General features: G+C 39.0%; 39 protein-coding genes, 1 tRNA gene and 1 pseudogene (2 of these 41 running past the window's edge). 22 read left to right on the forward strand and 19 right to left on the reverse strand.

Annotated features, from left to right (window positions below):
- Window positions 1-450, reverse strand: the 5' end (the start) of a protein-coding gene (locus tag EQG61_RS09735; RefSeq protein WP_129461727.1) for a carboxy terminal-processing peptidase. It extends 1,722 nt beyond the left edge of the window; only the first 450 of its 2,172 coding nucleotides appear in the window; its start codon is at window positions 448-450; its stop codon lies off the left edge, out of view.
- Window positions 451-597: 147 nt separating this feature from the next.
- On the opposite strand from EQG61_RS09735, the gene surE reads away from it, so the two are divergent.
- Genes surE through EQG61_RS09760 form a run of 5 tightly spaced genes read left to right on the forward strand, consistent with a single transcriptional unit; the run spans window position 598 to window position 5,508 of the window.
- Window positions 598-1,368, forward strand: coding sequence for a 5'/3'-nucleotidase SurE (gene surE, locus EQG61_RS09740; protein ID WP_129461728.1), 771 nt, complete (start codon window positions 598-600; stop codon window positions 1,366-1,368).
- 1 nt (window position 1,369) lies between these two features.
- Window positions 1,370-1,645, forward strand: a complete 276-nt coding sequence (locus tag EQG61_RS09745; protein WP_129461729.1) for a hypothetical protein — start codon at window positions 1,370-1,372, stop codon at window positions 1,643-1,645.
- A gap of 2 nt (window positions 1,646-1,647) precedes the next feature.
- Window positions 1,648-2,760: a lipid-A-disaccharide synthase gene (gene lpxB, locus EQG61_RS09750; RefSeq protein ID WP_129461730.1), complete on the forward strand. Its 1,113-nt coding sequence runs from the start codon at window positions 1,648-1,650 to the stop codon at window positions 2,758-2,760.
- A 44-nt stretch (window positions 2,761-2,804) separates the two neighbouring features.
- Window positions 2,805-3,491 carry a C40 family peptidase gene (locus EQG61_RS09755; protein WP_129461731.1) on the forward strand — a complete coding sequence of 229 codons (687 nt, stop codon included), beginning with the start codon at window positions 2,805-2,807 and terminating at the stop codon, window positions 3,489-3,491.
- 25 nt (window positions 3,492-3,516) lie between these two features.
- A complete protein-coding gene (locus EQG61_RS09760; RefSeq protein ID WP_129461732.1) occupies window positions 3,517-5,508 on the forward strand; it encodes a ComEC/Rec2 family competence protein in 1,992 nt (663 codons plus the stop codon).
- Between the two features lie 4 nt (window positions 5,509-5,512).
- Here EQG61_RS09760 and EQG61_RS09765 read toward each other — a convergent pair whose 3' ends face one another.
- The 5 genes from EQG61_RS09765 to EQG61_RS09785 form a co-directional block, all read right to left on the reverse strand.
- Complete coding sequence (locus EQG61_RS09765) at window positions 5,513-6,082, reverse strand: thioredoxin family protein (protein WP_129461733.1); 570 nt, start codon at window positions 6,080-6,082, stop codon at window positions 5,513-5,515.
- A 36-nt stretch (window positions 6,083-6,118) separates the two neighbouring features.
- Entirely contained in the window at window positions 6,119-7,624 is a 1,506-nt protein-coding gene (locus tag EQG61_RS09770) for a peptide MFS transporter (RefSeq protein WP_129461734.1), read from the reverse strand.
- On the reverse strand, window positions 7,624-9,282 hold the full coding sequence (locus EQG61_RS09775; protein WP_129461735.1) for a peptide MFS transporter: 1,659 nt from the start codon (window positions 9,280-9,282) through the stop codon (window positions 7,624-7,626). Before EQG61_RS09775 ends, EQG61_RS09770 begins: the two co-directional genes overlap by 1 nt.
- A gap of 78 nt (window positions 9,283-9,360) precedes the next feature.
- Window positions 9,361-11,070 (reverse strand): peptide MFS transporter, encoded by a 1,710-nt coding sequence (locus tag EQG61_RS09780; RefSeq protein ID WP_129461736.1) that lies wholly within the window; start codon window positions 11,068-11,070, stop codon window positions 9,361-9,363.
- A gap of 26 nt (window positions 11,071-11,096) precedes the next feature.
- Window positions 11,097-13,265, reverse strand: coding sequence for a S9 family peptidase (locus EQG61_RS09785; RefSeq protein ID WP_129461737.1), 2,169 nt, complete (start codon window positions 13,263-13,265; stop codon window positions 11,097-11,099).
- 168 nt (window positions 13,266-13,433) lie between these two features.
- Between EQG61_RS09785 and EQG61_RS09790 the strand changes: the two genes are divergently transcribed.
- Together EQG61_RS09790 and EQG61_RS09795 are read left to right on the forward strand one after the other, a co-directional pair.
- Window positions 13,434-14,750, forward strand: a complete 1,317-nt coding sequence (locus tag EQG61_RS09790; protein WP_129461738.1) for a hydroxymethylglutaryl-CoA reductase, degradative — start codon at window positions 13,434-13,436, stop codon at window positions 14,748-14,750.
- Window positions 14,751-14,760: 10 nt separating this feature from the next.
- The gene (locus EQG61_RS09795; RefSeq protein ID WP_129461739.1) at window positions 14,761-15,678 is read left to right on the forward strand and encodes a GYDIA family GHMP kinase; all 918 of its coding nucleotides are present in this window, start codon (window positions 14,761-14,763) and stop codon (window positions 15,676-15,678) included.
- 51 nt (window positions 15,679-15,729) lie between these two features.
- Here EQG61_RS09795 and EQG61_RS09800 read toward each other — a convergent pair whose 3' ends face one another.
- The 7 genes from EQG61_RS09800 to EQG61_RS09830 form a co-directional block, all read right to left on the reverse strand.
- Window positions 15,730-17,820, reverse strand: a complete 2,091-nt coding sequence (locus tag EQG61_RS09800; RefSeq protein ID WP_129461740.1) for a peptidylprolyl isomerase — start codon at window positions 17,818-17,820, stop codon at window positions 15,730-15,732.
- A 98-nt stretch (window positions 17,821-17,918) separates the two neighbouring features.
- A complete protein-coding gene (locus tag EQG61_RS09805) occupies window positions 17,919-19,184 on the reverse strand; it encodes a hemolysin family protein (RefSeq protein ID WP_129461741.1) in 1,266 nt (421 codons plus the stop codon).
- Window positions 19,185-19,382, reverse strand: coding sequence for a hypothetical protein (locus EQG61_RS09810; protein ID WP_129461742.1), 198 nt, complete (start codon window positions 19,380-19,382; stop codon window positions 19,185-19,187).
- Between the two features lies 1 nt (window position 19,383).
- A complete protein-coding gene (gene lptC / locus EQG61_RS09815; protein WP_129461743.1) occupies window positions 19,384-19,926 on the reverse strand; it encodes an LPS export ABC transporter periplasmic protein LptC in 543 nt (180 codons plus the stop codon).
- On the reverse strand, window positions 19,926-21,173 hold the full coding sequence (locus tag EQG61_RS09820) for a hypothetical protein (protein WP_129461744.1): 1,248 nt from the start codon (window positions 21,171-21,173) through the stop codon (window positions 19,926-19,928). The genes lptC and EQG61_RS09820 overlap by 1 nt, the downstream gene beginning before the upstream one ends.
- 17 nt (window positions 21,174-21,190) lie before the next feature.
- On the reverse strand, window positions 21,191-22,429 hold the full coding sequence (locus tag EQG61_RS09825) for a hypothetical protein (protein WP_129461745.1): 1,239 nt from the start codon (window positions 22,427-22,429) through the stop codon (window positions 21,191-21,193).
- Window positions 22,422-23,153, reverse strand: a complete 732-nt coding sequence (locus EQG61_RS09830) for a type III pantothenate kinase (RefSeq protein ID WP_129461746.1) — start codon at window positions 23,151-23,153, stop codon at window positions 22,422-22,424. The genes EQG61_RS09825 and EQG61_RS09830 overlap by 8 nt, the downstream gene beginning before the upstream one ends.
- A 99-nt stretch (window positions 23,154-23,252) precedes the next feature.
- Here EQG61_RS09830 and EQG61_RS09835 point away from each other — a divergent pair.
- From EQG61_RS09835 to EQG61_RS13935, 3 genes and pseudogenes are all read left to right on the forward strand, one after another.
- A tRNA-Phe gene (locus EQG61_RS09835) sits at window positions 23,253-23,325 on the forward strand.
- Between the two features lie 40 nt (window positions 23,326-23,365).
- Entirely contained in the window at window positions 23,366-23,653 is a 288-nt protein-coding gene (locus tag EQG61_RS09840; RefSeq protein ID WP_129461747.1) for a GIY-YIG nuclease family protein, read from the forward strand.
- Between the two features lie 131 nt (window positions 23,654-23,784).
- Window positions 23,785-24,021, forward strand: a pseudogene (locus EQG61_RS13935) (GIY-YIG nuclease family protein); the annotation flags it as partial.
- A gap of 225 nt (window positions 24,022-24,246) precedes the next feature.
- Here EQG61_RS13935 and EQG61_RS09850 read toward each other — a convergent pair.
- The 5 genes from EQG61_RS09850 to EQG61_RS09870 all read right to left on the reverse strand — a co-directional run bounded on the left by EQG61_RS09850 (window position 24,247) and on the right by EQG61_RS09870 (window position 35,804).
- Window positions 24,247-27,009: an AsmA family protein gene (locus EQG61_RS09850; RefSeq protein ID WP_129461748.1), complete on the reverse strand. Its 2,763-nt coding sequence runs from the start codon at window positions 27,007-27,009 to the stop codon at window positions 24,247-24,249.
- A gap of 100 nt (window positions 27,010-27,109) precedes the next feature.
- Entirely contained in the window at window positions 27,110-29,983 is a 2,874-nt protein-coding gene (locus EQG61_RS09855; protein WP_129461749.1) for an alpha-amylase family glycosyl hydrolase, read from the reverse strand.
- 69 nt (window positions 29,984-30,052) lie between these two features.
- Window positions 30,053-31,210 (reverse strand): SusE domain-containing protein, encoded by a 1,158-nt coding sequence (locus tag EQG61_RS09860; protein WP_129461750.1) that lies wholly within the window; start codon window positions 31,208-31,210, stop codon window positions 30,053-30,055.
- A gap of 48 nt (window positions 31,211-31,258) precedes the next feature.
- Window positions 31,259-32,842, reverse strand: coding sequence for a RagB/SusD family nutrient uptake outer membrane protein (locus EQG61_RS09865; RefSeq protein WP_206733883.1), 1,584 nt, complete (start codon window positions 32,840-32,842; stop codon window positions 31,259-31,261).
- A gap of 10 nt (window positions 32,843-32,852) precedes the next feature.
- Window positions 32,853-35,804 carry a SusC/RagA family TonB-linked outer membrane protein gene (locus EQG61_RS09870; protein ID WP_129461752.1) on the reverse strand — a complete coding sequence of 984 codons (2,952 nt, stop codon included), beginning with the start codon at window positions 35,802-35,804 and terminating at the stop codon, window positions 32,853-32,855.
- A gap of 225 nt (window positions 35,805-36,029) precedes the next feature.
- Between EQG61_RS09870 and EQG61_RS09875 the strand changes: the two genes are divergently transcribed.
- The 12 genes from EQG61_RS09875 to EQG61_RS09930 all read left to right on the forward strand — a co-directional run bounded on the left by EQG61_RS09875 (window position 36,030) and on the right by EQG61_RS09930 (window position 57,589).
- Entirely contained in the window at window positions 36,030-37,052 is a 1,023-nt protein-coding gene (locus EQG61_RS09875) for a LacI family DNA-binding transcriptional regulator (protein ID WP_129461753.1), read from the forward strand.
- Between the two features lie 190 nt (window positions 37,053-37,242).
- The gene (locus EQG61_RS09880) at window positions 37,243-38,589 is read left to right on the forward strand and encodes an MFS transporter (RefSeq protein ID WP_129461754.1); all 1,347 of its coding nucleotides are present in this window, start codon (window positions 37,243-37,245) and stop codon (window positions 38,587-38,589) included.
- A 4-nt stretch (window positions 38,590-38,593) separates the two neighbouring features.
- Window positions 38,594-39,247: a beta-phosphoglucomutase gene (pgmB, locus tag EQG61_RS09885; protein ID WP_129461755.1), complete on the forward strand. Its 654-nt coding sequence runs from the start codon at window positions 38,594-38,596 to the stop codon at window positions 39,245-39,247.
- A 51-nt stretch (window positions 39,248-39,298) separates the two neighbouring features.
- Window positions 39,299-41,599: a glycoside hydrolase family 65 protein gene (locus EQG61_RS09890; protein WP_129461756.1), complete on the forward strand. Its 2,301-nt coding sequence runs from the start codon at window positions 39,299-39,301 to the stop codon at window positions 41,597-41,599.
- Between the two features lie 77 nt (window positions 41,600-41,676).
- Entirely contained in the window at window positions 41,677-43,545 is a 1,869-nt protein-coding gene (locus EQG61_RS09895; protein ID WP_129461757.1) for a glycoside hydrolase family 13 protein, read from the forward strand.
- Between the two features lie 64 nt (window positions 43,546-43,609).
- Window positions 43,610-45,976 (forward strand): glycoside hydrolase family 31 protein, encoded by a 2,367-nt coding sequence (locus tag EQG61_RS09900; protein WP_129461758.1) that lies wholly within the window; start codon window positions 43,610-43,612, stop codon window positions 45,974-45,976.
- A 5-nt stretch (window positions 45,977-45,981) separates the two neighbouring features.
- Window positions 45,982-47,640 carry an alpha-amylase family glycosyl hydrolase gene (locus tag EQG61_RS09905; protein ID WP_129461759.1) on the forward strand — a complete coding sequence of 553 codons (1,659 nt, stop codon included), beginning with the start codon at window positions 45,982-45,984 and terminating at the stop codon, window positions 47,638-47,640.
- 109 nt (window positions 47,641-47,749) lie between these two features.
- A complete protein-coding gene (locus EQG61_RS09910) occupies window positions 47,750-48,613 on the forward strand; it encodes a cupin-like domain-containing protein (protein WP_129461760.1) in 864 nt (287 codons plus the stop codon).
- The gene (locus EQG61_RS09915; protein ID WP_129461761.1) at window positions 48,613-49,272 is read left to right on the forward strand and encodes a glycerophosphodiester phosphodiesterase; all 660 of its coding nucleotides are present in this window, start codon (window positions 48,613-48,615) and stop codon (window positions 49,270-49,272) included. The genes EQG61_RS09910 and EQG61_RS09915 overlap by 1 nt, the downstream gene beginning before the upstream one ends.
- On the forward strand, window positions 49,269-50,474 hold the full coding sequence (locus EQG61_RS09920) for a BaiN/RdsA family NAD(P)/FAD-dependent oxidoreductase (RefSeq protein WP_129461762.1): 1,206 nt from the start codon (window positions 49,269-49,271) through the stop codon (window positions 50,472-50,474). The genes EQG61_RS09915 and EQG61_RS09920 overlap by 4 nt, the downstream gene beginning before the upstream one ends.
- A gap of 93 nt (window positions 50,475-50,567) precedes the next feature.
- Window positions 50,568-53,348, forward strand: a complete 2,781-nt coding sequence (locus EQG61_RS09925) for a DUF7619 domain-containing protein (RefSeq protein WP_129461763.1) — start codon at window positions 50,568-50,570, stop codon at window positions 53,346-53,348.
- A gap of 179 nt (window positions 53,349-53,527) precedes the next feature.
- Window positions 53,528-57,589, forward strand: coding sequence for a DUF7619 domain-containing protein (locus tag EQG61_RS09930; protein WP_129461764.1), 4,062 nt, complete (start codon window positions 53,528-53,530; stop codon window positions 57,587-57,589).
- Between the two features lie 52 nt (window positions 57,590-57,641).
- Here EQG61_RS09930 and EQG61_RS09935 read toward each other — a convergent pair whose 3' ends face one another.
- On the reverse strand, window positions 57,642-57,671 hold the end of the coding sequence (locus EQG61_RS09935) for a TspO/MBR family protein (RefSeq protein WP_129461765.1). 447 nt of this gene lie beyond the right edge of the window; 30 of the gene's 477 nt are visible here — the last part of the coding sequence; its start codon lies off the right edge, out of view; its stop codon occupies window positions 57,642-57,644.

Below are 57,671 nucleotides of genomic sequence, written 5' to 3' on the forward strand. Positions count from 1 at the left end.
TTCATAATCGGTATTGATTGATTCATCAACTTTATAGTCAATCGGATTTTCCAAAATCTCGCGATAATAGGCCCGACTCTCTTCCATACGTTGAACCAAACGATTGTATGTCAAATTAAAAAACGTTAGATCGCGACCTAAAATTTGATCGTCAATTTTCGTTTCATATTTAGAAAATTCATCGATATCCGACTGTAAAAAGAAACGTTTAGATGGATCTAATGCATCGATGTATTCTTTGTACACTCCTTTTGAAAACGTATCGTCAATGTTTGCCGGGTTATAATGACCTTTCTCAATTACATAGGTTAACAATTCTAAAAGTAGTTTGTCTTTTTCGGGATCTCCGTCTTTAGATTTGGGCATAAAGCTCCACAATCCAATGGCAACTACCAGTACCAATAAGATTTTTTTGAAGTGTCTTTTCATAAAGTTCACAATTGCATTCATTAAGTGTCCTAATTTACATAAAAAACCATGCCAGCAATTGATGGCTTGGAATAAAATTTTGTTAAACCATGGCTTTTGCCAAAGTTAGGAAAATTGTCACGTATCAGTCCCAAAATATGTACTTTTGTTACAATTCGAAAACAAACTATGCAATCAAGACCCTTAATTTTAGTGACCAATGACGACGGTATCACTGCGCCCGGAATTCGAACACTAATTGCGGTGATGCAAGAAATTGGTGAAGTTTGTGTTGTCGCGCCTGATCGCCCTCAAAGCGGAATGGGACATGCCATAACCGTCAATGACACCTTGCATTTGCAACGCGTCTCCGCTACTGAATCACCAATATTGGAATACAGTTGTTCAGGAACGCCCGTAGATTGTGTGAAAATGGCGGTTCACGAAGTGCTAAAACGCAAACCCGACCTATGTGTTTCAGGGATTAATCACGGGTCAAATTCGTCCATCAACGTGATTTACTCAGGAACGATGAGTGCAGCGGTTGAGGCCGGCATTGAGGGCATCCCTGCCATTGGGTTTTCTTTACAAGATTTTAGTTGGGGCGCTAATTTCGAACCTACAAAATCGTTTGTAAAAAAAATAGTTTTAGAAGTTTTGGACAAAGGACTACCGCAAGGTACAGTGCTCAATGTAAATTTTCCAAAATTGACGGAAAACGAAATTAAAGGTTTTCGCATTTGTCGACAAGCCAACGCCTACTGGCAGGAAAAATTTGACAAACGAACTACCCCTTTTGGGAAAGAATATTATTGGTTAACAGGCGAATTTATCAACCCTGACAAAGGTGAAGACACAGACGAATGGGCATTAGCCAATGGTTATATTTCTGTGGTTCCTGTTCAATTTGATATGACTGCGCATCACGCAATACCTGTTTTAAATCGTTGGGAATTGTAATATGAATCGATACAAAGAACTTTTTTTTGGCTGTTTGGCGGGATTAGCAACTGCTGCTGTCGGCATCGCATTGGTTTTGTTTTTCATGACGGATTTTCACCAACATTACAACCTCAAAATCACCAAAGCTGAAGGAATTTTAGGTAAAACCATTACGTTGGGCACCTTGTTGAATTTGGCTACTTTTTTTTGGTTTTTAAATAAAAAGAAAGATTTTTGGGCGTATGGTGTGTTAATCGCTACTTGTTTACTTACGCTGCTGACTTTATTTGTTTGATTATGAAGTACTATATCATTGCTGGAGAAGCTTCGGGCGATCTTCACGGTTCCAACTTAATGAAAGCGCTATTCAAAAATGATGCGCAAGCTGAAATTCGTTTTTGGGGTGGTGACTTAATGCAATCGGTGGGTGGAACCCTAGTCAAACATTACCGCGATCTTGCCTTCATGGGCTTTGCCGAAGTAGTCTCCAATTTGGGCACCATTCTTCGTAATATATCTTTTTGCAAAAAGGACATTCTTGAATTCAATCCTGATGTCATTGTATTCATTGATTACCCTGGATTCAATATGCGGATTGCCAAATGGGCGAAAAAACAAGGAATCAAAACGCATTACTACATCGCGCCCCAAGTTTGGGCTTGGAAAGAAAATAGAATTAAAGCCATCAAACGTGATTTCGACCAACTGTCGGTCATTTTGCCTTTTGAAAAAGAGTATTTCGAACAAAAACATAATTTTCCTGTAACCTTTGTGGGCCATCCTTTAATCGATGCTATTCACAACCGACCCCAATCCGATGAAATTGCTTTTAAAAAGGCGCACGGTTTAGACGACCGCCCGATTATTGCCCTTTTACCGGGCAGTCGGAAACAAGAAATTTCGAAAATGCTCCAACTCATGTTGAACGTTGTCCCCGATTTCCCTGATTATCAATTTGTGATTGCTGGCGCTCCTAGTCAAGACTTTTCTTTTTACGAACCGTTTTTGCAAGGAAAAACAATCAAATTTGTTTCCAATAAAACTTATGATTTATTAGCGATAGCACATGCTGCATTGGTCACTTCAGGAACGGCAACCTTGGAAACGGCTTTGTTTAAAGTGCCTGAAATTGTGTGCTACCGCGCCAACCCGATTTCGTATCAAATTGCCAAACGCATCATTACACTTAAATACATTTCGCTGGTCAATTTAATCATGGACGAACCGGTTGTTGCCGAATTGATTCAGGACGAATTGAATCACGACCGAATTCAAGAGGAATTGCATAAGATTTTAGACCCCAATTATCGCACTCAATTATTGGCAAAATACGACGAACTCGAAACAAAATTAGGAGGTTTGGGCGCGAGTGAAAAAACAGCGGCTCATATTAGGAACAATTTAACATAGGACAATTCCTTAGTTTGCCTTATCTTTGGCAAAATTTTTTTGGCATGTCAAAATGGTTCGGATTCATAGCGCTTTTGATGGTATTGGTTTCTTGTAAATCAACGCAATCGCCTATCATTACTTCCAAAAAAGAAGCCATCAAACAGAAAAAATACACCACGTATACGCCGCAAAAAACAACAACGGCAACGGCCAGTTCAGCAACCAAAGACGCCAAACCCAAAAAAGTAAAATCGATACCTATTCCAAAAGAGCCAGAGAATCCGACGCCTTCTCAAACAAAAAAACAAACCATTGTTCTTGATCAAAATGAAGACGACATCGTGTTAACTACCGATGATGCTACCTATTTTTCTGAACAATTGGTGAACAATGCCATGGATTATATTGGAACTCCCTATCGTGGCGGCGGTACCAGTCGGGACGGTTTTGATTGCAGCGGATTAATGTTTACTACATTTCAAGCTTTTGACATTATTTTACCCCGCAGTTCCCACGAAATGGCCCGTATTGGAAGGGTTTTGGACCGAAGTGAAATTCGTCGTGGTGACTTAATTTTCTTCCGAACTAATGGCCGTCGCACCATAAATCATGTCGGAATGGTGACAGAAGTGACGGAAGATGAAATAAAATTTGTACATTCGTCAACACAACAAGGCGTCGTAGTTTCCTCCACCAAAGAGCCTTATTACCAAAGAACTTTCGCACAGGTGAATCGAGTTATCGAATAATTTGTAATCACCTAAATTCGGAAATATGAATACCTTTCAATTTCCGCTGATTCGTATTACACTCGCATTTATTACAGGAATTGTTTGTGCCCGATTTTTGGCACTTACCAATGTCCAATTAATAGCTTGTATCATACTTACAGCGGCTATCGTATGCGCCTTTTATCGGTATTCCAAACAGCATATTCGCGCTGCATTGGGATTTGGCAGTTGTACTTTTGTACTCTTTCTTTTCATCGGAATGGGAGTCGTTCGGATGCATAACAAATTAATGCATTCCGAACATTTTGCGCATAAGGTTACCACTGCACAATCCATGAGGGTTACTTTCAGTTTAGAATCGCCTTTGCGGTCGAGTAAAAAAAACTACCGCTATGTAGGAGTGCTGAAATCAATCAACAACCTTGCAGTAACCGGTCGCGTCGTTGTATCGTTTCCTAAAGCCCAAAAAAGACCCAGTTTTAAAGAAAATTACGCTGGATTGGTTTGGTTTATTCCGTTGCAAAGGAAACCGAATCCTGGGCAATTTGATTACGATTCCTATCTTAAAGACCAATCCATTTACGGTCAGATTTTTGTCAAAAAATACCAAAATTACCCCAAAACCCGTACAACATTTTTGGAATGGGTGCCCGCATTTCATGATAAAATTGCACAACGATTGTCCCATTCTTTAGATGCAACCACCGCTCCAATTGTCATGGCCTTGATTTTGGGTCAACAACAAGATATTAATCCCACAATCAACAAAGACTATCAGTTGGCGGGAGCTGTACATATTTTATCGGTTTCTGGATTGCATGTAGGGTTCATTTTGCTGTTGTTGCAATTGCTTGTCAAACCTTTTCCTAATACCAAAAAGTATCGATTGGTAAAAATGATTCTAATCGTAATGGGATTATGGGGATTTGGGATTTTGGCAGGTTTGGCGCCTTCTGTGTTGCGATCGGTGACCATGTATTCGTTTGTCACTATCGGACTTTATTTAAAACGAACAGTAAACATCTATAATACGTTATGTATTTCTGCCTTCCTTATTCTTTTATTTGATCCAAATACGCTGTGGAATGTGGGGTTCCAATTGAGTTACCTGGCGTTGTTTTTTATTGTTTGGCTCCAACCGAAATTCAAGAAATTCTATGTTCCCAAAACAAAAATCGGCACCTATTTCTGGGAACTCACCACGGTTTCATTTGCGGCACAATTGGGCACCTTTCCCTTATCGTTATATTATTTCCATCAATTCCCGGGTTTGTTTTTTATCACCAATTGGATTGTTCTTCCGCCATTGACCATTCTGATGTTTTTAGGCCTGTTGGCTGTACTGTTTACCAGTTTCAACATTGCCTTGGGCCCCATTGCTCCCCTACTTTCTTTTTCTATAAAACAAATGAACGCTTGTATCCATTGGATTGCGGATCAGGATCAATTTATCTTTCAAAAAATCCCAATGAATTTAGCCTTAATGTTGGCGTTGTATTTACTTATTTTCTCACTAGTTTTCCTTTTTGAAAAAAGAAACTACACCCGATGGATGGGAGTTGGAATTAGTATAATCACACTACAATTAATCGTTATCAAAATAAAAATTGAACAACAGCAATCGGAATTTGTGGTTTGCCATCTCCCGATAGCATCCGCGATACTTTGGAAAAACAAGAATCAATTATTTATAAATTCGGAAGCCAAACAAAGCCCATGTATCGATGATTATTGTATTGCTCAATTTATTGTTGGTCAAAAAATCAATACACTTCCACAAAAAGTAGTATGCAAAAATAAAGGCATCGCCATAGTCGACAGCTCGGGTGTTTTTCCTAAAAAGAAAGGGCTAGTATTGGTTTTAAAAAACAGTCCGAAGTGCCATTTGGAGCGTTGGCTGGAAAACTACCGCCCTACCCAAGTAGTTGCAGACGGGAGTTCGACACCCGCCATCAAAAAATTATGGAAAAGGAGTTGTGCAAAATTAAAAATCCCTTTTCATGACACAGCTGAAAAGGGACCTTTTATCTTGTGAAAAATTATTTTTTCTTAGGAGTTGTTGCGGGTTGCTTTTTGGGAGCAGGTGCTTTCTTTTTGGTTGGAGCTTTAACAGGCTCAGTCGTCACAGGCTTTGGATCGGGAACATAGCGTGCAATCATTTCATTGGCGCCCGCTAACCATTTTTCAGGTCCGCCCGCCACATATCCTGTTTGACCCAATTGTTCAAAATTGGTTTTTCCGTCTACTAATGTTGGTTTAACAATATACACCGTAGGATAACCTCTAGGTTGAAAAACTTGTTGCATTTGCATATTTTGTTGACGCAATGCATCGGGTTGTTGGGTGCGACGTGGAAAATCCAATTCAACCAAAATTACTTTTTCTTTGGCCCATTGAATAAACTCGGGTTTTTTGAATACTTCACTTTGCAAGCGCATGCACCAACCACACCAATCGCTTCCTGTAAAGAAAAGGAACATTGGCTTTTGCTCGGCTTTTGACAATTCAATGGCTTTATTGATGTCTGTGTGCCATGTAAGTTGTTCTTCTTGTGCTTGTAAATTTTGACAAGCGAGTAGAATTAAAAATGCGAATAAAATCTTTTTCATAGTCTAAATTCCCTGTTTAAGGTCGAAAGTTACAAATTATTTGACATCCTGCATCAACTTTCGCACCAAAGGCGAAATTACAATGAGGACCACACCCGCAACTAAAGCATACAACGCCAATTGTTGGTAGCCGTCGGCATAGGTGTTTAATTTTTCAAGATTGGTGGCATTTTTAGAAGCTTCTGCAATTCCGGCACCCAATAAACCAGCAAAATACTGACCGTAGGCACTCGCCAAAAACCACATTCCCATGATAACGGCTTGCGTTTTTTGAGGTGATAACTTGGTCATGGCACTCATACCTATTGGCGATAAACACAATTCCCCAAACGTGATAACAAACCAACCCAATGTGAACAAATCTAACGAGGTTTTTCCATCAGGACCAGCGAAGAATTTGGTGTAGTAAAACACCCAAAAACCACCTGCTAGGAACAAGAATCCCAATCCAAATTTGACCACCGTATTGGGCTCGATTTTCTTTTTTGCCATCCAAATCCAAACCATTCCGACTAAGGCGGCGAATACAATGACAAACAAAGAATTGGCTGAATTATTAACTCCGTTTGGATCTAATTTGACACCTAGAACTGTGTTTTGGAGATTATTGGCAGCAAATAAACTTAACGAACCTCCACTTTGTTCGAAGAACGCCCAAAAGAAGATGGAGAAGATTATGAAAATTAGAGCGGCCAATAATTTTAAATTTTCAGCCGTTGAAAAGTTCTTCATTTCATAAAAAAGATAAACTACCGATAATGGTCCAATAATCATCATGAAATAATCGGTATAGGTTGTATTGGCCACCATTTTTATGATTATAGGTATAAAAATGATTGAAGCTATGTAGGTAGCAATTTCCAATGCTTTTCGTTTAGAAACCTCCATATGAGCTAAAGGAGACAATCCGATTTCACCCAAACTTTTTTGCGTTTGCGTAAACGTTAGTAAACTAACAATCATCACAATGGAGGCAAAACCAAACGCGTAATTCCAACGCAGATTTTCTGCGACAAAAGAGCTCCACAAATTGCCATTTGCTACAGCAATACAAATGTAACCTCCAATTAATGCTCCGAGATTTACCCCAGCATAAAACAAGGAAAAACCAGCATCTCGTCTAGTATCATTATCGCGGTACAATTGGCCAACCATGGAAGAAATATTTGGTTTGAAAAAACCTGTTCCTACAATAGTAAACCCGATTCCTGTAAAAAATAAATCTTTCGGACTTATCGCAAGAATAATACTTCCAATAATCATGAGAATACCTCCCCAAAAAAGCGATCTTCGTAAGCCTAAAATTTTATCGGCAAATAAACCTCCAATAAAGGTGAATGCATATACCCAAGCTTGTGTGGCGCCATATTGAAGATTGGCCGTAGTTTCACTCATGTTGAGTTGACTCACCATAAATACGGCTAACATCCCACGCATTCCATAGAAACTAAAGCGTTCCCACATTTCACTGAAAAATAAATACCACAATTGTTTTGGGTATTTCCCTTTAAAATCTTGAATTTGTTCGATTGTTGTTTCCATTAGCGAATTCCATTTTCACGCATTACCGCGTTTAATCGTTTTAATAAGACAAACATTAATGAAGCAGCGAATAAAAGTAAGCCGAAGTTCACCCAAAAGAAATTGGATTTGTCTTCATAACTGTCCCACATACTGGCCAAAACACCCGATAATTTATTTCCAATGGACGTAGCCAAAAACCAACCGCCCATCATTAAGGAAGTGATGTTGCGCGGACTTAATTTGGACACCACGGATAAACCCATTGGACTCAAAAAGAGTTCCCCAATGGTAATAACTCCGTAATTGGCGACCAACCACCAAACGGATACTTTCTCGGCACCGTTATGGCCTGCTTTCACTGCAGCAACCATGACCAATACCGACAAGGCAGAAATCAAGAGTCCGAACGCAATTTTAGTCGGCGTCGTCGGTTCTTTTTGTCGGTGACGTAAAAAGGTAAAAAAGGCTACTACCAAAGGCGTTAATAATATCACCCAACCCGGATTGATGGACTGACTTAAATTGGACGACCAGGTGTAGACTGCGGCTTCTTCTTGTGGTTTTTTCTCAGGGGCTACATTGCGGAAATACAACGGGTAGTCCACGGTTTTGATCACTTCACCATCTTTCTTTTGAATACGGAAATATTCATCATATAAGGCAACGCTGTCTTTTTTATAGTGTAATGTATCAACGAGTACTAATTTCGATCCAATTTGTTGCGCCGTTCCCGTTAATTCGCGGTCGGTATATTTATCACCCCAATTGTTCAAGGCTGAACCGTTGAGTTTGAATACCGCCCAAAACAAGATCACTACGGCAAAAATAGAAAGCAAAGCACCGATCGGTCGTTTCTCTTCGGCTTTGGCTTTGAAATACAAACTACCGTAGAAGAAAATTACGGGAATACAAGCAAAAATAAAAGCATCGGTACTATCCGAACCAAAGATATAACTGTCGGTATTGGTTTCGGAATAGGTTCCTTTTAACATCCATCCAATGATTCCAAAAACCACAGAAGGTACTAAGATGTAAAGGACAATTTTACTAAAAGGCATATCGCCAGGTTGTTCCCCTTTTTTCTCGACTTTGTCGCCATAATGTTTGGAACCCAACAAAAACACAATAACACCAATAATCATCCCGACACCGGCAGCCATAAAAGCATATTGCCAACCAAAAAGGATTTTGAAAGCAGCGCCAAAGAAATTACAAATAAAAGCCCCGACATTGATTCCCATGTAGAAAATGTTGTAACCTTCGTCCTTCTTGTCTTTGTATTGCTCGTCGTTGTAGAAATTCCCCAATAATGTTGAAATGTTCGGTTTAAAGAATCCGTTCCCTAAAATCACGAGCGTCATCGCCAAATACAACATTGGCAGACTGTGGATTCCCATCATCATATAACCCGCACCCATCATGAGTCCGCCCAACACAATTGACTTTTTATAGCCCCAATAACGGTCAGCAATTAAGCCCCCAACGAACGGCGTTAAAAACACCAAGGCAATGAAGGTTCCGTATAAATCAGACGATTCTTTCTCGGTCATTTTGAAACCGGCTTCCACATCTTTAAGATAAAGCGTAAAAATTCCGATCATGAGGTAGTAGCCAAAACGCTCCCACATTTCCGATAAAAACAAATAAGGCAGTGCCTTAGGATGACTTTTCCACATAGTTTTTGGGTATTAAAAAACAAAACCTACAAGACGAACTTGTAGGTTTGAAAGATATAAAAATATTTTGGAATCGAATTATTTGATACCGTGCATCATACGTTTTAAAACAGGAGTCAATGAGGCTAATAATACTGCTGCGATACCACACAATACCACAAAAACCATAAAGAATTCAAATAAGTTGTGAATTGTGAAACCTGCAAAGGTTGGATAATCTAAAGCAATTTGATTGTCAGCAAATGCTTTCACTTGTTCTGCTGATAACGTAATTTTTTTATCTAAAACATCTTGGAGATTTACGCCTATCTCTTTTGCTTTTTCAAACTTATCCCCTGTTGCTGGAATTAAAGCTCCCAATGTTCCCGCTAAGGCATAACCCGCAGCATTTGAAATAAAGAACACTCCATATAACAAAGAGGCAAAACGCTTAGGCGCTAATTTACCCACCAAAGACAATCCGATAGGTGACAAACACAATTCTCCAATTGTTTGAATGAAATATAACAACACTAACCATTTGATGGCCAACATACCTGAATTACCCAAATCTTTCACATTGTAAGCTATAATGAAATAACTTAATGCAATAAAGGCCAATCCAAAAGCTTGTTTCATAGGAGATATCGGCTCTTTTCCAGCAGCACGTAGTTTATCCCACATTAAACTAAATGGAACAGCTAAAAGAACAACAAACAATCCATTAAAGATCTGTACCATTGAAGCTGGCATTTCCCAATTAAATAAGAAATGACGGTCGGTCTGATTTGATGCAATGAATGTTAATGAAGAACCGGCTTGTTCAAACGCAGCCCAAAAGAAAATAATAAAAAATGAGATGATGTAAATCACTAAAATTCGTTGAATTTCAACTTTAGTTAATGTTGAATCCAACAGAATAAGAATTGCTAATGAAATCCCTGCACCATAAATAATAGGATAAATTATCCCTTTTACTAATGTTCCTATTTCAAAATTTGAGAATCCGAATTCGCCTACATGCAAATAACGGAACACAAAAAATAAAACTGTGAATAATACAGCAACTAAACCAATTGATTTAGATGAAAATTTCGCTTGTTCTTCAACTTCACCAGAAGTAGCATTATTATTTGGTTTACCACCAATTGGCAATCCTTCAGGAGTTACAACATATTTATTCTTCAATAAGTAAAACACCATTGTTCCTAAAACCATAGCAATACAGGCCATTAAATAACCCCATTTAAAAACGGTTGGATCTTGCACTTTGCCAATTTTAACATCAGCAAAAAGAGGAACAAAATATTGACTTAATAAGGCCCCGATATTAATACCCATGTAAAAAATCGTGAAAGCCGAATCCAATTTAGTCTTTTCTTGCGGAGGATATAAACTTCCCACCATAGAAGAAATGTTCGGCTTAAAGAATCCATTACCGAAAATTATCACAAATAACCCCATCCAAAAAACAGATTTGGAAAGGTCTAAATTTGAATCATAAATCGTGGCACTGTAGAATAATAAAAACTGACCGATAGCCATTAATGAACCACCTAACATGATACAGTTTCTATTTCCAAAGTATTTATCAGAAATGAATCCTCCCAAAAGTGGTGTTAAGTAGCAAAGGGCCAAAAATCCTCCATAAATAATAGATGCATTTGATTCCCCAAGCATTAAGGCATGAACCATAAATAAAGTTAGGATCGCTCGCATTCCGTAGAAATTGAATCGCTCCCACATTTCGGTCCCAAACAACACCCAAAGTCCCTTTGGATGTCCGGTCTTTACAGCAGTTTCGCTCATAAATATTGGTTTTAGTTTATTTAGAATTATAGTTTTTCTTTGATGAAATTGGTCAACTTATTGAACAATTGAATTCGGGTTTTGCCCCCGTAAATGCCGTGGTTTTTGTCGGGATAAATCGCCCAATCAAATTGCTTGTTGGCTTGTACCAAAGCTTCAATCATTTGCATGGAATTTTGTACGTGAACATTGTCATCTGCTGTTCCGTGCACCAACAAGAAGCTTCCTTTTAACTTGCTCACATGATTGATTGGTGAATTATCATCGTAGCCGCTTGCATTTTCTTGTGGGGTTTGCATGTAGCGTTCCGTATAAATGGAATCGTAGAAACGCCAGTTGGTTACCGGAGCGACCGCAATTGCCATTTTAAACACATCGGCGCCTTTGAACAAACAATTGCTCGCCATGAATCCGCCAAAGGACCAGCCGAAAATTCCGATACGGGATTTGTCTACATAGGCATACGTTCCTAATACTTTTGCTGCATCAATTTGATCTTCTACTTCAAATTTACCCAATTCCTTTTGCGTACATTTTTTAAAAGCAGCGCCTTTGAATCCCGTTCCACGACCGTCCACACAAACGGTGATATACCCTTGTTGTGCGAGCATCATAAACCAATAATCGTTGGTATCCAACCAATCGTTGGCCACTTGCTGCGAACCCGGACCCGAATATTGGTACATGAAAACAGGATATTTTTTAGTAGCATCAAAATCTTTGGGCTTAATCATCCAAGCGTTGAGTTGGTGGCCTTTTTCAGTCGTCAATACAAAAAACTCTTTGGTGGGCAAATCGTATTTTTTCAGCTTTTCAGTTAAGGCTGAATTTTCTACAATCATTTGCACTTGCACACCGTCTTTGGCACTGTTCAGTGAATAAGTAGGCGGTACTGTAGCTGAAGAAAAGGTATTGATAAAGAACTCAAAATTCGGACTGAATGTCGCCGCATTGGTGCCTACTTGTTTACTTAATTTCATTTTCTTTTTACCATCTAAACCGATACGGTACACATCGCGCACAATTGAACCGTTTTCAGTCGATTGGTAAAAAATAGTTTTGGTTTTTTCGTCAAAGCCGTAATAAGCAGTCACTTCCCAAGCCCCTTTGGTTACTTGGTTTTTCAATTTACCTGTTTTATCATAAAGATAAATGTGGTTCCATCCGTCTTTCTCAGAAGTCCAAATAAAACTATTGTCTTTTAAAAATGTTAGATTATCCGTAACATCCACATAAGCATTATCTTTCTCATTCAAGACCACTTTTGCTGCTGCAGAAGTACCATCAATAAACAACAAATCCAAATTGTTTTGGTGACGATTCAAAACTTGCGCACACAATACATTGGCATCATTGGTCCAACGCATACGGGCGATGTAAAAATCATTGTATTGCGAAAGATTAACTTCTTTCTTTGTATTCGAAGCAACATCTACAAGATGTAAAGAAACCAACGCATTTTTTTCGCCAGCTTTGGGATATTTGAATTTTTCTTGGGTTGGATATAACGCTTTCTGGTAAATATCCATAGAAAACTCGGGCACTTGGCGTTCGTCAAAACGAATGAAAGCTATCTTCTTACTGTCGGCACTCCAATCAAAAGCACGTACGAAAGCAAATTCTTCTTCATATACCCAGTCGGTGATTCCGTTGATGATCGCATTTTTTTCACCATCATTCGTAATTGCCGTTGAATTTCCAGAAGCCACATCCATCACATAAAGATTGTTGGCTTTTACATAAGCAATCTTACTACCATTTGGAGAAAACAAAGGCTCTTGAACTTGTTCTAAAACTTTACGAAGGGATTTGGTTGTAAGATCATACAAATAATAATCGGCGGTAAACGAGTGGCGGTAAATGGGATTGGAATTGTTGGCTATTAAAATTTGTTTTTCATCCGAACTAAAGACATAACTATCGATACCTTCTGCCAATTCTTTATGATTTTTGGTATCCAAAAGAGTCGACACTTTTTTCAAAGTTGCATAATCGTACAAGTCGATTTGCTGACTTCTCGAACCGCGGTCGGTATTTAAAACCGTGTATTGGTTGGTGTTCTTCATGGCTTGTAGTTCGTCCATTCCTTTGGAACGAAACATGCCCATGTATATTTCTTCTACAGAAAGTTTGGACTGAGCAGAAACAGTAATTCCTACGGCCAAAAACAAGGCGACAAGGCTTCTTTTTATCATATTCTAAAAAGTGGTTTGTTAACGAGTCCAATTTTAATGAAAAAAAAGCAAACCACCGTCTTTTTTTAGCCAAAATGCACTTCAACAAGGCTTTTTATTTCCTTAAAATTACTTTATTCTCTTGTTCGAAGCTGTATCTTTGTGGGGCAAATTGATAATCAACTGAAAATGAATCAAGCCGTATCTGGATTTTCGAAATTATCCAAAGAAGAAAAAATCCAATGGATTGCTCAAACCTACTTCAACACGCCGGCAGAGGCGGAAAAAATCCTGAAACAGTATTGGAATCAGGATGCTAAACTCCAACAATTGCATGATGAATTCATCGAAAATACGCTAACCAATTTCTATTTACCGATGGGAATTGCGCCCAATTTCAACATCAACGGACGGTATTATTCCGTTCCGATGGTTATTGAAGAAAGTTCGGTAGTGGCAGCAGCAGCTAAAGCGGCTAAATTTTGGAGTACCCGTGGCGGATTCAAAACCTCGATTATTGGCACGGAAAAAATTGGCCAAGTCCACTTTTTATTTCAAGGTTCGATCGAAAAACTTCAACCGTTTTTTGACAAAATAAAACCGCAATTTTTCGAAGCTACCGAACCCATCACACGAAACATGAACAAGCGTGGCGGCGGGATTCTCGACATTGAATTACGGGATAAAACCTCGGAATTAGCCAACTACTTTCAATTGCACGCGACGTTTGACACCAAAGACAGCATGGGGGCAAACTTCATCAATTCGTGTTTGGAACAATTTGCCAAAACCCTACGCGAAGTCGCAGCAACTGAGGAAAGTTTTACTCCAGACGAGCAAAATATTACTGTAGTGATGAGTATTTTATCCAACTACGTTCCCAATTGTGTCGTTCGTGCCGAAGTTTCATGTCCTGTTGAAGATTTGGCGGAAAAGAAAATTGATGAGCCACAGGCTTTTGCTGAAAAATTTGTGCAAGCCGTTAAGATCGCCGAGATTGAAACCTTCCGTGCGGTAACCCACAACAAAGGCATTATGAATGGGATCGACGCGGTTGTTCTGGCAACGGGTAATGATTTTCGTGCGGTAGAAGCCGGAGTGCATGCCTATGCTGCACGCAATGGCAAATACAGCAGTTTATCGCATGCTAAAATCGAAAACGGAATCTTTACGTTTTGGATGGATGTTCCATTAGCTTTAGGCACGGTAGGCGGACTCACCTCTTTACATCCTTTGGTGAAAGTGGCTTTGGAGATTTTAGGAAAACCTTCGGCTCAAGAACTGATGCAAGTAGTGGCAGCGACAGGTTTGGCTCAAAATTTTGCCGCCTTACGTTCGCTAACCACAACCGGGATTCAAGAAGGCCACATGAAAATGCATTTGAACAATATTTTAAACCAATTTCAAGCCACAGCAGAAGAGCGTAAAATCGTACTCACGCATTTTGCGGATCAAACCGTGACACATGCTTCTGTGGTTGAAATGATTGAAAATTTACGCCGTTAGTCAAACCGCTATGAAACAGACGTTCTACAGCAATGGTAAATTACTCATTACGGGCGAATATGTCGTCCTCGACGGCGCGAAAGCTTTGGCTTTACCTACGCGTTTCGGTCAAAGTTTGCACATTGAACAGGGAAGCGACCAAATGATGCATTGGAAGAGTTATGACCATGACAAAAGTGTATGGTTTGAAGCGACAATTCCTTTTGAATCGATACAACGAAAAGAACGGTTTGATGCACCCCATCACCTCAAAAATACGTTGATTGAAATTCTACACGAAGCGTATTTAATGAATGCCGACTTCCTTTTGGAATCAGAAGGATATGTGGTTACAACTGAATTGAGTTTTCCCAAAAACTGGGGATTGGGTACTTCGTCCACTTTAATCAACAATATTGCACAATGGGCCCAAATCGATGCCTTTACCTTATTAAAACGCAGCTTTGGAGGGAGCGGTTATGATGTTGCTTGTGCCCAATACAACACGCCTATTCTTTATCAATTACAAAATGAGTTACCTGTGGTAGAATCGGTTGATTTTGCTCCAGTGTTTGCAGATAAAATCTACTTTGTGTATCTCAATCAAAAAAGAAGTTCGAAAGCGGCCATTGCAGCGTATTTGGACAAACAAGGGGATATTGCAAAGACTGTAACTAAAATCAATGGTTTAACGCAACGAATTCTTAATGCAGATCAACCCAAAGATTTTGCTTTGGCATTACGCGAGCATGAAATTGAGCTGAGTGATGTTTTGGAGGAAATGACGATACAAGAAGCTTTATTTCCCGACTTTGAGGGTGTTATTAAAAGTTTAGGCGCTTGGGGCGGTGATTTTGTTATGGCGATTTCGAAAGAAAATCCGACAGACTATTTTCATTCCAAAGGGTATCCGACGGTACTTTCGTATCAAGAAATGATACTACTATAAACAAAAAAATCCCGATGTACATCGGGATTTTTTTATGGGATTAGCGCTCTATTAATAGAAATCTAAACGATTATCTTCAATATCAGCAGCGTTTTTCAATGTTGAAATTACGCGTCCTGTGTTTTGAGCCGCTTGTTGTTTTAATTTATTCACGTAGTCATCGTACTTCGCGATTTTAGGAGCTTTCGTTACTGATTTTGTTTTTACTACAAAAACACCAGAAATTCCTTCAATTGGAGCCGATACTTTGTTTGCAGGAGTTCCAAAAGCGGCACCAACCACTTTAGGTTCCATTCCTACATTGGGTAACATCGGACTGTCAACAGAAGCCGCAGCTACATTTTGAACGGTCACTTTATTAGCGGCAGCAATTGATTCTAATGAACCACCTTTAACTTTAGCTAAGATAATTTGTGCTTTTTTCTCGTTTTTGATAATTCCTTCTACAGATGGACGAGCTTCTTCAACACTAGTCAATCCTTTAGGGTTAATCTTTTTCAAACGGGCAATCACGTGACCAACATTTACTACTTCAAAACGTTTGATATCACCAATGTTGGTATCATCTGTATACGCCCATTTCACAATTTGACGTTGATTCCCTGCAGCACCTACTGCTTCATCCATAGCTTTAGCACGAGTAGATTCTACTTTCAAGTTTGCCTTTTTAGCTACAGCAGCAAAATCCTTCCCTGCAGCATCCATTTCAAATTGGGTAGCTTTCGTATACGCTTCGTTAGTTGTCGCTTCTGAAGGTTGGATTTTATGTGCAATCGTCGCTAAACGAATTGCATCTTGTTTATCAGTAACATTGATAATGTGGTATCCGAATTCTGATTCTACTAAACCAATAGTTCCAACAGGATTGTTGAATACGAAATCGTTGAAAGGCTTAACCATTTGACCCTGACTAAAATATCCTAAATCACCCCCTTGTTGAGCAGAAGAATCATCAGAGTTGGTTAACGCCAACATCATGAATGAACCTGGATTGGCTTTCGCTTGTGCTAACAAACTTTCTGCTTTCGCTTTTGCTTCTTCTTTGGTTCTTTTTTCTTTTTTCTGAACACGGTCAATTCCTTCCCAGCTGATTAAAATGTGGCTCGCTTTTGCTTTATCATTCGCTTTACGCCCCATCATTTTACTTAAGCAGTAATATTTGTTGTTTACATAAGGACCGTAGATTTCTCCATTTGGTAAATTAAACAACGCATCAGCTACTTCAGCAGGCAATTGTTGTTTTGACACATACGTTGTATCATAAGGTAAATCCGAATTTTCACCCACAAATTCAGCAATGTTAGTTGCATTTTTGAATCCAGGAAGTGTATCGTTTGTACCTGTAGTTTTGTTGTATTCTACTTTCGAATTCAACAAGGCTACTAATTTTTCTTTTACTTCGTCTTGATCTTTTGTAGACGGTTTATCTTCTACTAACACGAATTCGATTTCACGTGTTTCTTCCGCTTTGAATCGTTTTTCGTGTTTTTTCATGTACGCCGTAATATCTTCATCCGTAACTTTTACTTCGCTATCTTTTACAGAAGAATACATGATACCTACGTAATCAAAGTTTACTTTATCTTGTTCTAAAGCATATTTGAATTTTCCTTCAGCAGTTGTAGTGTACATACCTGCTTTTACAAGAGTATTGTAAATTTGGTACTGACCATTCAAGACCATATCTTTTTCACGATCCTCAAACATTTTAGCTTGTTCAGGATTGTTTTTAAAGAAATCTTTAAATTTATTCAAGTCAAATTTCCCGTTTGTTTGGAACATTGGAGAGGATCCAATATTAGGATCTTTTTTGAATGCGTCTAATTTGTACGCTTCCCCAACACGGATTCCTGCTTTATCGAATTGATCAACCAAAAGGGCTTTGTTTACTTCAATTTCCCAAGTTTGATTAACGGCTTGCGTTTGTGTCATCTGACCGCCTTGCCCACTCTTTTCAAGATTGACTACTTTAAGTTTGAAATCTTCAAATGCAATATCTTTTCCATTTACACTTCCTACATCATGCGACTGACTTTTCAATCCTTTGGTAAATAAATCTTGTACTACAAAGGCTAAAAGTGCAAAACCGATGATCAGTAAAAGTAACCCTGAACGATTTCTAATTTTCTGTAAAACTGCCATTTTATTACTATTATTTTTTATTTCAGTCTGCGAAAATACAATTATCTATGAAATAATTATCATGATAGAAGTATAATTTACATAAAAAGTTAAAATTTTTAATCCCGTTGCAAAACGACAAGTCGAACGACTTCAATTTTACGATTGGAAGCGGCTTCAATTTGGAATTGAAACCCGTCAATAGTGAGCACATCGTCTTTCTGCGGAATTTCTTCCGAATGATCAACTAAGAGTCCGCCCAATGTACTATACGAGTCATTTTCTGGCAGATTCAATTTGTAGGTTTCATTTAAATAGGCCACCTCTAAACGGGCCGAAAAACGAAATTCTCCTTCGGCTAATTGCTCTTCAATTTCTGTGACATCATTGTCATGCTCGTCTTCAATTTCGCCAAACAATTCTTCAATAATATCTTCCACAGTGATTATCCCAGAAGTACCGCCATATTCGTCTAAAACAACAGCCACAGACTTCCTTTTTTTGGTCAAAAGATTCAGCACATCTTTAATAAAAATGGTTTCGGGCACAAACTCAACTGGAATCATCACCGACTTTATGGTTCGTGGTTTTTTAAACAATTCGAATGAATGCACATAACCAAGAATATCATCCAAGGTGTTTTGATAGACTAGGATTTTGGAATAACCGGTTTGGACAAATAATTCCCGCAATTCCGTTACTGAATCATAAACATCAACAGCAACCAATTCGGTACGAGGTGTCATAATATCCCGTGCTTTCACACCCGAAAACTCTAAAGCATTTTGAAAAATTTGGATTTCAGAGTCGACCTCTTCATTTTCATCTTTAGCATTCATTTGTTCGGAAATATAATTTCCTAGTTCGATTTTACTGAAAAAAGAAGGCACATAATCCCCTTCGGTTTTGAAGAATTTTTTTAGCAAAAAATCGGAAATCCAAATAATAAACGAAGAAATAAAATTGAAAAGCGTATAAAATACATAGCTGGGAACGGCAAAGAATTTCATCACGCTATTCGCATAAATTTGAAAAAACACCTTGGGAAGAAACTCAGAGGTAATCAAAACGATGAAGGTTGACACCACGGATTGAATCAACACATTGGTCAGATCATCAAATTTAAAACCCCAATCGAAGATTTTGTGTGTGATTAAATCCCCCATAAAAAACCCATAAACAACCAATGAGACGTTGTTTCCAACGAGCATGGTTGCTATAAACTTTGAAGGTTTTTCAGTGATTTTGGTTAGAATACGAGACAAAAACGTGTCTTGTTTTTTCTCAATCTCTAAATAAATTTTGTTTGAGGAAACATAAGCAATCTCCATCCCTGAAAAAAAGGCGCACAATATCAGGCAGAGGATGATTACGAGTATATTCATTTAGGGTTGCGATGAATTTTGTCTGTTTTTAAACTTCTTCCCAAAGTGGTTTCTAAAGAAATATAAAAATAGTGAAACTAAAGCAATTCCGACACTTATCCATGGCTTAGGATTATCTTGCCAATGGGTAGCGGCATCTACCGCAAAAAATAAAGCGGCAAATAAATAAAGGTATTTTGTAAAATTAAGATAACCCATTTTATTCTGTTTTGTCCAATTCACCGGATACCCGTTGCGAATTGATAATTTTTAAATCCTTGCTAAAATCAACACCTTCACCATAAGATACGCCTTTCGGATCTGAAAATTTATATCTTTTTTCGGTAAAAAACCATTCATTTTTTTGATCAAAATAGAGTTGTTCCGTTTCAAAAACTTGTCCAGCTGTATTGGTAATTTTGACATTGCCTCGTAAGTCGATTAAATCGGTATCTTTAAAACTTACTCCGTATTTAGCAGTAACATAGGTGGGCGTTCCTTTTTCATCGTAAAGCGTCACGCGTACCCCTTTGGGAAATTCAGTAAACGGGTATTTTACTGTGGCATAATCCAACATTTTCGGACTTTCCAAAATGGATTTTATACGACCCGAATCGGTATACTTGATGGCAATGGAGTCGGCGTCTCCACTGGGATTAAATTCCGAGAAAACGGATTTCTGTACTTCACGAAAATTGCCTTCACAAGCCAGAAGACTTGTCAAGATAACTCCTAGAAAAAGTAAAGAAACTTTTTTTTGCATTACCAGTTCACCGTTTTATTAATCCAACATCCGAGTTCGACAGCATTTTTTTTGCCTTTGGCGGATGGGGTTTTCATTTTTGCTTTGTATTCTATTGATTTTTTCTGCGCAGCGGCTGTGTATTTTGTATCCACTTTTGCAGCCTCTAACACGGCTTGTGAAGCTAAATAATAGGCGGCATCTGCTTGTTTATCTTTAAGATCACAAAATGAAATCGAAGCTTGGTAAACTTCACCCATTAATAAGGGATAATTCGGATTTTTAGGATCCGCCTGCATCGCCTTTTGCAGTAAGTTAGCTGATTTTCCTGGATCGTAACCTAAGAAGATCATGGCTAAATTACTAGCACGATCCGCTTTTACATTATTATTTTCTTCGGTATCAACTGATGCTAACAAATACGGCTCAGCGCGTTCCAAAGACTCGTGTTTGAATTTAGCCATTCCAAATAAAAAAGACGATTGAGCGGTCTCCTTTAATTTATAAGTATGTAAGGCTATGGTTAAAAATGAAGCACTACGGGAGCACTTTTCATACATCTCATTTGTTAAAGCTAGATACAAATCGAAGTCGTTAACTTTATTTTCAATTACATTTTGAATAGTTTTCTCTAAACTCTCACAGGTAACCCGCTCTTTAATTTTTGAATGGGTACTTATATATTGTATCAAGTTCTCAAACTCAACTGCCTTAGCCGGAAACAATTTGGCATTTTGAAGTGCTTTAATTTTTACTTTTAAATACTCTTCTACACTATTGATTGCAACTTTTGAATCGCTGTTATCTAACCCGAGTGCAGTATCGAAATACAATTTCAATGCCATTGGATCATCAAACTGCTCTTTACGTTTGAACATCGCTTCTTGTAATAATGCATAAAGTTCTACTCGAGAAAAATCTTTATCTTCAGCTAATAACAAGGCTCTTTTTGTCGTTGCATTTGTAATTTTCTCAGGAAAAAACTTCTGAAATTTAAAGTAATACTCTAAAAGTTGTTGTTGTTTTTCTTTACGTGTTTCTGCTGTTGCATTATCGTATTCATAACGCAGAATTTGTTCCCCTTTTGCATATTCAGCGAAAGTTATATCTGTGCAATTGGCTTCATAATTTTGCCATAATTCCAACAATCCTTCAGATTTACCATACCTGTAATAGTCCTGAAAATCATCAGGGAGTTTACAATTTTCGTTTTGTCCTTGAACGCTCAAGAAACTAACTAGTAGTAATATTTGAATATACTTTCTCATTGATTTACGTATTACGATTAATCAAATTTACGTTTTTGAAACCATTGATCGTTGAAGGACAAGCTGAAACCAACATTTAAATAACGCTCCTGTACTAGCCCGTTCGTTTGGGTACCTCTTTTACCGTATTCAAAAACCAAATTCATATTTGAAAATGTACCTCGTAAAGGCAATCCAAGACCAGCAGTAACGGCTGTATCCATTATGGATTTATCATTAATAATCAGACCTGTGTTTTCATATCGAAATCCAGCTCGATAAACTACTCTTTGAAAATAACTTGTAAATGATTTATAATTTGGCACAATATAACCTCCGAAACTAAAACGTGTAGCCGTTTCAAATTTTACATTATCAATTTCGTTATATCGATTTCCAAAATTACTTGAATTTTGCACCAGTACATTCGCTCCGATCGACCATTGATTTTTTTTACCAAATCCTAGAGCAAAATCAATTTTGGACGGCATTTTTAATTTAGAGTCTGCTACATTTAAACTTTCTTCTTGAATAACAATTTCTGAAGCCCCTGAACTAATTAACGCTAATGTTCTATCATTTTTAAATCGCAAAGTAGATTCTGGACTATACATCAAAGCCGTGTAAATAAAATAACTTTTTTTGTATGATTTTTGGTAACGCAAGCCAAAATTATAGTTCACTCCTGTTGCGTTTGAAACATTGACTTCACGTGTTGCATATTCGACTCCGTCATAAGCATTTATTGCTTTTGTTTCAATTCTTCCAAAATTATATTGAACATCTGCACCAATAGAAAAATTTGGGGTTAACGAATAAGCTGTTCCAAAAAATACTTTATTAATTCCGCCTGAGCCTGAATATTGTCGAATTAGATTGGAGTTTGTCGTGTTTAAAACATTATATCCTACAGAAGAATAAGGCATCACTCCAAAGGCAAAACCCATTTTCTTGGTTGGAATTACTGCCGCGATATAATCCAAGCTTGTTCGTTGTGCTTTACTCGCATCGGTATTTGATTCTATTTTACCTGAACCAAATGTTGCTCCAACAGTAAAAGATGTGAGTCGGATTGGAGAATAGTAAGCTGGATTTTGTAAGTTAACGTGAATACTATCCGCTTGAGAAGTTATTCCTCCCATGGCGCGATTTTCAATAGTTCCTTTGAACCGAACATCACCAATTCCGTAGAAAGAATAGGGCGAACTTGTTCCTTGTTGCGCAAAGGCAAATGTAGAAATAAACAAAAGAAATGCGGATGCAATATTTTTAATCATTCGTTTGATATTGATGTAATAAGACAATACTTTCTAATAAGAAATTAGGATTGGCAAATATGGTGTTTTTTAAATGACCAGCCAAAAAATTGGCGTCTCCACCCGTTAAAATTATGATAATGTTCTCTTTTTCTTCACAATAGTTGTTAATGAATCCCTCCAATTCAAATTGAATTCCATTTATAACACCCGAATGAATCGAATTCTCAGTAGAATTCCCAACTAACTTGGGATGCTCTGAAGCTTTCAATAAAGGCAACTTAGCGGTATAGTGATGTAATGCCTCGTAGCGCATTTGAAGGCCCGGACTAATGGCTCCACCACGATACACATCATCAGCGCTGATGTAATCATACGTAACACAAGTGCCCGCATCAATTACTAATCGGTTTTGGGCAGGATAACGCAAAACAGCACCAGCTGCCAACACCATTCGGTCCATTCCTAACGTTTCGGGTGTGGCATAGGCATTTAAAAAAGGAAACTTGCCGGTACGCTCAATGGCAAAAACTTCAAAGCGGTTTTTGAGGTAATCTAACGCTTCAATAGATTGATGGGTCACCGAAACATGCCCAATAGTAGTAATTTGAGGATACGTCAAAAAAATATTTTCCAACTCTTTTTCTAAATTATCATTGCTAAGCCAATACTTATTTAAAAGAGTAGTTCCCTCAAAAACAGCCGCTTTGATTTGTGTATTCCCAAAATCCAAGATTAATAGCATGGTCAATTCGATTAAGCCACAAAAGTACAAATAGATTTTTTTTGATTTTTCTTTTGGATAAATTAAAAATGGTTCTATATTTGCACCCGCATTAGCAACGGTACCTTAGCTCAGTTGGTAGAGCAACGGACTGAAAATCCGTGTGTCCCTGGTTCGATTCCTGGAGGTACCACAAAGCCCAAGCATTTAAGTTTGGGCTTTTTTTATTCGCCATGACAACTTTATATATTTTACATTCTAAAAAATTAGATCGCTTTTATGTTGGTGAAACACATCACCTTGACACACGATTAGAACGGCACAATGCGCACACTTACTCAAAAAACTTCACAAAAATTGCTGATGACTGGACTGTAGTATTGGCTTTTGAACATCCTTCTCGAACTACAATTCTACGACTCGAACGTTTTATTAAAAACATGAAAAGTAAAGCTTTCATTAAAAAAATAATTGACAATCCCTCTTTACTCAATGCTATTATTGACAACAAAGGATTCTAATGTCCCTGGTTCTCCCGAAGTCTCGGGACTGGAGGTACCACAAAGCCCAAACATTTAAGTTTGGGCTTTTTTTATTCGCCATGACAACTTTATATATTTTACATTCCTAAAAATTAGATCGCTTTTATGTTGGTGAAACACATCACCTTGACACACGATTAGAACGGCACAATGCGCACACTTACTCAAAAAACTTCACAAAAATTGCTGATGACTGGACTGTAGTATTGGCTTTTGAACATCCTTCTCGAACTACAATTCTACGACTCGAACGTTTTATTAAAAACATGAAAAGTAAAGCTTTCATTAAAAAAATAATTGACAATCCCTCTTTACTCAATGCTATTATTGACAACAAAGGATTCTAATGTCCCTGGTTCTCCCGAAGTCTCGGGACTGGAGGTACCACAAAATAAAAACCCTTGAAATCTAAATATTTTCAAGGGTTTTTTATTTACCTGAACTTTGAAACTCTTTTTCCTCATAAAAGCTTCCTAAACACTTGCTTTTTGTTTTTGCACAATAAAGTATAATAGATATATCACAATTGTTTACAAAATTGTTTAATAATGAATATCTAAATTTACTTTAAATCATTTCATCGGCACAGGCAACGGATTGGGTGTAATTTCCATGCCCTCTTGGTATTCGGTTTCTTGAAGATCTTCCGTTTGTTTGCCGAGTCTAACTTTTGGATTGTCCTGAGTACCGGTTATTTTTAAAGGTATACCAATAATTCCGAGGGGTGGCAATCCCAAACGCATTTTGAGATTCAGACGACCGTCAAAACTAGTTGTTCCTTCAATGCGTGGTCGGAATCCTGCCACTTTGAATTTAAAGCGCTCAATAGTAATGATATTATTTTTGATCGAAGTTTTAATCGCTACTTCAGATAAATCGGGGTTTTTGATTTTCTCTTTTCCGGTTTTACGACTTACCGCATTCATCAATTTAAACCCTTTCATTTTGACCTTATTCACTGTCAAAACACCGCCTCCTTTTAACGAAGGAAAAATGGGCATCATTTGATCGTTTAGCTTCCCTGACAATTGATAATCCAAACTGATTAAACCTTCAGCGCTTTCCGCTGCCGTAACCATCTCGCGAAACAGTTTAATTTCGGTATAGGCCCGTTTTACGTCAAAATTGGATGCCTTAAGTTTCATATCAAAAGCAGCCCGATTTGCCGTTTCGTTGGCATAATTAGCATCCATTTTCACTTGACAACCCACTATTTCAGCCTGTGCATTTGTGAGACGCAATTGACCGCGTTGGACACCAAGCCTTCCTTTGAGTTGACTGACTTTTAAATCCTGAAAATTTAATTGATCGATTTGGGCTCCAAATTGCAAATCAAAATTTTTCGGCAAAACCACTACTCCTTTTTCAACGACAGTAGTTTCTTTTGATTGCAGGCTTGTAGTTTTTGTTTCGGATAAAAACTCATCCGCGTTGAAGTATTGGGATTTTAAATCAAAATTTCCTTTCAAAACAGCGGTTGAACTCAGTACAAAGTCAATTACATTGCGCAATTCACCCCGCATCTGGATGTCGGATTGACCGTAACTTGCTTTAAAATCAGCAAACGACATTCGGTCTTGATTGAAACTAAAAGTTCCTTCTTCGATTACAAAAGGTTTAGGCAAGTAATCGGTTGTAGTTTTAATCTGTTTCAAATACAATGTTCCCGAATTTTGTAAACGGGCGTACTTCCCATTCATGGCATCCGACTGTGTTCCTTTGAAATGCACATTGGCTTTTACCAATCCTTTTACATCGAGTCCTTTTTGGGAAAAAACCTTATAAATCCGACCGACATCCAAATCGCCTTTCGCTTGAATATCGTAAGCGACATTTTCTAAATTCTGCAATTTGGCTTTCACAACAAACGGTTTGTTTTCAAACACAAAAGAAGCCGGTTGAATATTGATTTTTAAATCCTTGAGTTGACCTGTCGTCGTTTTTATTTCAGAGTTCACTTCAATATTTTGAATGGGATTGGGATAAAAATCTGTTTTTAAATACCCTTTCAACCATTGGATTTTGGCTTGTGTCGCTGGAATTTTGTTGGATTTTGGAAAATAGGTTCCGTCTGCTTTGACATCCATTTTCAATTTTCCTTTCACATCAAGCGAGGCGATTCCCAAGGCGCGATTCATTGTTCCTAAATCCAATGAAGATTTTAATATAGCATGAACTTTAGGCGTGGTTATCCCTTCGGTTTTCACGATGGCTTTTGCATAATCTTTACCTACATTAAAAAACAAAGAATCAATATTGACTTGTAACTTTTCCGGATTGAGTTCGGGAAGTTTCGTTTCAAAATTGAAAAAGATATTGCTAGCAGGAAGAGGCGCTTCTTTGTGATTGATTTCTCCGTCGCGTATCCGCATGATAAATCCCAAATCGGGATTGGTTTGCGTAGACGCGATGTATTTGCCTTTCAATGTTAAAATTAAATCCGTTTGTCCATCAACTTGGGTTTTATCAAGCCAATTCACATACGCAGGCGGAAGTGCGGTGAAGAAATCTTTCAATTGACTATTCACGGATTCGACTTTAAAATCCAGATCGTAGCCATTGCTTAGAAAATCCAATTTACCCACGAAATCGATGGGCAGTTGGTTGATTTTTAAATTGTTTTCTTCAAAAATAAAAGAAAGTGAATTCGTATTGATTTTAGTGATTAAATCAGCATTGACCTTCTTATTTTTCAGGTAAACTTCTTTTCCAAAAGCAAAATTAAAATCCTCAATTTCAGCTTCGGTATCCAAATCAAAAATGGCCTGATCCAAGTCGCCTTTCCCTAAATAATTGAATCCTTTGGCATCAATAAAAATCCCAGTTGATTTGTCATCAAACTTTAAATGGGTGTTTTCAATGGCAATTCGGTCCAATCGTAAACTCGTATCTGAAGATTCCTCCGGATTTTGCGCCTCTTTGGTATCCGAAACATAGACGTTATAATTGGCATTTCCGTTTTTATCGACTTTGACATTGATGTAGGCATGATCGAGAAATATTTTATCAATGGAAACGGACCCATCAAAAACCAACGCTTTTAAGTTAATTCCAAACGCAATTTCGTCGGCACCAACCAGCGTTTCTTTACGAAAAGGCGCCGAGCCTTTAAGATCGAATTCAGTAAGGGTAAGCGTTAAATACGGAAAATGTTCAAAGAAAGACAGATTAGCTTCTTTAAAATTGAGTTCGCCATTCAATTTGCGGTTCGCAAAAGCTTTGACTTCTTGTTCGATTTTACCTGGAAATAGAATGGGAAATAAAACCATAAATAGCAGAATTCCCAAAACAAAAATTCCAGTAATCTTTAAAAACTTAATTAGGGTTCGTTTCATGATTACCTGAAATACAGCTACAAAGCTAAGACAAGTCTTACGAATAAAAAAAGGTTCCTGAAAAAACAGGAACCTTAAGGTAGTAACTTAACTAAAATAATTATTCTTTAATCAATTTAACGGTTTTAGATAGACCATTAGCTGCCTCAATTTTGGCGATATACATGCCTTTTGACAATTCTTCAATGGAATAGCTTTGGTTAATTGAAAGGTTTTCAAAAGACTTCACCAACTGGCCAGTCAAGGTATACAATGTTACATTTTTAACTTCTGCATTAACCATGAAAGAAGTTGTGGCAGGATTTGGTGCGAGTTCAATAAACTGCATCACATCAAAACTAGAATTACTCAATGCAGGTTGGTTACCAAATACGCGGAATCCTCCGGGTTCAATACTAATGGCCATGTTAACATTGGTCACATTAAAAGTTGAATTGTCCATTAAATTTGCCCAAGTTCCTGCATAAGGGAATCCGCCAACGGCATTGTAGGTCGCATCGGAGAAATTCGTTAATACAATCACATAACTTAAATTGGCCGTAGAAGTTGTACTGGTCCATACATCTAAACGTGGTCGACCTGTATTACTGATATTCCAACTGTAAGAACCATTTTCAAAAACATTCTGACTCGCTTTCAAGTCCATCAATCGGGACCATGTATTATAAACATTCAAGCGGTTGGCATCGGCCATCCAGTTGTTTGTCCATTGGGGTTGTGGCTTGGTATCCAATTTACAATCGGGATTCGAGTACGAAACATTACCCGCATTACACGTCCACAAAGAATTGGTCATCCCTAATTCACCAAAATGCCAATTCATTTTTGGACCAGGTACTAAAAACAATACCGATCCCATTGCGGCCATGCGGGTATGCACTTTTGCCAAGTTACCTTGTGTTTGTCCGGCTTCATTTAAAGCTTTATACCCTACGCGTTCTTCGTCATGACTTTCGGCATAACCAATAAAACGGTTGGTTGATTCTGCCACACCGGTGATATCTGAGAAATTACCTTTTAAAAGTTCGGCATATGGATCGGTCATTTTACGCCATTGCATAATTCCACCCGTATTACCATTACGGTTATAATTGGCCCACTCCACTTCTTCAGTGTACGAACCACCTGTTCCTAAGTGTTCAAAAATCACTAAGAAATTAGGGTCAATTTCCCATTGTTTATCGGCGTACCATTTTAATTTGGCTACACGATCCGAACGGTATCCGTTGGTACATGTTTCATCACCAGAAGTACATTGATTGGTAAATCCTTTTGTCAAATCCCATCGGAAACCATCAATTTTATATTCTTGAATCCAATGACGAATAGTACGTACAACATAGGTATTCGTTAAATTATCGGGTTCACGGAAATGATTCAAATCACTTCCTACACTGTATGAATGCGTTGCATATTGATTAACATAAGGGTTTTCAGTGGTTGTAGCCACGGCATCAGCCCAGCCATCGTTATCGGCATCTTGCATCCACATACGAACAAGTGGTGAACGACCAAAAGCGTGGTTAAGGGCAATATCTAAAATTACTGCAATCCCATTCTGGTGGCAAAGGTCTACGAATTCTTTCAATTTTGTGGGCGGACCGTAACGCTTGTCCAAAGCCATGTGATATACGGTATTGTAGCCCCAACTCATATTGCCTTCAAATTCCATTACAGGCATTAACTGAATGGCATTCACTTTTAGATTTTTAAAATAGTCAATACGATTAATTAAATCTTGGTAGGTACGATTAGCATCAAAATCACGAACTAACACTTCATAGATATTCAAATCTTTCTTTTGTGGCTTTTGGAAATTTGCTGAAGCGCTACTCCAGTTATAGCTGAATAAAGTTGAGGAACCTGTTTGTAATACCGTTACTTCACGCTCTTGACCAGTTGGGTATTGTGGAAGATTTGGAAATACACCTAAAGATTGAATTTCTGGATCGTCAAATGGAGACAATACTAAAGTAGAAAAAGGATCGGCTGTTTTAACAACCGCGGGTGAGTTTGCAGGACGGCTAGTCACATCACACACCCAATATTGATAAGTATACGCTTGACCTGGAGTCAAACCCGTTAATGTCAACCAAAATTTACCGGTTGTGGGGTCTTTACGCATTGCATAAGCAGTAGTTGGCTGCCAGTTATTGAAGCTTCCTGCTACATATACAAAATCTTTGAAAGGTGCATTTAGAACTAAAGTTGCAGTAGTGGCGTCACTTGCATTATAATTTATACCATCTTCCATACCTGTGGGCAAAGCCGATGAAATGGTACCTGGATTTACTATAACGGTAAATCGTTTTGAAATGGTAGTTGTACCAATGGTAGCAGAAACTTGGTATACTTTTGTTGATGTGACATTAGTATCACCACAAGTAAAAAATGAAGTCGCAGCAGTTGAACACGTAATCGGTGTACCATTTGCGGTTACAGCATAAGTTGCATTACCTCCAGTGTTTTGGGCAACGATACTTACATTGGTACCGGAATTGATGATGGTCAAACTGTTCTCTGTTGGCGATAGTAAACTCATTTGAAAAGCTCCCACTTCAGATAAAATGTCTTGTGATTTTTTATCACCATTACCATTTTTAGCTTTCACCAAAAACCCAATTCTACCGATATTGGTTCGGTTGTAAAAAGTGGTAGGTGTAATTGTCATTGTATAGGTATCATTACCTGAATTATAGGTAAGACGATTGGTCTCAGAGGAATTATCCCAAGTACCGTTGGTAGGGCAATCTAAGATGTTTGAATCATTAATATCAAATGACCAAGCCCATAGATAAAGTGCATTGTTAGTTACACCCCAAGTTGCTTCGTTGACACTACTACCATTAATGGTAATTGTTATGGATTGCGTTTCTTCAAAAACAGCAGGATTTATGGAATACGTTACTGTTTGTTGCTGTGCAAAAAGCACTGTGGAAAAGCAAAGGAAGACGAATTGTATTATTTTTCTCATAGCATTTGTTTCTAAGTAAAAAAACCTCTTGGATGTAAAACATCCAAGAGGCTTTGGTATTTTTTGGAATTAGTTAGGCATCAAACGAATATTGTAATTCGCTGAGTTACGGATATCTAAAACCACTTTGTAGTTTCCAGCAGTTGGCACTTTCATGTTACCACCGTTTAACTTGATTTTGTATTGACCACCAACAGAAGTGTTTTCAACATTACCAGACAATGTTCCCATTTTCACAGACCAGTCGTCTTTTAAACGAATCAAAAATTCGTCAGCAGCTAACGCAAGGTCAATGGTGTACATTTGGTAATAAGGCGAACTTGGGTTCGTGTCAAATGTCATGTATGTTGGTGTTCCCCATCCATTAGGAGTAGCAGCACCAATAATTGCTACTTGACGTTTTGCTAAGGTATACGTATTAGCTGCCCAATTTACAGTCACAAAATAAGTTCCTGCACCATCAGTTGGCTTGATATTATTTCCAGGAGAAGCTAAATTTGTGAAAGTATTTGGATCACTTAAATCTCCTTTATCACCATTCCAAGCTGGACCTGGTGTAAATTTAAATTCAGGTGAAGCTACATTCATCCAAACAAATCCTTCATAGTTTCCGTCATTTCCAGCGGAATACAAACGGGCTACATTAGCATTATCTGGTGACCAATCGTTTCCATAACCACTAGCAGATTGGTACCCGCCTGGAACATATATACGATCAAACTCATCAAAAGTATCATAAGGATTTCCACTGAAAGCTACTTCATTAGAAACAGACATTACGCCATTGGTAGAAGTAGCCAATTGCGTTGAAGGCACACCTACAACACGCAATTTATACGATTCTGTAGAACCAATTGATCCTCCGGAACCCAACAACATCACATTTAATTGACGTTGTGTTACCGCTTTTTCATAGCTTGATGAACCGTTAGAATTATAACTTCCTAAAGATAATTCTTGTGGAGTAGAAAAACTTCCACTTGCTTTAATTACTTGTAATTTATAGGTAACCGCAGCGTTAAAACCGAAGTCTGCTCCAGTCCATTTTAAAGTGAAGGCATTATCACCAGCAGTTGTAGCCCCAAGAGTAAAATTACCTCCATTGGGTTCTGTAACAACAATATTATTCTTTACAGAAGCTACCGGATCCAGAGTCTCATCACTACAAGACACCATTGATGTAACGGCTCCTGCTAATACGAATAAACTTAATACTATTTTTTTCATAATTTCTGGATTAAATTCCCACAGCTAAGGCTGTGGGAATATATAAGATTAGTAACCTGGGTTTTGTTGTAATGTTGGGTTTGAACCGATTGCTTGAGAAGGAATTGGGAACACTTTGAATTTATCATCAATACTTGCTCCAGCTTGCGCATTTCCTTTCCATTGCCATACATAAGAAGAACCAGAGAATTTTCCAAAACGGATTAAGTCTTGTCTTCTGTGTCCTTCCCAATACAATTCTCTTCCTCTTTCATCCAACACAAAGTCCAATGTTAAATCTGAAGATGTGATTGCATCAGCACCTGCACGCAAACGTAATGTGTTAACATAGTCTGCAGCTTGTGCTGTGCTACCATAACCACGAACGGCTAACTCAGCATACATCAAATAGGCATCAGATAAACGGAATACTGGGAAATCGATATCTACGAAGTTTCCTGAAGGATCTGACCCTTGACCTCCAGTAGATTTGATGTTTTTGTATTTCTGAACCGCATACCCGTCAGTAAATGTTCCAATATTTCCAATTGAAAGTGCTTGGCCTGCTGTATAGAACATACCACGTGGATCGGTACCAAACTTAGCTACAAATTCTGGACGTGTACGTAATCCCCACCATCCTCCGTTGATTCCGAAGTTAGACGGATTCATAGAACCACCTACAGCAGCATGCGTAATGAAAGTAGTTCCACCATACGTTTGTGTATTGATACCATCATAACGAATAGCAAAAATGAATTCCGATTGTGAACCATTGATGTCATTATCCGCCATGAATAATTTAGAATAATTTGAAGTTACGTTAATAGAATACGTAGAACCTAACACTGAGGCTAATGCATTAGATGCTTCAGTAAACTTGTTTTGGTTGATATACACTTGAGCATTCAAGTACAATTTTGCCAATAACATTTTAGCAGCCACTTTGTCTACACGACCAAACTCATTAGCACCTGATGCAGCTAAATCTGCATCAATTGCATTCAATTCAGATTCAATGAAGTTGAACATGAAGGCACGGTCTTTTTGAGCTGGCAAGAAATAACCCACAGGATCATTTTCTGTTGTGAATGGAATATTTCCAAACATATCCATCAAATGCCAGTACGATAACGCACGTAAGAAACGCGCTTCAGCACGGTATTTTACGATGTCTGCACGTGTAGCAGCTGACACATTACGACTGTTCAATTTGTCGTCAGTCGTTTGACGTAAAAATTCATTACATGAAGACACTTGGTACATCCCACGAGAAAACATGGCATAAATAAATTCATTATTTGCCGCCCATGTATGGTTGTTTAATGAAGGTAAGTTACCGTCAGCCCATGCAATGATAGCTTCATCGGTAGTTACTTCATTCAATTGCCAATACGCTCTTAAATATTGACCGAAACCACCGTCAATACCTGCGATGTCAGCACCACCATTTGGACCATACTGACCTGAAATAGCCAAACCTGAATACAATTTCGCCAAAAATTGACGATACGCCGATTCATTTTGATAAAAAGTTTCTGATGTGAACAAATCATCATCCAACTTAATTTCGTCCAATTCTTTAGTACAGGATAACGACAAAAGTCCTACCACTGCAATCAGAAAAAATCGATTAATAAATTTTAATTTCATAACAATTTAATTAGAAGTTAACATTACATCCTAAAACATACATTCTCGCTCTTGGATAAATGGTATTATCGATACCTCCATAAATCTCAGGATCAATTCCTTTGTATTTAGAGATAACTAAAGCATTTTGAACACCTAAAGATAATTTAGCTGTAGTCGCCTTTCCGAATGGCTCTTTAAAGTTGTAACCCACAGAAATGTTGTCCAATTTGATAAAAGAAGCATCTTTGATATAGTAATCAGAGAAATAACGGTTGTTTCCTTCATTAACAAATCCAGTGTCGAAGAAACTTGGGTTTATATTGTTCAATGGTGTAATTTGCTGAATTGAATTCGTCAAATAACCTAAAGATGATGAGATGTTATCATACATGTAGTTACCGATACTAGCTCTCCAAGCCATTGATAAATCCCAATTTTTATAGTTCATGTTTGACATTAAACCAAATGTAAAATCAGCATACGGTTTTTTGTAACGGTACATATCTTTGGAATTGATAATACCGTCATTGTTTCGGTCAACAAATACTCCTTCCAATGGTTTACCATCAGTTCCATACACTTGCTCATACACATAATAGGAGAATGGTGCATAACCTGTAGAATGAATTTGAATAGTATTACCTACACCACCTGCAATTCCTCCAGTAAAAATACCGGGAGAATCTGTACCATCAGAGCTTGTTGCTGTAATTTTTCTGTATTGGTAATTAGTGTTAAAATTCAAATTCCATGTAAAGTTGTCCATTTTAACAACATCTGAATTCAAATTCAACTCAACACCTCTTACAACCATGTTACCAAAGTTTCTCGGTCCAGAGTTAGAAAGGTTTGCACCATCAGGATAAGGAACGCCTAAAGTCAATAAATCTCTTGACTCTTTGTTATAAAAATCCAAAGACCCTTTTACTTTTTTATACAATTCGAAATCAATACCTAAGTTGGTCGATTCAATAGTTTCCCATTTTACATTATTAGCATAGAATAATGGCGCTACTGGTACTACAACATTGGTACCAAATTGGTAATACGAACCAATTGCTGCTGTTAAATACTGTGGAATATACGAAAAGCTTGTTGGCATATTCTGTTGACCAACAATACCCCAACCTGCTCTTAATTTAAGATTGGTGATTGACTTACTATCCTTCATGAAAGATTCATTTGAAATATTCCAAGCAAAGGAAGCTCCAGGGAAAATCTCTGTACGTAATGATTTATCGAAGTTATTCGAAATATCTTTACGAACATTAAAGCTCACTAAATAACGATTGTCATAACCAAAGTTAGCTCTACCAAAGTAAGATTCTAATTTTACGGCTGGATTTAACTTGTAATTATTTGAATTGATTACATTATTTGGATTTCTTGTTTCTCCTGAATAGAAGCTACTGTTTCTTGTTTCTTGGTAAGAGTGACCTGCTGTAACATCTACATTGAATTTACCAAAAGTTTTAGCATAATTCAAGTAAACATCCAATAAATCCGATGTATTCTCTCCTGATGAATATGAGTAGCTTCCTAAATTGTTTCCAGAATTAAAAAATCCATTGATACTTTGATTGCTTAATTCATTTCTACCTTCACCATAAGAACGGTCAACCCCTGCAATAGCGGTTAACTTTAATTCAGGCAAGAAGTGGAATTTGTAATCCGCTTGAATATTTGACAAGAAACGGTAAGATTTACCCGTGTTGTTTCTTTGGTACAATTTAGCCACAGGATTATCTGTCGCTAAGAAAATTGGTTGATTTGAAGCATCATACCACTCAAAATAACCCCCGTTAGCACCGTTTGAAGAATAGACAGATTGTGTTGGATCAAAATTAATCGCATCGCGAATAGCTCCTTCGTCCGCATAACGATTTTTGGTAATCGTCATATTCGTATTAATGGCAATTTTTAAATGGTCTTTAAAGAAAGACGGATTTAAACGCAAAGCCATGGTAGTTCTATCAAATTTTGAAGTTTCTAAGATACCTGGAATATACGAATGCCCGTAAGAAAATGAAGTTGGAAGTTTTCCAAATAATGCACCACGCATACTCACAAAATTATCCACGGTAACTGAATTCGAGAAAATCTCATCTTGCCAGTTGGTATTTGCAGTACCTAAACGCGCTACACGGTTAGGGTCAATATTGTACAAAGCAATATTCGCAGGATTTGATACAAATGCTCTAAATTGATCTGCAGAAGTGGTGTTGATTTTCTTAGCCAACGTATTTACTGTAAAAGTAGTGCTTGCGTTAACTTTGATCTCTCCTTTTGCACCTTTTTTAGTAGTAATCATAATTACCCCTCCAGAGGCACGATTACCATAAATAGCTGTAGAAGCCGCGTCTTTCAACACAGAAATGGTTTCAATATCGTTAGGATTTACGGAATTAATCCCATTCGCAACAGGCACACCATCTACAACCACCAAAGGATCATTGCTCGCAGTTAATGAAGATTCTCCACGAATACGAATAGTAGCACCCGCACCTGGCGAACCGCCTTGAGTAACTGTTACACCCGCAGCACGACCGTTTAACAACCCTTCAACGGTAGAGTTATACCCTCTGTTGAATTCTTTGGTTGTTAAAACCTCTACTGCACCTGTAGCATCTTTTTTCTTAACAGAACCGTAACCTACTTGCACCACGACTTCTTGAAGCGTATTGGCTTCTTCTTCCATAGTGACAGTTACTGATTTCTGTCCGTCAAAAGTGATGGTTTGGTTTTTGTAACCCACAAACGAAAAGACTAATTTGTCTCCTTTTTTAAGTTTGCCGATTTTAAAATTACCATCTAAATCTGTGGAAACTCCGGACTGAGTGCCCTGAACTACCACATTTACTCCAGGAAGCGATTGCTTAGATTTAGCATCTACAACCTTCCCTTCCAATGTTGCTTGAGCCAATGCGGTTAAAGGCAACATGAGTAGAAAAAATAACAACTTGTTATAAATTGTTTTCATACATTTTGTTTAGGTTAATAATTTGTTTTTTGCTTGTACTTGCACTTCGAAGAGTTAAATTTATGATAATTTTTAGGATAAAAAAATGACACCCTATTATATACTATCCGAAAACGTTTTCGTGTTGAAAACTTTTGCAATACCCCATAAAATTAGGAAGAAAATTGACAGGTTAAAAAAATACCTCTACCTTTATTGACAAATAAACATAACCGAAAAATTCGCATGAAAAGAAAAGTAACGCTCAAGCAAATTGCAAAAGAATTAGATGTATCCATTTCAACCGTTTCAAAATCGCTACGAGACAGTCCTGAAATTAGTGAAGATACCCGTCAAAAAGTGCAAGCATTTGCTAAGCTTTACAACTACAAACCCAACAATATTGCACTGAGTTTAAAAAACAAAAAGACCAAAACGATTTGCATCATTATTCCTGAAATTATACATCACTTTTTTGCCACGGTTATTAGTGGGGTCGAACATGTAGCTAACGAAAATGGCTACAATGTATTGGTCTGCTTATCCGACGAATCGTTTGATAAAGAAGTCATCAATATGGAAATGTTGGCTGGCGGAAGTATCGACGGCTTCATTATGTCTTTATCCAAAGAAACCCAACAAAAACGTGACTTTCACCACATCACAGAAGTCATCAATCAAGGGATGCCCGTAGTGATGTTTGACCGTGTAACGAATGACATTTTATGCGATAAAGTAATTATAGACGACAACTTGGCGGCTTACAACGCCACCCGTTTTTTCATTAATAAAGGCTATAAAAAAATTGCGCTAATTACTACTGTTGATTATGTAAGTGTAGGTAAATTACGCACCGATGGCTACACCAAAGCTATGATGGATCACGACTTGAAAGTCGACCCCAATTTAATTTTAAAAATTGAAGACACCGACAACTTTGATGCCCAAATAGAAACCTTACTTCGGGATCAAAAACCGGAAGCTATTTTTGCTGTAAACGAAATTTTTGCCGTTACTGCTATCAAAATTGCTGGCAAATTAGGCCTTCAAATTCCAACTGACATTTCGATTATCGGTTTCACCGACGGCATTATTTCAAAATATTCAACACCAAGCATTTCGACCGTGAGTCAGAACGGGGTGAAAATGGGTGAAAAAGCTGCAAAAATGCTCATCGAACGCCTCGAAAATGAGGAAATGGAAATCGAAGAACATTATAAAACGGAAGTCATCGAAACGGAATTAGTTGAACGCGAGTCGACCCACTAAAAATTGCTTTTTTATCAACAAACAACGTTTTCGTAACCGATTTTTCTTAAAAAATGAAGGCTTAAAATTACGATTTTCAAAACTTTACTATATTTACAACATCAAAGCTTGGCTTGTACTTCGAAAATAAAGTAAGTTTTGATAAGCCTTCAACCGCTTATCGTAATAGTAATCAATACGTTATACGATAATGGAAAAGCGTACGTTAAGTTTCTGGGAAATCTGGAACATGAGTTTCGGTTTCTTGGGAATTCAGATGGGTTTTGCTTTGCAAAATGCCAATGCTAGCCGAATTTTACAAACCTTTGGTGCCGATGTCCATGAACTGTCATGGTTTTGGATAATTGCTCCCATGATGGGACTTATTGTCCAACCCATAATTGGTCATTTTAGTGATAAAACATGGGGACGTTTTGGTCGACGCAAACCTTTCTTCTTAGCAGGCGCACTTCTTGCTTCCATCGGATTAGTACTCATGCCGCAAGCAGATATTTTTATCGCTTTCTTACCTGCTCTTTGGGTAGGTGCAGGAATGCTGATGATTATGGATGCATCCTTTAACATTGCTATGGAACCTTTCCGAGCCTTAGTGGGAGATTGTTTGCATACCAACCAACGCACTTTAGGATTTAGCGTTCAAACGGCTCTTATTGGATTAGGTGCTGTGATCGGATCGTGGTTACCTTGGGTACTTACCAATTGGTTTGATATAAATTCTGTTTCAGCTAGTGGTGTTCCCACAAGTTTAATCATTTCCTTTATTACCGGTGCTGTTATTTTAGTGGGATCCATTTTGGTCACACTTATTTCAACGAAAGAATATTCTCCAGAAGAATTGGCGCAATTTGATGATGAAAAAGCACACCAAGAAGCGATTGGCGATCAACAAGAATCTTCACTAAAAGATATCTTCACCGATTTCGCAAAAATGCCCCAAACCATGCGCCAACTGAGTTGGGTGCAATTTTTTTCCTGGTTTGGATTATTTGGTATGTGGGTTTTTACAACGCCAGCCATTGCCGAACACGTGTATGGTCTTGACCCATCGGACACCAAAAATCCTATGTTTCAAGAGGCCGGAAATTGGGTCGGTATCATCTTCGGAGTATACAATCTTGTTTCCATGTTTTTTGCTTTTGCATTACCCGCCATTGCCAAAAAATATGGACGTAAAAAAACCCATGCCGTATCTCTTTTCATTGGCGGTATCGGATTGATTTCTATGTATTTTATCCACAGTAAAGAAATGCTTATTCTCTCCATGATTTTGGTCGGGATCGCTTGGGCTAGTATTCTAGCTATGCCTTACGCCATCCTTGCCGGTTCTATCCAACCCAAAAAAATGGGCGTGTATATGGGGATTTTCAATTTCTTTATCGTAATCCCACAAATTGTAAATGCATTAATTGGCGGACCTATTGTGAAGTATCTTTACGGAGAACATGCCATTTTTGCCATTGTTACCAGTGGGGTAAGTTTCATTATCGCCGCATTATTAGTCTCTAAAGTAAATGATGTCGACGACACCGTAAATTAAAATTATGTCAAAAAAAGCCTTCATTTTCGATCTTGATGGCGTGATTGTAGATACCGCGAAATACCATTTTCTCGCGTGGCAAAAACTCGCACAAGAACTCGGAATCGAATTTACCCCCGAACACAACGAGGAACTCAAAGGAGTGAGTCGTGTGCGTTCGCTCGAAATTATTCTTGCCCTCGGTAATGTTACCGCTACTGATGCAGAAAAAGAGCAATGGCTCTACCAAAAAAATCAGGATTACCTAGCTTACATCGAAAATATGGATGCCAGCGAAATCCTACCCGGTGTACTTCCAATTTTGGAATACATCAAAGCAAAAGGACAATGGATTGCCTTGGGTTCGGCCAGTAAAAATGCCCGACCCATTTTGGAAAAAGTGAACATTATGCATTTATTCGATGCTATTGTCGACGGTAATGACGTGTCTAACGCCAAACCCGATCCCGAAGTTTTCGTTCGTGCTGCGCAATTATTGGGTGCAACCAACGAAAACGCTATCGTTTTTGAAGACAGTGTGGCCGGAATTCAAGCTGCTAACATTGCGCACATGACCAGTATTGGTATTGGCGATGCTAAAATCTTGCATGAAGCCCAATTCAACTTTAACGATTTCACCTTTATAGAGCCGTCATTTATTGATTCGCTCTTGAATTAGTAATTAAATACCCTAGCAAGGTTTCCCAAACCTTACATAAAAACCAATACAATGAATCAGGATTATATTCAACCAGACAACTGGTGTATTATTGAAGAAGGATTTGATGCCGAACGAGTAAAATCTTCCGAAAGTTTGTTTAGTATCGGTAACGGTGCCATGGGGCAGCGTGCCAATTTTGAAGAACAGTATTCTGGAAATACCTTTCAAGGAAGTTATATTGCCGGAGTCTATTATCCCGATAAAACCAAAGTGGGTTGGTGGAAAAACGGTTATCCCGAATATTTTGCAAAAGTGTTAAATGCACCCAATTGGATCGGTATCAACATCGAAATTAATGGGGAAGAGCTTGACTTAGCAAAATGTACCCAAGTTTCCGATTTCCGTCGTGAACTTAACATGAAAGAAGGAATCTATACACGCTCATTTTCAGCTGTGCTCCAAAACGGAACGGAAATCGAAGTCAATGTTCGTCGATTCCTTTCCCTTGATTTGGATGAAGCCGGATTCATCAATTACCAAATCAAGCCTTTGAACAAAGACGCCGCTATCGTTTTCAAACCTTATTTGGATGCGGGCGTTCACAATGAAGATGCTAACTGGGAAGAAAAGTTCTGGGAACCCTTACAGGCTCAACATACCGACAACCGCGGATTTGTAACTGCACGTACATTCAAAACGCATTTTACAGCAACAACCTTCATGCACAATACAATTGTGTTAGGCGGTTCTCCACAAACAATAACTCCTCAAGCTTCAAATTCAGAAGATCATGTGGCCTTTTCGTATGCCATTTCTTGTCCGCAAGGCCAAACGGCTGCCATCCAAAAAATTGGCGGGTATACCGTTTCCATGAATCATGAAAATACCCAACAAGCGGCTGAACAAGTAATTGATCAAGCATTAGCACTAGGATTTGAAGCCTACGAAACCAAGCAAAAAGAAGCTTGGGCGCGCATTTGGGAAATGAGTGATATCACCATCGAGGGTGACGTGAAAGCCCAACAAGGGATTCGCTTCAACATTTTCCAATTGAATCAAACCTATCTGGGTAAAGATTCGCGTTTGAATATCGGACCTAAAGGATTTACCGGTGAAAAATATGGAGGTTCGACCTACTGGGATACCGAAGCTTATTGTATTCCTTTTTATATGGCGACCAAAGACCAACAAGTGGCGCGTAATTTATTAGCCTACCGTTATAACCAACTCGACCGTGCCATCGAAAATGCAGGTAAATTGGGTTTCAAAAACGGAGCTGCCCTCTACCCTATGGTAACCATGAACGGAGAAGAATGCCACAACGAGTGGGAGATTACGTTTGAAGAAATTCACCGTAACGGTGCCATTGCTTTCGCCATTTTCAACTATTACCGTTTTACCGGCGACTACAGTTACATTCCTGAAAAAGGATTGGAAGTGCTTTTAGGCATCGCCCGCTTCTGGCACCAACGTGCGACCTTCTCTACCTACCGCAACCAATACGTGATTTTGGGAGTTACAGGTCCGAATGAATATGAAAACAACGTTAACAATAACTGGTATACCAACTACATTGCCAAATGGTGTATTGACTATGCCTTGGAACAAACCGACCGTGTAAAAGCGGAATACCCTGCAGACTACAGCCGTATCATGGCCAAAGTTCAATTGGGTGACGAAGAACGTGCTGCCATGCAAAAAGTAGCCGACAACATGTACTTCCCGTATTCTGAAGAACACGGGGTGTATTTACAACAAGATGGTTTCTTAGACAAAGAACTCATCACCGTAGCCGACCTCGACAAGAGTCAGCGCCCTATCAACCAGAAATGGTCTTGGGACCGTATCTTGCGTTCGCCTTATATCAAACAAGCTGATACCCTTCAAGGTTTTTATTTCTTTGAGGATCATTTCTCAAAAGAAGATTTGGCGAAACATTTTGATTTCTACGAACCGTTTACTGTTCATGAAAGTTCGCTCTCTCCTTGCGTTCACTCCATTCAAGCCGCTGTTTTAGGTCGTATGGAACAAGCCTATACGTTCTACTTGCGCACTTCACGTTTGGACTTAGACGATTACAACAAAGAAGTGGAAGAAGGGTTACACATTACTTCCATGGCTGGAACTTGGATGAGTATTGTAGAAGGATTTGGCGGTATGCGTGTGCGCGACAACGCCTTACATTTTGAACCGCGTATCCCGGCACAATGGGAAGCCTATTCGTTCAAAATCAATTTCAGAAATCAAATTTTGAAAGTGAGCATTGGTCAAAACGAAACCCAATTCGCATTAGAAGGAAACGAACCCATTCGCGTGTATGTCTTTGGAAAAGAAATACTCGTGGAACCCAATGGTTTAGTGACCGTATAATAAAGCACTCTAAAACAAAAAGTCGCAAAGTTTACCTGCTTTGCGACTTCTTATTTTTTATACAAAAAAGAAAACACATGGCACCACATTTCATTTCAAATCATCAAGCTAGAAAAAGATTTTGCCTACTATTACTATGCTTATTTACTTGGGTACAGAGCATCGCGCAAATCACCCGCATCGAACCCCCATTTTGGTACAGCGACATGAACCATGCTGATGTGCAAATTATGTTCTATGGCAAAAACATCGCTCAAAATGAAGTGAGTGCAACCAACCTCATCATCAAAAACGTACAAAAAACCGAAAATCCGAATTACCTTTTTGTGACTATCGACACCAAAAATGTAGCTCCCGGAACCTTCGTTTTCACTTTCAAAAACGGCAAAAAATCATTTACCCAAAACTATACCCTCAAAGCCCGTAAAAAGGATTCCGCATTGCGCAAAGGTTTTGATAGCTCCGATATGGTTTACCTGATCATGTCCGATCGATTCGCGAATGGCAACCCTAAAAATGATTCTTCACCCAACCTTATAGAAAAAGCCGACCGCGCCAACAAAGACGGCCGTCATGGAGGCGATATTGAAGGTATGATCCAACATTTGGACTATATCAAAGAACTCGGAGCCACTGCCGTATGGCCCACGCCACTTTGCGAAGACAACGACGAACGCGGTTCCTACCACACTTACGGCCAATCCGATGTATACAAAATCGATGAGCGCTTTGGAACCAATGAAGAATATTTGAAATTGAGTGCTGAATTGCACAAACGCGGCATGAAACTCATCAAAGATTATGTGACCAACCACTGGGGTTACAAACATTGGATGATGGATGACCTACCTACTTACGATTGGATCAACCAATTCCCAGGTTTCAAACAAACCAACTACCGCATGACTACCCAATTTGACACCAATGCTTCGGCAATTGATACCAAAAACTGCATGGACGGTTGGTTTGTAAAATCGATGCCCGACTTGAATCAAACCAATCCCCTAGTGCTCAACTACCTCATCCAAAACGCTATTTGGTGGATTGAATATGCCGACCTTGATGGCTTCCGTGTGGATACCTATTCGTATGCTGATAAAAAAGGCATCGCGGCATGGACCCAAGCCATTATGGAAGAATATCCGCACTTTAATATCGTGGGAGAAGCGTGGTTGTACAGCAGTGCACAAATTGCTTATTGGCAAAAAGACAGTAAAATCGCGGCCATTCAAAACTACAATACCCACTTGCCATCTGTAATGGATTTTATGCTTCAAGGTATTCTCGCCGAAGGAGTGCTCAACGAAAATAAAGGCGAATGGAACAAAGGCATGGTGCGCATTTACAACAGCCTTTCCAGCGATTTCCTTTATCCAAACATCAATAATATTTTAATTTTTGCCGAAAACCACGATACCAATCGTCTCAATCAATTCTATCCCGAATTTGAGAAATACCGCCTCACCATGATGCTTCTGGCGACGCTGCGCGGTATACCACAGCTTTATTACGGTTCCGAAATCGGGATGGCAGGTGACAAAGGACAAGGTGATGGCGATATTCGTCGCGACTTCCCCGGAGGATGGCCGGGTGATTCGCAAAATGCCTTCACCAAAGCGGGTCGCACACCCAATCAACAAAAATACTTTGACCTGACCGCCCAGCTTTTCAATTGGCGCAAAGACAAAAACGTGATTCATACGGGCAAAACCACCCACTACATTCCTGAAAACAATGTCTATGTCTATTTTCGTCACAACGATCAAGAAAGTGTGATGGTTATCATCAATAACAGCAACGAAAAACAAACTCTTTCTATGGATCGCTTCCAAGAAAATTTAAAGAAATACACTACGGGAACCGATGTTCTCACCCTGAAAAGTATTCCCTTAAATCAATCGTTAACCCTCGAACCGCTATCCGGATCTATTTTAGAATTAAAATAAGAAGGAGCTAATTCCCGCGCTACTTGCCTGCCGTTTGAGGCAGGTCGGGGCTAAAAAACGTACTATGAAAAAGACACTTTTTTTTCTATTTCTCGCTTTACAATTGGGTGCGCAAAATCCCAACCGAACCTTTGTTCACCTGCAGTCCAAAGAAGACGGTATCGAAATCGCGGTATCCGATGGTTATTATTGGATCAAAGTTCTCGCGGACCATACGGTAGAAACTTCCTTTATTCCCAAAGGCGAAACGTTTAATCCGGTTTCCCATGCTGCGCTGCTAAATAAACATATTGCGCAGTACAAAGCCTTGGAAAACGGCAATGAAATCCAAGTAAATACGCCAAAAATTAACGTGGTGATTACCAAACAACCGTTTCAAATTCGGTATACCAATGCCAATCGACAAGTACTGTTTACCGAACGTTTGGGCTATATTAAAAAAGATTCTACAGAAGTCTTGGATTTCAATTTAACCCAAGAAGAAAAATTATACGGAGGTGGAGCACGCGCTTTAGGCATGAACCGTCGTGGCAATCGATTGGCACTCTACAATCGCGCCCATTACGGCTATGAAACCCGTGCCGAATTGATGAATTTCTGCATGCCGATTGTGATTTCTTCCAAACAATACTTGGTTCATTTTGACAATCCTGCCATCGGTCATTTGGATTTGGACAGTCAAAAAAACAACACTTTACAATACGAAACTATTTCTGGACGTAAAACCTATCAAGTAATTGTGGGAGCTTCATGGCCCGAATTGATTCGCAACTACACCGAACTCACCGGACGCCAACCCCTACCACCGCGTTGGGTTTTCGGGAATTTTGCATCGCGTTTTGGCTACCATTCGCAAGAAGAAGTGGAAAAAACGATTCAAAAATTTGAAAACGATAAAATCCCTGTAGACGCAATCATTCTCGATTTGTATTGGTTTGGAAAAACCGTACAAGGCACTATGGGCAACCTCGATTGGGACAAAGACAATTTTCCAAATCCTGAAAAAATGATGGCCAACTTAAGTGCCAAAGGGGTAAAAACAGTTTTAATCACTGAGCCGTTTATTCTTACAACTTCTTCCAAATGGAAAGAAGCCGCAGATCAAAAAGTGCTCGCTACTTTCAAAGACGGTACACCCGCCACATGGGATTTCTATTTTGGCAACACTGGGATTGTCGATGTATTCAAACCCGAAGCCAGAACTTGGTTTTGGAACATCTACAAACGATTGATCAACCAAGGAGCAGGTGGTATTTGGGGCGATTTAGGCGAACCCGAAGTGTTTCCTTCCAAAGTAATCACGGCTGGTGGAAAAGCTGATGAAGTCCACAACATTTACGGTCACAATTGGGCGAAATTAATCACCGAAGGCTACCGCAATGATTTTCCTGCCCAACGTCCCTTTATCTTGATGCGCGCAGGCTACTCGGGTTCACAGCGCTTTGGCATGATTCCTTGGAGCGGCGATGTGAGTCGGTCATGGGGCGGATTGCAAAGTCAGATGGAAATTGCACTCCAAATGGGTATGCAAGGCATGGGCTATATGCACAGTGACTTGGGCGGATTTGCTGGCGATTATTTCGACAATGAGCTGTATTTACGTTGGCTACAGTACGGCGTTTTCAATCCCATTTTCCGTCCACATGCCCAAGAAGATGTCGCTTCTGAAGTGGCACGAAAAGACATTGTTACCAAAGCTAAAGCGAAAAAAAGTGTGGAATTGCGCTACCAATTATTGCCTTACAATTACACATTGGCTTATCAAAATAGCAGTACCGGAATTCCGCTAATGCGACCTTTGTTTTTTGAAGAACCCAAAAATGAAGCTTTACAAACAGTTGCTGACACGTACTTATGGGGTGCCGACTTCTTAATCAAACCCATTGTCAATCCCGGAATCACCTCAACCGAAGTGTATTTCCCGAATACCGCCAATTGGTTTGATTTTTATACCCATAAAAAATACAGCGGCGGTAAAAAAGCAACGGTTTCGGTTGTGGAAGATCATATTCCGACATTTGTTCGTGCCAATACGCTCATTCCTATGACTCAGTTGGTTCAAAACACGGCCGCCTACCAAAACAGTCAATTGGATGTATTGGCTTATCTTGATGGTGTGGGGCGTTCGCAACGAATCTTTTATTTTGACAACGGAACAACGCCTAACGCACAATCCGAAGAAGGCAATCATGAATTGCTTGTGGCTACTTTAGACGTGAGTCTGAAAAAAATCAGCCTTTCTTTGGAACAAAAAACCACTGGAACACCCGCTGAGAAAAAAGGAACTATAACTTTACACAATTGTTCCATTTCGCCTAAAGCGGTTGTACAAAACGGACAGAAAATTCCCTTTGTATGGAACGCAAAATCGAAAAAAATAACCATTAGCTATACCCACAATCAAGAAAAAACGTCAATTGTGATCAACTAATCCCTATGAAAAAAATACTTATTCCCTTTGCCTTGTTGTTGTTGAGCGGACTCACATTCGCCCAAAACAAAACTAAAACCAAAATAGCGCCAACAAAAACTCCTTTTGTATGGGAAAACGCCAACGTCTATTTCATTGTTACCGACCGATTCAAAAATGGCGATCCTAAAAACGATCATCAATTCAATCGCAACCAACCCACCGGAAAATTACGCGGCTTTGAAGGCGGCGACATTCGTGGTATCATTCAAAAACTGGACGAAGGCTATTTCACCAAACTGGGGATTACCGTTATTTGGATGACCCCCATTGTGGAGCAAATTCATAGTGGTGTAGATGAAGGTACGGGATACACCTACGGATTTCATGGGTATTGGACACGAGATTGGACGGCTTTAGACCCCAACTTTGGCACCCGTAACGATTTGGCAGAATTGGTTGCCAAAGCCCATGCACGCGGCATTCGCATCATGTTGGATGCGGTGATTAACCACACCGGACCTGTAACCGCGGAAGACTCGGTGTACCCTAGCGATTGGGTGCGCACAAGTCCGAAATGTCAGTACAATTCGTACGACACCAACATCAATTGTACATTAGTTGAAAATCTTCCGGACGTAAAAACAGAAAGCAAAGCGAATGTGGAATTACCTCCTTTTCTAGTCGAAAAATGGAAAAAGGAAGGTCGCTATGAACAAGAAATTAAAGAGTTGGATGCTTTTTTCAAACAAACCGGTTATCCCCGAGCGCCACGGTATTACATTATGAAATGGCTCGCCGATTACATCACCGATTTTGGAATTGATGGTTACCGCGTGGATACGGCCAAACACACCACCGAAGATGTTTGGGCTGATTTTAAACAAGTTTGCGATCAGGCTTTTGCTACTTACAAAAAAAACAACCCGAAAAAAGTTTTGGATAATAATCCATTTTTCACGGTTGGTGAAGTATATGGCTATTACATTGGTGGCAAACAATTTTACGATTATGGCGATAAAAAGGTGAACTATTTTGAAAATGGCTTTACAGGTTTGATCAATTTTGATTTTAGAAATGAAGCCAAAATGACCTACGAACCGTTATTTTCAAAATACAACACCATTTTACAAAATGATTTGAAAGGACATACCGTCATGAACTATGTCTCTTCGCACGACGACGGATGGCCATTTGACAAAAAAAGAGAAAAGGCTTTTGAAAGTGGGACAAAACTTTTGTTAGCTCCAGGTATTTCACAAGTCTATTACGGGGATGAAACGGCTCGATCTTTGGACATTCCGGGCACACAAGGCGATGCCACGTTGCGCTCGATGATGAATTGGAACGAACTGAAAAACAGCACTTACCGACAAGCCGTATTGGAGCATTGGCAAAAATTAGGCAACTTCCGAAAAAATCATCCGGCGGTTGGGGCTGGGGTTCACCAACAAATAGCAGCCACTCCCTACACTTTCAGTCGCATTTATCAAAATGGGGCAAACTCGGATGCTGTCGTTATTGCATTAGATGTTCTCACTGGTGAAAAAACCATTGAAACAGGTCAAACATTTCCAGAAGGTACTATTTTGCGCGATGCTTATTCTGGGAAAACAGCCACGGTAATGAAAGGGAAAGTTAGCCTCAACACCGATTACTTGATTGTCCTTTTAGAAAAAAAATAAATTGAAACCGACCTCGTGTCGGTTTTTTTTGTAGTAAACATTCACATTTTGTTAAGATTTTCGGCTTTACATTTCTCTAACTTTGTCTTAATTTTCAAACAGGTTGTGTATGGGATTTGAGTATATCGAAATTGAACGTGTCGAAAAATTAACCAAAGAAGACTTTTTAAAAAACTATTACGCCAAACAGAAACCTGTTGTCGTTACCAATCAAATCGAAGATTGGCCCGCGTTTCACAAGTGGGATTTAGCCTATATTCGCGAACAAGCTGGGCATACAATGGTTCCTTTGTATGATAGTAGAAAAACAGATCATACCAAAAAGGTAAACGAACCCGATTTTACCATGACCATGAATGAATATTTGGACATCATGGAAAAGGGTCCGACGGACTTGCGCATTTTTCTCTACAATTTATTTAAAGATGCCCCAGCGATGAAAGCCGACATCAAGTGGCCCGACTTTGGGGTACGCTTATTCAAAGGATTCCCTTTAGTGTTTTTTGGTGGCGAAGATTCGAAAGTGTTTATGCATTATGATATCGATTTGGCCAACATTTTTCATTTCCATTTTCACGGTGAAAAACAATGTGTATTGGTGGATCCCAAAGAAACGAAATACATGTACCGCCTTCCCTATTCTTGGATTTGTAATGAGGATATCGATTTTGACCAACCCGACTTTGAAAAATTTCCCGCTTTACAACAAGTTAAACCTTATATCACCAACCTAAAACACGGAGAAATGTTGTACATGCCCGAAGGTTGGTGGCATTATATGAAATATTTAACGCCGGGGTTTTCGCTCAGTTTGCGTTCATTAGCCCATAAACCGGCCAATATAGCCGAAGCCTTTACCAATGTTTTCATTCGAAGAAATTATGACAACTGGATGCGTAAACGCAAAGGACAAGCGTGGTTGGATTACAAAGATGAAGAAGCGTTTCGTCGAACCAACGCCCTGGTAAAATAATGTGGAAAATAGGACATCGTGGCGCTTGTGGGTATGCAGCAGAAAATTCGATAGCCTCCTTTCAAAAAGCTTTAGACCTAGGAGTTGATGCCCTTGAATTGGATGTGAATTGTAGCGCTGATGGCACCGTAATGGTCATTCATGATGCCACCCTAGACCGCACTACAAACAGTCATGGATTGGTACAAACCAAAACGAGTGCCGAACTGAAAACATTGGGGATTCCAACATTATTGGAGGTCATCGAATTGGTCCGACGTCGGGTGATCATCAATATCGAGTTCAAATCCAAAGAGGCGATGATGCCCACACTTTCCCTTTTGAACCAACGAATCAGCGAAGGAAAAAATTCGGGTTCCGACTTTCTATTATCTTCTTTTGATTGGGATATACTGGCTGAAATTGCAGCTATGAATCTTGGATTTCCTTTAGGTGTTTTGTATGAAGATTTGCAAAAAGATCCGATAGTATTTGCCCAAAACATTCATGCCTACAGTTTACATCCCGATTATAAATTACTTACTTTTGAAACGGTGAAATCCATCCAACAAAAAGGGTTTAAGATTTATCCTTGGACCGTTAATGCACTTGAAGATATCGAACGATTAAAATCGTGGCAAGTGGATGGTATTATTTCGGATTTCCCCGATCGACTATGAAACATTATGATGTACTTGTAATTGGAGGTGGTGCGGCTGGTTTTTTTACGGCTATTAATTTAGTTGAAAAACATCCCCATCTCAAAGTGGCCATTTTGGAACGCGGCAAGGAAGTTTTATCCAAAGTTCGTATTTCTGGTGGCGGCCGTTGCAATGTTACCCATGCGTGTTTTGTTCCTAGTGATTTGGTAAAAAATTATCCCCGTGGCGAAAAAGAATTATTAGGTCCTTTCAATCAATTTTGTTCTGGCGATACTATTGAATGGTTTGAAAAACATGGAGTTGAATTAAAAATTGAGGAAGACGGCAGGATGTTTCCAACTTCTGATTCTTCGGAAACCATCATTGATTGTTTTTTAAAAGCTACCCAAAAATTAGGCATTGACATTCTGACTCAACAAAGTGTACAATCGTTATATCAAGCTGAAAATTATTGGAAAGTAGAAACACAAAACCAGCAATTTAAAGCTGAACGTATTGTTGTAACAACTGGAAGTAATCCAAAAATTTGGGATATGATGACCGCATTGGGACACACTATCGTTCCGGCCGTTCCTTCTTTATTTACCTTTAATATCAAAGACCCCCGCATTAAAGATTTGATGGGACTGTCCAGTTTGGCAGATGTTCGCGTCAAAGGCACCAAACTCAGTGCCTCGGGTCCTTTACTAATTACCCATTGGGGCATGAGCGGTCCGGGAATATTACGCCTTTCCGCATGGGGCGCCCGTATTTTGGCTGAAAAAAACTACCAATTTACGTTGCAAGTGAATTGGCTTCCCGATTATGATGCCGAAAGTTGTGCGGACTTTTTAAAATCGGTTCGCACCGAACAAGCCAAGAAAACGGTGGCCAAAAAAGCGCCTTTTGAACTCCCCAACCGACTTTGGGAAAAATTAGTACTGGCTTCAGGTATTTCCTCAGAACAAAAGTGGGCCGACCTCACCAACAAAGACCTTCACCAACTCCAATTACAATTGACAGAGGGTCATTTTCAGGTGAATGGTAAGAGTACGTTTAAAGAAGAATTTGTCACAGCAGGTGGGATTGATTTGAAAGAGGTAAATTTCAAAACGATGGAAAGCAAATTGTTGCCCAACCTTTATTTTGCGGGAGAAATTTTGAACATTGACGCCATAACCGGTGGATTCAACTTTCAAAATGCTTGGACGGGAGGTTTTATTATTGCTAATAGCTTTTAATTAAATTCTCAATTAAAAAACACCATTACTAGTTTGCTGATTTTAATTAATAGCAAATTTCTATATTTAGGGTTCATTTTAAATGTGTTAGCCATGAAAAGAATAGTACACTTTTATTTACTTTACTTGATTTTCATTTCATTTCATGCTACAAAAGCAGCTACTAGCGATGTAAACTGTGCTGCTCCCACGCAATTAACCCTAGTAAATCTCAATGCAAATACGCTAACATTTACTTGGACCGATTCAAATGCAACTGTTGTACAATGGGAAGTTTTTTATACCATTTTCAACACTGGATTACCTACAGCTAGCACCACGGGAACCCCTGTATTTTCTATACAACATACACTTACCAACCTCACACCGGGCACCTATTATTCCATTTTTGTTCGAAGCCATTGTCCCAATGGAGAAGTAAGTTCGTGGAGTAACCCACTGAGTGTAATGAACCCTGCGAGTCCGCCCAGTTGTGGTTCGACTTTTACCGACAGCGGTGGGGTGAATTACGGCTATTCGGCCAATGAAGATTTGATTTGGACGGTTTGTCCGTCGATGCCGGGAGAATACACGAGTATAGTGTTTAGTGAATTTAATGTTTCCGCCCAAATTGATGCCTTGTATATTTACAACGGTCCCGATACCAATTCGCCATTAATTGCGAGTGGGAACGGACCAGGAAATGTCCCAGGAGGTTTAGCAGGTGGATATTGGGGCAATCAGTTGCCAGGACCTTTCTTAGCGACCAATCAAAGTGGTTGTTTGACATTTCGTTTTCGCAGCGCTACCAACTCGCAAAATTCAGGTTGGAATGCAAGTGTAGATTGCATTCCTGACCCCAATTGTTACGACCTCAATACCGCAGTAACCGCAACACAAGTCACAGATACTTCCGTTACCGTTACCTGGACGCCACCGAGTGGTATTACCCAGTGGGAAGTACTTTATGTGCCGTGTACCAGCGCACCTCCTTCAGCCGATACAAATGGAATTCAGGTTAACACCAACTCATATACCTTTACCAACTTAAATCCGAATACGTGTTACACGCCGTATGTTCGCAGTTTATGTCCATTTCCGCCAGGTGGTTATTCCTTATGGTCAATTGGCTCAACGTTTACAAGTCATTATCCAGACCTCAGTTGTGGTGCAGTTTTTACCGATTATCCTGGGTTAAACTCAAATGGGTATGCGAATAACGCGAATCACATTACAAAGATTTGTCCTGATGCCACAAGTGAGAGTGTTACTGTAACGTTTACTTCATTTTCTACCGAAGTGAATTTTGATACGATGTATGTGTACAATGGTAATTCCACACAGGCTCCTATGATAACAAGCAATAACGGTCCCGGTTTTTTTAACAGCTCAATGCCCGGTGGCTATTGGGGTACAACGATACCCGGTCCGTTTACTTCAACGAGTCCCGATGGTTGTTTGACCTTTCAATTTATCAGTGATAGTTCGGTTGTTTCAAGTGGTTGGGAAGCCAATGTGACTTGTAATGCTATCCAGCCGAAACTTATTGCCATTGCTTTTGTAGATTTCAATGGAAATGGCATTCAAGAGTATCAAGAGCCTTATTTTAAACATGGGGATTTTGCGATTCAAATGAATAATTCGGGCACCACTACTTTAGTGAATACAGCTACAGGATTCTACACCTTGTATGATTCCAACCCGACCAATACTTATGACATTAGTTATTCGATTTATCCTGATGCACAACCATTTTATCAAGGAAATGGATACTCCGTTAATGATACAACAATCAGTGCTACCACACAGTATGTTTATTTTCCAATAACCTATATCCAACCTTTTTCTGATGTAGAGGTAACCCTTACACCCGGCAAATCTGCCGTCATAGGTACACAACATTATCAATTTGTTCGTTTGAGAAACAATGGTCCGTTACCCACTTCGGGAACATTAACCTATACAAAACCGAGTCAGATCACTTCAATTTCGTCACCAACACCTGGGGTAACTACATCAACCAACGGTTTTACTTACCCCTATCAAATTAGTGCCTTCTCAACTATATATATCGATGTGAAATTAACAATCCCAAGCTCACCAACTGTTTCGATTAATGAAATTATAAGTTCAGCAGTAAGTGCAACTGCTTCGAATGATATAAATTCATCGAATAATACATTTTCACTAACAGAACAAATTGTTGGATCATGGGATCCCAATACAAAGAGTGAAGTACATGGACCGTTGATTCCGATTACAAGCTTTAACACTGATGACTATTTTTATTATCAAATCAATTTTCAAAATGAAGGAACTGCCAATGCAGAAAAGGTGCAAATTGAGGATGATTTAGAAAATGGAATTATACCCGAAAGTGTTCAAATGGTAGCGTCTTCTCACAATTATATTTTAGAACGAACTGGAAATCATTTGGTTTGGAAAATGGACAATATCCAACTTCCTCCAAAAAGTGTGAGTAATATATTGAGTCGGGGATATGTACAATTTAAGGCAAAATTACAGCCCGGATTCCAATCGGGGACTCAAATAATGAATTCAGCTTCCATCTATTTCGACTCCAATCCCGCTGTTGTAACCAATACTTGGCTTTCCGAATTTGTAGCGCCAATGAGTACACAATCCGTAAACAATTCGTTATTTGTATTGTATCCAAACCCTGCCCAAACAACCGTTTACATCCAAAATATATCCGATGAAGTTCTTGAAAAAATATCCATTTGGGATGTAACAGGAAAATGTATTCAAACACTATCAACGTTTAATCAATCATTTCCTAGTTTCAAAATTGATGATTTGAATAATGGTTGGTATACCATTGAGTTAGTAACTAAAAATGGAACCCGTTCGTATTCAAAATTAATTAAAAACTAAACGAAGACAGTATTCCTAAAGTAGTAGTACAATCCAATTTTATGAAATCGAGATTTATTACTTTTTATCATAACAGATCAAAATCTTTCAAATTCTCTTTGAATCTGTTAAAATAATAATTTACAATAGTTAATTATTTAAAAATCAATGTATATTTGGTAGATAAAACCTATCCAAATATGAAAAAACAACTACTCCTGACTTTATTAGTCTTATTGGTTGCCCCATTTTCTTTATTGGCTCAAACGACCTACAATTGTGGTGAAATTTTTTACGACACAGGAGGACCGAACGGTAATTATGGAGACAATGAAAATAATATGGCCGTTTTATCCAGTGCCATTCCGGGTCAAACCGTAATTCTAACATTAACCAATGTTACCATTGATGACGGTGATGTTCTTACAATTTATAATGGCCCATCACCCAATTACCCTATTCTTCAAACGATTACCAATGTAACAGGAGAACAATACACCTTTATTTCTTCGGATGTATCGGGAAGCTTGTCGTACGGATTCACCTCTGATGCGAATGGAAATAATACGGGATGGACTGGTGCAGTTGAATGTATCCAATCAGTGTGTATGCCTCCATCACAAATCACTGTGCAAACCTTAAATTCAAGTTCTGCTTTGATTAATTGGGCCGACCCAAACGGTTCGGCAATGCAGTGGGAAGTTATTATTTCTACTTCTGGGATGGCGCCGCTACCTAGCGATACGGGTGTAATTGTGACATCTCCATCGTATTTAGCATCCAATCTGACTTCAAATAACTTTTACACGGTATACATTCGCACATATTGTGATCCTGTAACCACAAGTGATTGGTCTACGGGTTATACTTTTTATCTTCCGGGATGTGACAGTCCTTCAAATGCGGTTGTTTCTAATATCACTACCAACACAGCAGACATTGCTTGGATTGGCGGACAAGCTACAGAATGGCAAATTTTAGTGCTACCGGTTGCTTCAGGTTCACCTGCCGCTACAACATCTGGAACACCTGTTATTGCAACCAACTTTAATGCAACGGGATTAAATCCTAGCACGGTTTACAATGTATTTATTCGATCGATTTGTAACGGAGTTCCTTCTCCTTGGAACAATTTATCGCAATTTACTACACTTGCTGGTACCACAACAACTTGCGGAAGCGTATTTACTGATCCCGCTGGTGCCAATGCTAATTATGCGAATGGTGCCAATGTAACCAACGTACTTTGTCCAGACACACCTGGACAAGCTGTAACGGTTACGTTTACTTCATTTGCAGTAGAGACCAATTATGATGCATTATATGTTTATAATGGTAATTCTGCCAACGCACCTATGATTGCGAGTACGAACCCAATCCCAACTAGTAATCTTGGTCCAGCTGGAGGCTATTGGGGTACAACAAACCCAGGCCCATTTACATCAACTAGTGTGGACGGTTGCCTTACCTTTGTATTCAAAAGCGATGGTTCAGTAACTCAAGCAGGTTGGGTAGCTAATGTAAGCTGTGGAGCACAATCCAATTGTTTACCTCCATCAGTAGTTACAGCATCCAATGTAACTAGTAATTCAGCTGTTGTAACTTGGACGAATAATTCCCCCAATACAACGCAATGGGAAGTAGTTGCAGTTCCTTGCGGAACAACAGCCCCTACCCCCAATTTCACTACAACAATTGCAACAACAAATCCGTTTACACTTACTGGTTTAAATGCGGCTACTTGTTATAATATATTTGTTCGTGCAGTTTGTAGCCCAACCGAAACGAGTGCTTGGGCATCAACGGCAACTTCAATTACAACATTGATTGCACCACCCGTTTGTGGCGGCACATTCACTGACCCAGCTGGACCTAATGCGAATTACGCGAATTCAACCGACTCCACAACCACGATTTGTCCAACAAATCCAGGGGATGTTGTAACCGTTAATTTTACAACCTTCTCTACGGAAGCGCTTTGGGACGGACTCTATGTTTTTGATGGTAATTCCATTAATGCACCCATGATTCCAAGTACCAATGGTGCAGGCAATGTTCCAGGCAATATTCCAGGTGCTTGGTGGGGAACGTTAACGGGCGGCAACTTACCTTCTTTTACTTCTACTTCACCGGATGGATGTTTAACATTCCGCTTCCGAAGTGATACGACAGTAAATGGAATTGGATGGGTAGCCGATATTATCTGCGGCCCTGCACCAACTTGTCTTCGTCCAACCAATGTAGTCACTTCAAACATTACACAAACCACTATGGATGTGAGTTGGACAGCAGCTTCAACAACCAACACCCAATGGGAAATTTTTGTACTTCCTTGTGGGGCTCCAGCTCCAACAACTACTTCAACAGGAGGTATTATTACTAGTGTTAATCCAACTTCACTAACTGGACTATCGGCGGGTACTTGTTATGATATTTATGTTCGCACCGTTTGTTCAGCCGCTGACGTGAGTGTTTGTACCTTCCTTCCTAACCAATCCACCCAATTAGCTCCACCTGCTTGTGGTGGTGCATTTACAGATGCGGGTGGACCCAATGCGAATTATCCAAACAACTCAAATCAAACGTATGTCATTTGTCCTTCAACACCAGGAGAAATTGTTACAGTTACCTTTACGACCTTCAACACAGAAGCCAATTGGGATGCCTTATATGTTTACAATGGCAACTCGACTTCTTCACCAATGATTCCTAGTTCGAATGGCGCTGCCAATGTCCCAGGAGGCTTAGCAGGCGGTTATTGGGGAACAGCAATTCCAGGCCCATTTACTTCTAGTAGCCCTGACGGATGTTTAACGTTTGTTTTCAGAAGTGATGGATCTGTAGTTCAAAGTGGATGGACAGCCAATGTAACTTGTGCCCCCGACCAACCAAAAATTTTAGTGGTAGCATTTGTGGACTCCAATAACAACGGAACACAGGATGCTGGCGAACCCAATTTCCCAAATGGAAACTTTGTTGTACAACAAAACAATTCAGGAACTGATCTATTAGTGTATGCCCCAACCGGCATGTATACGATTTATGACACCGATCCAAACAACACTTACGACATTAGTTATCAAATTCTGCCTGAAGCGGCGCCTTATTTCTCGGGCAACGGTTTTACAGTAAACGATGTAAATATTCCTGCTAATGGAGGCACACAAGTTTTCTATTTCCCTATTACCAATACACAACCGTACAGTGATGTAGAAGTGAGTTTAACACCTTATGGAGCCCCTCCTAGACCAGGATTGGTTTATACACAGCGTTTATTAATCAAAAACAATGGTATCGCAGCTGCTTCAGATACAGTTACCTACGTACGTCCTACTCAAATTTCAGTAGTTTCAGTAAATCCAACTGGAACAGTAGCAACAACTAATGGTTTTACGTATGCGTTTACAAATTTACAGCCGAATCAAACCATTACGTTAATTGTATACTTAACAGTTCCCACAACTCCTACAGTTAATTTAAATGAATTATTGACAGCAACAGCTACTGTATCGTCAGCTAATGATATCAATGCGCAAAACAATTCCGCTTCTTTATCGCAAATTGTGGTGAACTCATGGGATCCTAACGATAAAATGGAAGCGCATGGAGATAAAATACCATTCAGTTCATTTAATCAAACGGACTATCTATTCTACACCATCCATTTCCAAAATATGGGAACGGCGAATGCTATTGACGTTCGTATAGAAGATGATTTGAGTCCGTTGATTGATCAAGAAAGCATCCGAATGGTGAGTTCGAGCCACAATTACATCATGACACGTGAAGGAAACCATGTAGAATGGAAATTTGAAAATATCCAATTGGTTCCTGAAATTGTGAGTCCGGATGCTAGTAAAGGCTATGTTACTTTCCGCGTGAGACTCAATCCTGGATTCCAAGTAGGAACCATTGTACCCAACACCGCTTCTATTTTCTTTGATAGTAATCCTGCGATTGTTACCAATACTTGGACTACAAAATTCACAGCTCCGCTTGGTGTTAATGGTCAAGAATATGTGGCTTTTGTGATGTATCCAAATCCAGCAGACCATGAAGTTACTTTTGCTGCCAACAACAGTGGTGAAACCCTTCAAGACATTATTATTTACGATCTTTTAGGTAAAACCGTAAAAGAGGTTCGCGATGTAAACACATCAAATAGTACAATTTCAATTGAGGAATTACCTCAAGGATTGTATATGGTGGAAATTGCAACAACTAGTGGTTTAAAACTGACTCAAAAATTAATCGTGAAGTAGTTTCGATACTTTATATAAAAAGAAAAGCCGTTCAAAAAATGAACGGCTTTTTTTATCGATTTAACCACCAAATGGCGGCGTT

This window comes from Flavobacterium stagni (assembly GCF_004122105.1).
Lineage (GTDB): Bacteria > Bacteroidota > Bacteroidia > Flavobacteriales > Flavobacteriaceae > Flavobacterium > Flavobacterium stagni.

Excerpts from the sequence above, each read along its gene's own strand:
- surE (WP_129461728.1), top strand. The coding sequence starts at position 598 with ATGCAATCAAGACCCTTAATTTTAGTGACCAATGACGACGGTATCACT.
- EQG61_RS09745 (WP_129461729.1), top strand. The coding sequence starts at position 1,370 with ATGAATCGATACAAAGAACTTTTTTTTGGCTGTTTGGCGGGATTAGCA.
- lpxB (WP_129461730.1), top strand. The coding sequence starts at position 1,648 with ATGAAGTACTATATCATTGCTGGAGAAGCTTCGGGCGATCTTCACGGT.
- EQG61_RS09755 (WP_129461731.1), top strand. The coding sequence starts at position 2,805 with ATGTCAAAATGGTTCGGATTCATAGCGCTTTTGATGGTATTGGTTTCT.
- EQG61_RS09760 (WP_129461732.1), top strand. The coding sequence starts at position 3,517 with ATGAATACCTTTCAATTTCCGCTGATTCGTATTACACTCGCATTTATT.
- EQG61_RS09765 (WP_129461733.1), bottom strand. The coding sequence starts at position 6,082 with ATGAAAAAGATTTTATTCGCATTTTTAATTCTACTCGCTTGTCAAAAT.
- EQG61_RS09770 (WP_129461734.1), bottom strand. The coding sequence starts at position 7,624 with ATGGAAACAACAATCGAACAAATTCAAGATTTTAAAGGGAAATACCCA.
- EQG61_RS09775 (WP_129461735.1), bottom strand. The coding sequence starts at position 9,282 with ATGTGGAAAAGTCATCCTAAGGCACTGCCTTATTTGTTTTTATCGGAA.
- EQG61_RS09780 (WP_129461736.1), bottom strand. The coding sequence starts at position 11,070 with ATGAGCGAAACTGCTGTAAAGACCGGACATCCAAAGGGACTTTGGGTG.
- EQG61_RS09785 (WP_129461737.1), bottom strand. The coding sequence starts at position 13,265 with ATGATAAAAAGAAGCCTTGTCGCCTTGTTTTTGGCCGTAGGAATTACT.
- EQG61_RS09790 (WP_129461738.1), top strand. The coding sequence starts at position 13,434 with ATGAATCAAGCCGTATCTGGATTTTCGAAATTATCCAAAGAAGAAAAA.
- EQG61_RS09795 (WP_129461739.1), top strand. The coding sequence starts at position 14,761 with ATGAAACAGACGTTCTACAGCAATGGTAAATTACTCATTACGGGCGAA.
- EQG61_RS09800 (WP_129461740.1), bottom strand. The coding sequence starts at position 17,820 with ATGGCAGTTTTACAGAAAATTAGAAATCGTTCAGGGTTACTTTTACTG.
- EQG61_RS09805 (WP_129461741.1), bottom strand. The coding sequence starts at position 19,184 with ATGAATATACTCGTAATCATCCTCTGCCTGATATTGTGCGCCTTTTTT.
- EQG61_RS09810 (WP_129461742.1), bottom strand. The coding sequence starts at position 19,382 with ATGGGTTATCTTAATTTTACAAAATACCTTTATTTATTTGCCGCTTTA.
- lptC (WP_129461743.1), bottom strand. The coding sequence starts at position 19,926 with ATGCAAAAAAAAGTTTCTTTACTTTTTCTAGGAGTTATCTTGACAAGT.
- EQG61_RS09820 (WP_129461744.1), bottom strand. The coding sequence starts at position 21,173 with ATGAGAAAGTATATTCAAATATTACTACTAGTTAGTTTCTTGAGCGTT.
- EQG61_RS09825 (WP_129461745.1), bottom strand. The coding sequence starts at position 22,429 with ATGATTAAAAATATTGCATCCGCATTTCTTTTGTTTATTTCTACATTT.
- EQG61_RS09830 (WP_129461746.1), bottom strand. The coding sequence starts at position 23,153 with ATGCTATTAATCTTGGATTTTGGGAATACACAAATCAAAGCGGCTGTT.
- EQG61_RS09840 (WP_129461747.1), top strand. The coding sequence starts at position 23,366 with ATGACAACTTTATATATTTTACATTCTAAAAAATTAGATCGCTTTTAT.
- EQG61_RS09850 (WP_129461748.1), bottom strand. The coding sequence starts at position 27,009 with ATGAAACGAACCCTAATTAAGTTTTTAAAGATTACTGGAATTTTTGTT.
- EQG61_RS09855 (WP_129461749.1), bottom strand. The coding sequence starts at position 29,983 with ATGAGAAAAATAATACAATTCGTCTTCCTTTGCTTTTCCACAGTGCTT.
- EQG61_RS09860 (WP_129461750.1), bottom strand. The coding sequence starts at position 31,210 with ATGAAAAAAATAGTATTAAGTTTATTCGTATTAGCAGGAGCCGTTACA.
- EQG61_RS09865 (WP_206733883.1), bottom strand. The coding sequence starts at position 32,842 with ATGAAATTAAAATTTATTAATCGATTTTTTCTGATTGCAGTGGTAGGA.
- EQG61_RS09870 (WP_129461752.1), bottom strand. The coding sequence starts at position 35,804 with ATGAAAACAATTTATAACAAGTTGTTATTTTTTCTACTCATGTTGCCT.
- EQG61_RS09875 (WP_129461753.1), top strand. The coding sequence starts at position 36,030 with ATGAAAAGAAAAGTAACGCTCAAGCAAATTGCAAAAGAATTAGATGTA.
- EQG61_RS09880 (WP_129461754.1), top strand. The coding sequence starts at position 37,243 with ATGGAAAAGCGTACGTTAAGTTTCTGGGAAATCTGGAACATGAGTTTC.
- pgmB (WP_129461755.1), top strand. The coding sequence starts at position 38,594 with ATGTCAAAAAAAGCCTTCATTTTCGATCTTGATGGCGTGATTGTAGAT.
- EQG61_RS09890 (WP_129461756.1), top strand. The coding sequence starts at position 39,299 with ATGAATCAGGATTATATTCAACCAGACAACTGGTGTATTATTGAAGAA.
- EQG61_RS09895 (WP_129461757.1), top strand. The coding sequence starts at position 41,677 with ATGGCACCACATTTCATTTCAAATCATCAAGCTAGAAAAAGATTTTGC.
- EQG61_RS09900 (WP_129461758.1), top strand. The coding sequence starts at position 43,610 with ATGAAAAAGACACTTTTTTTTCTATTTCTCGCTTTACAATTGGGTGCG.
- EQG61_RS09905 (WP_129461759.1), top strand. The coding sequence starts at position 45,982 with ATGAAAAAAATACTTATTCCCTTTGCCTTGTTGTTGTTGAGCGGACTC.
- EQG61_RS09910 (WP_129461760.1), top strand. The coding sequence starts at position 47,750 with ATGGGATTTGAGTATATCGAAATTGAACGTGTCGAAAAATTAACCAAA.
- EQG61_RS09915 (WP_129461761.1), top strand. The coding sequence starts at position 48,613 with ATGTGGAAAATAGGACATCGTGGCGCTTGTGGGTATGCAGCAGAAAAT.
- EQG61_RS09920 (WP_129461762.1), top strand. The coding sequence starts at position 49,269 with ATGAAACATTATGATGTACTTGTAATTGGAGGTGGTGCGGCTGGTTTT.
- EQG61_RS09925 (WP_129461763.1), top strand. The coding sequence starts at position 50,568 with ATGAAAAGAATAGTACACTTTTATTTACTTTACTTGATTTTCATTTCA.
- EQG61_RS09930 (WP_129461764.1), top strand. The coding sequence starts at position 53,528 with ATGAAAAAACAACTACTCCTGACTTTATTAGTCTTATTGGTTGCCCCA.